This window comes from Pseudomonas citri (assembly GCF_025336485.1).
Lineage (GTDB): Bacteria > Pseudomonadota > Gammaproteobacteria > Pseudomonadales > Pseudomonadaceae > Aquipseudomonas > Aquipseudomonas citri.
Map to the genome: position 1 here is coordinate 173,015 of NZ_JAODAB010000003.1, position 57,117 is coordinate 230,131.

The 57,117-nt window shown below is 61.1% G+C and carries 53 protein-coding genes and 1 pseudogene (1 of these 54 running past the window's edge); 32 read left to right on the plus strand and 22 right to left on the minus strand.

Features of this window, described 5'->3' with window-relative positions; genetic code table 11:
• Positions 1–46 precede the first annotated feature (46 nt).
• From N4Q37_RS04830 to N4Q37_RS04840, 3 genes are all read left to right on the plus strand, one after another.
• Positions 47–1,102 (plus strand): tetratricopeptide repeat protein, encoded by a 1,056-nt coding sequence (locus tag N4Q37_RS04830; protein ID WP_260955914.1) that lies wholly within the window; start codon positions 47–49, stop codon positions 1,100–1,102.
• A gap of 166 nt (positions 1,103–1,268) precedes the next feature.
• The gene (locus tag N4Q37_RS04835) at positions 1,269–2,771 is read left to right on the plus strand and encodes an ATPase domain-containing protein (protein WP_260955759.1); all 1,503 of its coding nucleotides are present in this window, start codon (positions 1,269–1,271) and stop codon (positions 2,769–2,771) included.
• 2 nt (positions 2,772–2,773) lie between these two features.
• On the plus strand, positions 2,774–4,438 hold the full coding sequence (locus N4Q37_RS04840) for a response regulator (protein ID WP_390897892.1): 1,665 nt from the start codon (positions 2,774–2,776) through the stop codon (positions 4,436–4,438).
• A 15-nt stretch (positions 4,439–4,453) separates the two neighbouring features.
• Here N4Q37_RS04840 and N4Q37_RS04845 read toward each other — a convergent pair whose 3' ends face one another.
• Genes N4Q37_RS04845 through N4Q37_RS04865 form a run of 5 tightly spaced genes read right to left on the minus strand, consistent with a single transcriptional unit; the run spans position 4,454 to position 10,991 of the window.
• A complete protein-coding gene (locus N4Q37_RS04845; protein WP_260955761.1) occupies positions 4,454–4,831 on the minus strand; it encodes a response regulator in 378 nt (125 codons plus the stop codon).
• Positions 4,824–6,104 carry a hybrid sensor histidine kinase/response regulator gene (locus tag N4Q37_RS04850; protein ID WP_260955762.1) on the minus strand — a complete coding sequence of 427 codons (1,281 nt, stop codon included), beginning with the start codon at positions 6,102–6,104 and terminating at the stop codon, positions 4,824–4,826. Before N4Q37_RS04850 ends, N4Q37_RS04845 begins: the two co-directional genes overlap by 8 nt.
• Before the next feature lie 5 nt (positions 6,105–6,109).
• Positions 6,110–6,697 carry a chemotaxis protein CheB gene (locus N4Q37_RS04855; protein WP_260955763.1) on the minus strand — a complete coding sequence of 196 codons (588 nt, stop codon included), beginning with the start codon at positions 6,695–6,697 and terminating at the stop codon, positions 6,110–6,112.
• Positions 6,694–7,509 (minus strand): CheR family methyltransferase, encoded by an 816-nt coding sequence (locus tag N4Q37_RS04860; RefSeq protein WP_260955764.1) that lies wholly within the window; start codon positions 7,507–7,509, stop codon positions 6,694–6,696. The genes N4Q37_RS04855 and N4Q37_RS04860 overlap by 4 nt, the downstream gene beginning before the upstream one ends.
• Entirely contained in the window at positions 7,509–10,991 is a 3,483-nt protein-coding gene (locus N4Q37_RS04865; RefSeq protein WP_260955765.1) for a response regulator, read from the minus strand. The genes N4Q37_RS04860 and N4Q37_RS04865 overlap by 1 nt, the downstream gene beginning before the upstream one ends.
• A 244-nt stretch (positions 10,992–11,235) precedes the next feature.
• On the opposite strand from N4Q37_RS04865, the gene N4Q37_RS04870 reads away from it, so the two are divergent.
• The 10 genes from N4Q37_RS04870 to N4Q37_RS04915 all read left to right on the plus strand — a co-directional run bounded on the left by N4Q37_RS04870 (position 11,236) and on the right by N4Q37_RS04915 (position 22,609).
• Entirely contained in the window at positions 11,236–11,616 is a 381-nt protein-coding gene (locus N4Q37_RS04870) for a response regulator (protein WP_390897893.1), read from the plus strand.
• Positions 11,617–11,693: 77 nt separating this feature from the next.
• Positions 11,694–12,998, plus strand: a complete 1,305-nt coding sequence (locus tag N4Q37_RS04875) for a glycosyltransferase (protein ID WP_260955767.1) — start codon at positions 11,694–11,696, stop codon at positions 12,996–12,998.
• 58 nt (positions 12,999–13,056) lie between these two features.
• A complete protein-coding gene (locus N4Q37_RS04880; protein WP_260955768.1) occupies positions 13,057–13,962 on the plus strand; it encodes an AraC family transcriptional regulator in 906 nt (301 codons plus the stop codon).
• A gap of 210 nt (positions 13,963–14,172) precedes the next feature.
• Positions 14,173–15,483, plus strand: coding sequence for an ABC transporter substrate-binding protein (locus tag N4Q37_RS04885; protein WP_260955769.1), 1,311 nt, complete (start codon positions 14,173–14,175; stop codon positions 15,481–15,483).
• Between the two features lie 163 nt (positions 15,484–15,646).
• Entirely contained in the window at positions 15,647–16,579 is a 933-nt protein-coding gene (locus tag N4Q37_RS04890) for a carbohydrate ABC transporter permease (RefSeq protein WP_260955770.1), read from the plus strand.
• 10 nt (positions 16,580–16,589) lie between these two features.
• Complete coding sequence (locus N4Q37_RS04895) at positions 16,590–17,420, plus strand: carbohydrate ABC transporter permease (RefSeq protein WP_260955771.1); 831 nt, start codon at positions 16,590–16,592, stop codon at positions 17,418–17,420.
• A 60-nt stretch (positions 17,421–17,480) separates the two neighbouring features.
• The gene (locus tag N4Q37_RS04900; protein ID WP_260955772.1) at positions 17,481–18,584 is read left to right on the plus strand and encodes an ABC transporter ATP-binding protein; all 1,104 of its coding nucleotides are present in this window, start codon (positions 17,481–17,483) and stop codon (positions 18,582–18,584) included.
• 15 nt (positions 18,585–18,599) lie between these two features.
• Positions 18,600–20,081 (plus strand): mannitol dehydrogenase family protein, encoded by a 1,482-nt coding sequence (locus N4Q37_RS04905; RefSeq protein ID WP_260955773.1) that lies wholly within the window; start codon positions 18,600–18,602, stop codon positions 20,079–20,081.
• Between the two features lie 89 nt (positions 20,082–20,170).
• Complete coding sequence (xylB, locus tag N4Q37_RS04910; RefSeq protein WP_260955774.1) at positions 20,171–21,658, plus strand: xylulokinase; 1,488 nt, start codon at positions 20,171–20,173, stop codon at positions 21,656–21,658.
• A gap of 12 nt (positions 21,659–21,670) precedes the next feature.
• Positions 21,671–22,609, plus strand: a complete 939-nt coding sequence (locus tag N4Q37_RS04915; RefSeq protein WP_260955775.1) for a carbohydrate kinase family protein — start codon at positions 21,671–21,673, stop codon at positions 22,607–22,609.
• Between the two features lie 92 nt (positions 22,610–22,701).
• Here the strand turns inward: N4Q37_RS04915 and N4Q37_RS04920 are convergent, their stop codons facing one another.
• The 4 genes from N4Q37_RS04920 to N4Q37_RS04935 all read right to left on the minus strand — a co-directional run bounded on the left by N4Q37_RS04920 (position 22,702) and on the right by N4Q37_RS04935 (position 26,132).
• Positions 22,702–22,983, minus strand: a complete 282-nt coding sequence (locus N4Q37_RS04920; RefSeq protein WP_260955776.1) for a DUF1652 domain-containing protein — start codon at positions 22,981–22,983, stop codon at positions 22,702–22,704.
• A 381-nt stretch (positions 22,984–23,364) separates the two neighbouring features.
• Positions 23,365–24,372 carry a threonine ammonia-lyase, biosynthetic gene (gene ilvA / locus N4Q37_RS04925; RefSeq protein WP_260955777.1) on the minus strand — a complete coding sequence of 336 codons (1,008 nt, stop codon included), beginning with the start codon at positions 24,370–24,372 and terminating at the stop codon, positions 23,365–23,367.
• Positions 24,373–24,606: 234 nt separating this feature from the next.
• Complete coding sequence (locus tag N4Q37_RS04930; protein ID WP_260955778.1) at positions 24,607–25,755, minus strand: PQQ-dependent sugar dehydrogenase; 1,149 nt, start codon at positions 25,753–25,755, stop codon at positions 24,607–24,609.
• A 38-nt stretch (positions 25,756–25,793) separates the two neighbouring features.
• Positions 25,794–26,132, minus strand: a complete 339-nt coding sequence (locus tag N4Q37_RS04935; protein ID WP_260955779.1) for a hypothetical protein — start codon at positions 26,130–26,132, stop codon at positions 25,794–25,796.
• Positions 26,133–26,155: 23 nt separating this feature from the next.
• Between N4Q37_RS04935 and N4Q37_RS04940 the strand changes: the two are divergent.
• Positions 26,156–26,308, plus strand: a pseudogene (locus N4Q37_RS04940) (hypothetical protein); the annotation flags it as partial.
• A 22-nt stretch (positions 26,309–26,330) separates the two neighbouring features.
• Here the strand turns inward: N4Q37_RS04940 and lpxO are convergent.
• A complete protein-coding gene (lpxO, locus tag N4Q37_RS04945; protein WP_260955780.1) occupies positions 26,331–27,230 on the minus strand; it encodes a lipid A hydroxylase LpxO in 900 nt (299 codons plus the stop codon).
• Positions 27,231–27,638: 408 nt separating this feature from the next.
• On the opposite strand from lpxO, the gene N4Q37_RS04950 reads away from it, so the two are divergent.
• Both N4Q37_RS04950 and N4Q37_RS04955 read left to right on the plus strand, forming a co-directional pair.
• A complete protein-coding gene (locus tag N4Q37_RS04950) occupies positions 27,639–29,225 on the plus strand; it encodes an ABC-F family ATPase (RefSeq protein WP_260955781.1) in 1,587 nt (528 codons plus the stop codon).
• Between the two features lie 162 nt (positions 29,226–29,387).
• Positions 29,388–30,581, plus strand: coding sequence for an MFS transporter (locus N4Q37_RS04955; protein ID WP_260955782.1), 1,194 nt, complete (start codon positions 29,388–29,390; stop codon positions 30,579–30,581).
• On the opposite strand, the gene N4Q37_RS04960 is transcribed toward N4Q37_RS04955, so the two are convergent.
• Together N4Q37_RS04960 and N4Q37_RS04965 are read right to left on the minus strand one after the other, a co-directional pair.
• Positions 30,575–31,612, minus strand: coding sequence for an alpha/beta hydrolase family protein (locus N4Q37_RS04960; RefSeq protein WP_260955783.1), 1,038 nt, complete (start codon positions 31,610–31,612; stop codon positions 30,575–30,577). The two genes, N4Q37_RS04955 and N4Q37_RS04960, sit on opposite strands and share 7 nt — an antisense overlap.
• A gap of 185 nt (positions 31,613–31,797) precedes the next feature.
• On the minus strand, positions 31,798–32,406 hold the full coding sequence (locus tag N4Q37_RS04965; RefSeq protein WP_260955784.1) for an FMN-dependent NADH-azoreductase: 609 nt from the start codon (positions 32,404–32,406) through the stop codon (positions 31,798–31,800).
• Positions 32,407–32,546: 140 nt separating this feature from the next.
• On the opposite strand from N4Q37_RS04965, the gene N4Q37_RS04970 reads away from it, so the two are divergent.
• Together N4Q37_RS04970 and N4Q37_RS04975 are read left to right on the plus strand one after the other, a co-directional pair.
• Complete coding sequence (locus N4Q37_RS04970) at positions 32,547–33,455, plus strand: LysR substrate-binding domain-containing protein (RefSeq protein ID WP_260955785.1); 909 nt, start codon at positions 32,547–32,549, stop codon at positions 33,453–33,455.
• Positions 33,452–33,802 carry an MmcQ/YjbR family DNA-binding protein gene (locus N4Q37_RS04975; RefSeq protein ID WP_260955786.1) on the plus strand — a complete coding sequence of 117 codons (351 nt, stop codon included), beginning with the start codon at positions 33,452–33,454 and terminating at the stop codon, positions 33,800–33,802. Before N4Q37_RS04970 ends, N4Q37_RS04975 begins: the two co-directional genes overlap by 4 nt.
• 18 nt (positions 33,803–33,820) lie before the next feature.
• On the opposite strand, the gene N4Q37_RS04980 is transcribed toward N4Q37_RS04975, so the two are convergent.
• The gene (locus tag N4Q37_RS04980; RefSeq protein ID WP_260955787.1) at positions 33,821–34,240 is read right to left on the minus strand and encodes a DUF1294 domain-containing protein; all 420 of its coding nucleotides are present in this window, start codon (positions 34,238–34,240) and stop codon (positions 33,821–33,823) included.
• Positions 34,237–35,067 carry an undecaprenyl-diphosphate phosphatase gene (locus N4Q37_RS04985; protein WP_260955788.1) on the minus strand — a complete coding sequence of 277 codons (831 nt, stop codon included), beginning with the start codon at positions 35,065–35,067 and terminating at the stop codon, positions 34,237–34,239. Before N4Q37_RS04985 ends, N4Q37_RS04980 begins: the two co-directional genes overlap by 4 nt.
• A gap of 274 nt (positions 35,068–35,341) precedes the next feature.
• On the opposite strand from N4Q37_RS04985, the gene N4Q37_RS04990 reads away from it, so the two are divergent.
• The 9 genes from N4Q37_RS04990 (at position 35,342) to N4Q37_RS05030 (ending at position 43,606) form a co-directional block, all read left to right on the plus strand.
• Entirely contained in the window at positions 35,342–36,976 is a 1,635-nt protein-coding gene (locus N4Q37_RS04990) for a methyl-accepting chemotaxis protein (RefSeq protein ID WP_260955789.1), read from the plus strand.
• A gap of 147 nt (positions 36,977–37,123) precedes the next feature.
• A complete protein-coding gene (pnuC, locus tag N4Q37_RS04995) occupies positions 37,124–37,687 on the plus strand; it encodes a nicotinamide riboside transporter PnuC (RefSeq protein ID WP_260955790.1) in 564 nt (187 codons plus the stop codon).
• Entirely contained in the window at positions 37,684–38,208 is a 525-nt protein-coding gene (locus N4Q37_RS05000; protein WP_260955915.1) for an AAA family ATPase, read from the plus strand. The genes pnuC and N4Q37_RS05000 overlap by 4 nt, the downstream gene beginning before the upstream one ends.
• A gap of 325 nt (positions 38,209–38,533) precedes the next feature.
• Positions 38,534–38,980, plus strand: a complete 447-nt coding sequence (locus N4Q37_RS05005) for a hypothetical protein (RefSeq protein WP_260955791.1) — start codon at positions 38,534–38,536, stop codon at positions 38,978–38,980.
• Between the two features lies 1 nt (position 38,981).
• On the plus strand, positions 38,982–39,560 hold the full coding sequence (locus N4Q37_RS05010; protein ID WP_260955792.1) for an adhesin: 579 nt from the start codon (positions 38,982–38,984) through the stop codon (positions 39,558–39,560).
• A gap of 60 nt (positions 39,561–39,620) precedes the next feature.
• Complete coding sequence (locus tag N4Q37_RS05015) at positions 39,621–40,607, plus strand: heme utilization protein (protein ID WP_260955793.1); 987 nt, start codon at positions 39,621–39,623, stop codon at positions 40,605–40,607.
• 168 nt (positions 40,608–40,775) lie between these two features.
• A complete protein-coding gene (locus tag N4Q37_RS05020; RefSeq protein ID WP_260955794.1) occupies positions 40,776–41,456 on the plus strand; it encodes a C39 family peptidase in 681 nt (226 codons plus the stop codon).
• Positions 41,457–41,530: 74 nt separating this feature from the next.
• The gene (locus N4Q37_RS05025; protein ID WP_260955795.1) at positions 41,531–42,277 is read left to right on the plus strand and encodes a hypothetical protein; all 747 of its coding nucleotides are present in this window, start codon (positions 41,531–41,533) and stop codon (positions 42,275–42,277) included.
• Between the two features lie 45 nt (positions 42,278–42,322).
• Positions 42,323–43,606: a hypothetical protein gene (locus N4Q37_RS05030; RefSeq protein WP_260955796.1), complete on the plus strand. Its 1,284-nt coding sequence runs from the start codon at positions 42,323–42,325 to the stop codon at positions 43,604–43,606.
• A 91-nt stretch (positions 43,607–43,697) separates the two neighbouring features.
• On the opposite strand, the gene N4Q37_RS05035 is transcribed toward N4Q37_RS05030, so the two are convergent.
• Complete coding sequence (locus N4Q37_RS05035) at positions 43,698–45,023, minus strand: sigma-54 dependent transcriptional regulator (protein WP_260955797.1); 1,326 nt, start codon at positions 45,021–45,023, stop codon at positions 43,698–43,700.
• Between the two features lie 342 nt (positions 45,024–45,365).
• Here N4Q37_RS05035 and N4Q37_RS05040 point away from each other — a divergent pair, with 342 nt between their 5' ends.
• The 3 genes from N4Q37_RS05040 to nhaB all read left to right on the plus strand — a co-directional run bounded on the left by N4Q37_RS05040 (position 45,366) and on the right by nhaB (position 48,712).
• Positions 45,366–45,632 (plus strand): hypothetical protein, encoded by a 267-nt coding sequence (locus N4Q37_RS05040; protein WP_260955798.1) that lies wholly within the window; start codon positions 45,366–45,368, stop codon positions 45,630–45,632.
• Between the two features lie 188 nt (positions 45,633–45,820).
• Entirely contained in the window at positions 45,821–47,110 is a 1,290-nt protein-coding gene (locus tag N4Q37_RS05045) for a hypothetical protein (protein ID WP_260955799.1), read from the plus strand.
• A gap of 99 nt (positions 47,111–47,209) precedes the next feature.
• Entirely contained in the window at positions 47,210–48,712 is a 1,503-nt protein-coding gene (gene nhaB / locus N4Q37_RS05050; RefSeq protein ID WP_260955800.1) for a sodium/proton antiporter NhaB, read from the plus strand.
• A gap of 86 nt (positions 48,713–48,798) precedes the next feature.
• Here the strand turns inward: nhaB and N4Q37_RS05055 are convergent, their stop codons facing one another.
• Genes N4Q37_RS05055 through gnd form a run of 3 tightly spaced genes read right to left on the minus strand, consistent with a single transcriptional unit; the run spans position 48,799 to position 52,138 of the window.
• Positions 48,799–49,620: an HAD family hydrolase gene (locus N4Q37_RS05055; RefSeq protein ID WP_260955801.1), complete on the minus strand. Its 822-nt coding sequence runs from the start codon at positions 49,618–49,620 to the stop codon at positions 48,799–48,801.
• Positions 49,617–51,137 (minus strand): glucose-6-phosphate dehydrogenase, encoded by a 1,521-nt coding sequence (gene zwf / locus N4Q37_RS05060; RefSeq protein ID WP_260955802.1) that lies wholly within the window; start codon positions 51,135–51,137, stop codon positions 49,617–49,619. Before zwf ends, N4Q37_RS05055 begins: the two co-directional genes overlap by 4 nt.
• Positions 51,134–52,138 carry a phosphogluconate dehydrogenase (NAD(+)-dependent, decarboxylating) gene (gene gnd, locus N4Q37_RS05065; RefSeq protein WP_260955916.1) on the minus strand — a complete coding sequence of 335 codons (1,005 nt, stop codon included), beginning with the start codon at positions 52,136–52,138 and terminating at the stop codon, positions 51,134–51,136. Before gnd ends, zwf begins: the two co-directional genes overlap by 4 nt.
• Before the next feature lie 266 nt (positions 52,139–52,404).
• Here gnd and N4Q37_RS05070 point away from each other — a divergent pair, with 266 nt between their 5' ends.
• The gene (locus tag N4Q37_RS05070) at positions 52,405–52,578 is read left to right on the plus strand and encodes a DUF6026 family protein (protein ID WP_260955803.1); all 174 of its coding nucleotides are present in this window, start codon (positions 52,405–52,407) and stop codon (positions 52,576–52,578) included.
• A 247-nt stretch (positions 52,579–52,825) separates the two neighbouring features.
• The gene (locus tag N4Q37_RS05075; protein ID WP_260955804.1) at positions 52,826–54,565 is read left to right on the plus strand and encodes a phosphoethanolamine transferase CptA; all 1,740 of its coding nucleotides are present in this window, start codon (positions 52,826–52,828) and stop codon (positions 54,563–54,565) included.
• Positions 54,566–54,739: 174 nt separating this feature from the next.
• Here the strand turns inward: N4Q37_RS05075 and N4Q37_RS05080 are convergent, their stop codons facing one another.
• From N4Q37_RS05080 to N4Q37_RS05095, 4 genes are all read right to left on the minus strand, one after another.
• The gene (locus N4Q37_RS05080) at positions 54,740–55,234 is read right to left on the minus strand and encodes a GNAT family N-acetyltransferase (RefSeq protein ID WP_260955805.1); all 495 of its coding nucleotides are present in this window, start codon (positions 55,232–55,234) and stop codon (positions 54,740–54,742) included.
• A gap of 59 nt (positions 55,235–55,293) precedes the next feature.
• On the minus strand, positions 55,294–56,415 hold the full coding sequence (zapE, locus tag N4Q37_RS05085) for a cell division protein ZapE (RefSeq protein WP_260955806.1): 1,122 nt from the start codon (positions 56,413–56,415) through the stop codon (positions 55,294–55,296).
• A gap of 133 nt (positions 56,416–56,548) precedes the next feature.
• Positions 56,549–56,890: a nuclear transport factor 2 family protein gene (locus N4Q37_RS05090; RefSeq protein ID WP_260955807.1), complete on the minus strand. Its 342-nt coding sequence runs from the start codon at positions 56,888–56,890 to the stop codon at positions 56,549–56,551.
• Positions 56,891–56,941: 51 nt separating this feature from the next.
• Positions 56,942–57,117, minus strand: partial view of a helix-turn-helix transcriptional regulator gene (locus N4Q37_RS05095; RefSeq protein ID WP_260955808.1) — the end only. 541 nt of this gene lie beyond the right edge of the window; 176 of the gene's 717 nt are visible here — the last part of the coding sequence; its start codon lies off the right edge, out of view; the stop codon is at positions 56,942–56,944.

Genomic DNA, 57,117 nt, shown 5'->3' on the forward strand with positions numbered 1-57,117 from the left:
GGCCGAAGCTTGCGACAACTCACGCTTCTGGTTATGGATTACCTGCATGCCCTCGTCTCGCCGCTATCTGCTGCTCAGCCTGTTCGTCCTGTTGGTGCTCGGTCTTGTCGCGGTATGGCTGCGCAGCACGACCCCGCAGATTCCCGAGGCGATCAAGCGCGGCTACAGCGAAGCCCTGGAGCAGGCACGCAACGGCCAGCCTGGTGCGGCACGGATGCTTTACCAACAACTGGGGCGTCCGGACCTGTCGCCCAAGCGCCGTGTGTGGCTGCACGCCGAACTGCCCAACTACCCAAGCCCGCAGGCCCTGAAACTGGCAGATGCCGACCTGCACAGCGCATCGCCGGACGTGCGTCGAGCCGCCATTGGCAGCATCGTCGGGCTGGTGCCGACAGGCCAGCGCAGCCTGCTGTTGGGACCGCTGCTCGATGACGATGACCAGACGGTACGCTTCGCCGCCGTGAATGCATTGCTGGGCTTGTCCCCCGATGACCTGGGCTTGTACTTCGGGGCGATGCAACTGGCGATCGACACCTGGGAGCAGGTGCTCGAAGACAGCCCGCCAAGCGCCGACATCTTCTACCAGCTCGCCCGCCTGCACCTGCACAACGCCGAGCTGAAAAAAGCCCAGCAGGCATTGGATCAGGCGCTGCGCCTGCAACCGGGCAACTTGCCGGCGCTGGTGATGCAGATCGAAGTACTGGATAAACAGGGCCAGGGCGACGCCGCACGACAATTACTCGCCCGCCAATTGCAAACCCAGCCAGACTCGGCTTATCTGCAACATGCCCTGGGGATGTGGTTGTTGCAGCATGGCCAGGGTGAATATGCGGTGCTCGGTCTGGCCAAGGCCGTGGAGCTGGAGCCGCAAAACCGGCATTACCGCTATGACCTGGCGACCACCCTGCATGCCGAACAGGAACTGGAGGCGGCACAAAGACAGCTGGAAGAAATCGTCCAGCGCTACCCGGCCGACCGCAAGGCAAGGGTGACCCTGATCAACTACTGGAAGGAGACCGGACAGTTGCAGAATGTACAGATCCTGCTGGCCAAGCTCGAACAACTCAACCCCGACGACCCGGTGCTGCAACAGGGCCTGTAGGCGCCCGCCCATGTCGGATGCGCGACGCAGGACGTGCATCGGCGCGCGTTTTGGCAACGCAGGCGGAACCGTCGCCGCCGCCAGGGGTCAAGGTGTTCAGGCAGTTGTTTTTTCAGGCGCGTACAGCAGCCTGCTGCCCACTTCCCCCGTCACAAGAGGGCTATTTTTGTCTACGTCTAATGAGTTGATCAGTGCAAAAGCCGCCACTGGTGTCGAAGGGCTGGACGATATCCTTTGCGGTGGCCTGTCCCGCGGACATGTGTTCCTGCTCGAAGGCGAACCCGGGACCGGCAAGACCACGGTCGCGTTGCAGTTCCTGCTGGCCGGCGCCCAGGCCGGCGAGCGTTCGTTGTACATCACGCTCTCGGAAACCGAGCGCGAGCTACGCCAGGGGGCGGCGTCCCACGGCTGGACGCTCGATGACTATGTGCACATCTTCGAACTGACCCCGCCCGATAGCCTGCTCAATGTCGAACACCAGCAGAGCCTTTTGTATTCCTCGGACCTGGAATTGGGAGAAGCGACCCGGCAGATCTTCGAGGTGGTCGAGCGCGTCAGGCCGACCCGCGTGGTGCTCGACAGCCTGTCCGAGATCCGCCTGCTCGCCCAGAGTTCGCTGCGTTATCGCCGCCAGATCCTCGCCATCAAGCATTACTTCGTGCGTTATGACGCCACCGTCCTGCTGCTGGACGACTTGACCAGCGAGTCCCTGGACAAGACCGTGCACAGCGTCGCCCATGGCGTGATCCGCCTGGAAGAACTGACCCCCGACTACGGCGCCGAGCGGCGGCGCGTGCGGGTGATCAAATACCGCGGGCAGAAGTATCGCGGCGGCTTCCACGATTTCACCATCATGGCCGACGGCGTACATGTATTTCCGCGCCTGGTGGCCGCCGAGCACCGCGGTGCGTACTTGCGCCAGCAGTTATCCAGTGGCCTCGCCGGCATGGACGCCCTGCTGGGCGGCGGCATCGAGACCGGCTCCAGCACGCTGATCCTCGGGCCGGCGGGCACCGGCAAGTCGCTGGTCGCGATGCTGTTCGCCGCGGCCGCGGTGTCCCGTGGCGAGAAGGCCGCATTGTTCATTTTCGATGAAGAGTTGGGCCTGCTGTTCGAGCGCATGAAAAACATGGGCATAGACCTGCCAGCGCTGCAAGAGACCGGCAACTTGTGGATCGAACAGGTGGACGCTGCCGAGCTGTCTCCCGGCGAGTTCTCCCATCGCGTGCGCCGCTGCGTCGACGAAGGCGACATCAAGACCGTGGTGATTGATAGCATCAACGGTTACCAGGCCGCCATGCCGGAAGAAAATTCGCTGGTGCTGCACATGCACGAGCTGCTGCTCTACCTCAACCGCAAGGGTGCGGCGACCTTCATGACCGTCGCCCAACATGGCCTGGTCGGCGACATGAAGGCCCCGGTGGATATCACCTACCTGGCCGACACGGTGGTGCTGCTGCGTTACTTCGAAGCGCTGGGCAAGGTTCGCCGGGCGATCTCGATCATCAAGAAACGCACCGGCAGCCATGAATCGACGATTCGCGAATACCGCATCAGCGGCCAGGGCCTCACCATCGGCGAGCCGCTGGACGCGTTCCAGGGTGTGTTGCGTGGCGTACCGACCTACTTGGGAGAGAGCAACCCGCTGCTCGAGGAAGCGTCGCAGTGACCATGAGCGAGTCCCGCTCCGAGCGGGCGCTGATCCTCGCACCGCTGGGACGGGATAGCCAGATCGCGCTGATGATACTGGAAGAAGCCGGCTTCCCCGGCTTGATCTGTCAGCACCTGGGACACCTGTGCGACGAGCTGGAACAAGGTGCCGGCCTGCTGGTGATTGCTTCCGAAGCCCTGTTGGGGCCGGGCCTGGAGGTCCTGCTCCAGCTGATCGAACAACAGCCGGCCTGGTCCGACCTGCCCATTGTCCTGCTGACTCACCACGGCGGCCCCGAGCAGACCCCGGAGGCTCGCCTGGGGGCGCAACTGGGCAACGTCACGTTCCTGGAACGTCCCTTTCACCCGGTGACCCTGGTCAGCCTGGTGACCACCGCCCTGCGTGGACGCCGCCGGCAATACGAAGCCCGGGATCGCCTGATTGACCTCAGTAACAGCGAACAGCGCCTGCAAACCATCCTCGAGACACTCGAGCAACAGGTGCAGGAGCGCACCGCCCAATTGCGCCACAACGAAGAGGCCTTGCGCCAATCGCAGAAAATGGAAGCGGTCGGCCAGCTTACCGGCGGCATTGCCCATGACTTCAACAACATGCTCACCGGGATCATTGGCAGCCTCGAATTGTTACGCCGGCGCCTGGCCCGGGGCCGTACCGAAGACCTGGACAGCCTGATCGACCTGGGCGTGACCTCGGCGAACCGTGCCGCCGGGCTGACCCACCGCTTGCTGGCCTTTTCCCGCCGGCAGTCGCTGGACTCCAAGGCCGTGCAGATGAACACCCTGGTGTTGTCCATGGGCGAGCTGTTGCAGCGCAGTCTCAACGAAAGTATCCGCCTGGACATGCAACTGGACGATCAGCTGTGGATCGCCGAAGCCGACCCCAACCAACTGGAAAGCGCCCTGCTCAACCTGGTGCTCAATGCCCGGGACGCAATGCCGGACGGCGGCACGTTGGTGATACGCACCTCCAATCAACACCTGGATGCCGACTTTACCGACGCCTACAGCAACCTGAAGCCCGGTGACTATGTGGCCTTGAGTGTGCAGGACACCGGTTGCGGCATGCCGGAGGCCATCGTCCACCGCGCGTTCGACCCGTTTTTCACCACCAAGCCGATTGGCCAGGGCACCGGCCTGGGTCTGTCGATGATCTACGGCTTCAGCAAGCAATCCCACGGCCATGTGACCATGGACAGCGAAGTCAACCGCGGCACCACCGTCAACCTGTACCTGCCGCGTTTCATCGGCGAGCCCGTGAGCGAACCGGTGATCGACACCCAGCACATGCCACATGCGCAAGCGGGCGAGACGGTATTGATTGTCGAAGACGATCCGGCGGTGCGGGTGCTGGTCAGCACGGTACTGGGCGAGCTGGGCTATGCCTTCCTCGAAGCGGGCGACGCCGATGGCGCACTGCCGATCCTCCAGTCGAAGCGACGCATCGACCTGATGGTCAGCGACGTAGGGCTGCCGGGCATGAACGGTCGGCAATTGGCGGAAATCGGCCGGCAGCTGCGCCCCGATCTGCGGGTCCTGTTCATCACCGGTTATGCCGAGCACGCCGCGGTTCGCGGCGGCTTCCTTGACCCGGGCATGCAGATGATCACCAAGCCGTTCACGTTCGAACTGTTGACGGCCAAGGTGCGGGAGATGATCAGGACGTAGGCTTTGCAGGAGTACCTACGACAGCATCGACTGCATGATGCCCTGGAGTTCATCCAGATCGAACGGTTTGTCCAGGATCGGCGCCTTGCGCGTGATGGGGCTGTCGGTCTCGCGCACTTCCTGGGCATAGCCGCTGATGAAGATGACCTTGAGGTCCGGACGCAACCTGACCGCAGGTTCGGCGATCTGCACCCCGGAAATGCCTCCCGGCAGTCGGAAATCGGTGATCATCATGTCCAGATGAGGCTTGCTCGCCAGGATCTCGAAAGCTTGTTCACCGTTCTCCGCCTGCAGTACCCGATACCCCTCACCTGACAAGTAGGCCGACAATACCATCAGGATCGATGGATCATCCTCGACGATCAGTACAACATCTTGCGCATCTTCACTCATGAGAAGCCTTTGTTCGATCAATAGCTGCTGATACGACCGTGGGGTCACTCAGAGGTTGCGTCAGTTCGACGGTTTTGTGAATCGCTGTTTTCTGAAAAGGCAGGCAAACACAAAACAGTGCCCCTTCGTTCAGCCGGCTGTCGACCGTGATGGTCCCGCCATGGGCGGTCACGATCTGCTCGGAGATGAACAAACCCAGGCCCAATCCGGACGTGGCGGCTTTGGACGATACCCGCTCGAACTGCTGGAAGATACGCTTCTGGTTTTCTTCGCTGATACCGATGCCCCGGTCCTGGACCTCGATGCAGGCATGCTCGGGCGTCTTGTAGATCCGCACGTCGATGGGGCCCTTGCCGCCATAGCGCAGGGCGTTGGTCAGCAGGTTCGACACCACCTGCTCGATCCGGAACTCATCCCAGAGCCCTTCAACCGAAGGATCGGCGGTGTAGGTCACGCTGCATTCGGCGGCGGTGATCTGCGGCTGGAAATTACGCAACAGGTTGGCCACCAAGGCCGTCAGGTTGAAGCGGCTCGGACGGATGGACAGCTTGCCGGTGCGGATCCGCGAGACATCCAGCATGTCCTCGATCAGCCGGATCAGGCTCTTGATCTGCCGCTCGTCGCGCTCGACCATCGCCCGCACCTTGTCCATGCTGAAGGCGGCGGCGTTATCCCGGGCCAAGTGCATCTTGCGCAATTGCGTCTCCAGGATCAGCCCATTGAGCGGAGTACGGACCTCGTGGGCAACAACGGACATGAAGTCATCGCGCATCCGCACGGCCTGCTCCAGCTCGCTGCGAGTGGCCTCCAACTGCTGCAACAAGACCTGCTGTTCGCGACGACTGCGCTCAAGGGCCACCACTTGCTCCTTGACCGCCTTGCGCTGGCGATAGAGTTCGACGAAGACGCTGACCTTGCTCTTGACCGCATGGTTGTCCAACGGCTTCTGCAGGAAATCCACTGCGCCGTTTTCATAACCGGTGAAGGCGTAATTGCGCTCGCGACCTGCCGCGCTGACAAAAATGATCGGGACGCTGCGGGTCTTTTCCGTACCACGCATCAGCTCGGCCAGCTCGAACCCGTTCATGTCCGGCATCTGCACGTCGATGATGGCCAGGGCAAAATCGTGTTGCAGCAACAGCGACAACGCGTCGTCTGCCGACAAGGCAGAGAAGACTTCGCGGTCGTCACCCATGATCAACGCCTCCAGGGCCAACAGATTTTCCGGCAGATCATCGACGATCAGCAGTTTGACTCGACTGTCCTTTGGCATTGGGTTCATTCCAGCCCGGCCAGCAACTGGCCGATCTCTTGCAGAGTGAGGATATGGTCGGGCTGGTGCAACGCCAGCGCCGCTTCGGGCATGGTCGCCACCTGGGCTTCGCGGGGGTCCTGGACCACGGTAATACCGCCCTGCGCCCTGACCTTGGCCAGGCCTTGGGCGCCGTCACCGTTGGCACCGGTCAGCACCACCGCCAGCAGGTTGGGCCCGTAGACATCGACGGCCGACTCGAATAGCACATCGATGGAGGGTCGCGAATGGTGCACCGGTTCTTCCAGGCTCAACGACAGGCTCCGGTCGGCCTCGACCGACAAATGATAGCCGGGTGTCGCAACGTACAAGGTGCCCGGGCAAATGTCCTGCTTGTCCCGGGCTTCTTCCACCGGCATGGCGAGACGGCGCCCGAAGACCTCGGCCATCTGGCTGTTACGCTCGTCAGGCAAATGCAGCACCACCAGGACCGGCAAGCCAAAGCCCCTGGGCAGTTGTCCGAAAACCTTGAGCAAGGCTTCAACGCCACCGGCAGAGGCGCCCACGACAATGGCCTCGATTCGCGACGCAGGTTCGTCAGTCGTCTGGTTCATAGCTTGCGGTAGATCCGTTCCTGTTTGACCAACGGCTCGAATTGCTTGCCATAGGCCGAGAAATCCAAGGTTTCCTTGCTGCCCAGGACCAGGAAACCCCGGTGGCAAAGGGACTCGTGGAACAATCCGAATGCTCGGTCCTGTAGATTTTTATTGAAATAAATCACCACGTTACGACAGGAGATTAACTGGGTTTCTGAAAAGACGCTGTCGGTCGCAAGACTGTGATCGGCAAAGGTCACGTTTTCACACAAGGTCTTGTCGAACATCGCGTAATCGTAGGCGGCGGTGTAGTAATCGGCAAACGACCGCCGCCCTCCGGCCTGCTGGTAATTTTGAGTGTAGGCCCGCACGCTTTCGAGGGAAAAAATGCCCTGCTTGGCTTTCTCCAGCGAACGCGGGTTGATGTCAGTGGCATAGATGAGCGTACGGTCGAGCAGGCCTTCTTCGCGTAACAGAATGGCCATGGAATAGACCTCTTCCCCGGTACTGCATCCGGCGATCCAGATCTTGAGCGAGGGGTAGGTCTTGAGCAGCGGCACCACTTCCTCGCGAATCGCCAGGAAATGCGACGGGTCGCGGAACATTTCGCTGACAGGAATCGTCAGCAGCTGCAGCAATTGCATGAACGCGCCGGGATCGTGCAGCACGCGCTCTTGCAGGGCCGAGATGGTCTTGCATTCGAACTGGGCCAGTGCATGTTCGACCCGGCGCTTGATGGAAGCACCGGAGTAATCCCGAAAGTCGTAGCTGTACTTGAGGTAAATCGCTTCGATCAACAAACGAAGTTCAATGTCGGTATAACGTTCCACTAAATTCTTTCCATATTCGGCAACCACACGCGAATCAGCGAAAACAGACGATCCAGGTCGATCGGCTTGGCCAGGTAATCGTTGGAGCCCGCCGCCAGGCAGCGCTCCTGGTCATCCTTCATGGCCTTGGCCGTCACCGCGATGATGGGCAACTTGCGCCAGCGCGGGTCTTTACGGATCTGCGTCGTGGCTTCGAAACCGTCCATTTCCGGCATCATCACGTCCATCAGCACCAGGTCGATGTCGTCCATTTCATTGAGGCGGTCGATGGCTTCATAGCCGTTGCGGCCAATGACCACGATCGCGCCTTTCGCCTCCAGGGCACTGGTCAGGGCGAAGATGTTGCGCACATCGTCGTCCACCAACAGCACCTTGCGCCCCTCGAAAACCTTGTCGCGGCTGCGGGCGGTCTTGAGCATCCGCTGCCGTTCATGGGACAACCGCGACTCGACTTTGTGCAGAAAAAGTGTGACTTCGTCCAACAGGCGCTCTGGCGAACGGGCGCCCTTGATGATGATCGAGCGCGAATACTTGCGCAGCTCGGCTTCTTCATCGCGGGTCAGGTTGCGCCCGGTGTAGATGATCACCGGCGGGAACGAACAGATTTCCTCGTTGGACATGCGCTTGAGCAGGTCATTGCCGAGCATGTCCGGTAGCTTGAGGTCGATGATCATGCAGTCGTAGACATTCGTCTGCAGTAATTCCAGCGCCTGCTGGGCCAGGCCAACGGCGGTGATCTCGATATCATCATCGCCGATCAGTCGGGTAATGCTGTCGCGTTGCAAGTCATCGTCTTCCACCAGCAGCACCCGCTTGACCTTCTGGGTCAGCTTGGCTTCCAGCCGGGCGAACACATCCTTGAGCTCCTCGCGGGTGGTCGGCTTGACCGCGTAACCGATGGCCCCCATGTGCAACGCCGCCTCGGCGCGGTCCTCGACGGAAATCACATGCACCGGGATATGCCGGGTTTCGGGCTGTTCCTTGAGCCGTTGCAGCACGGTCAGTCCGGAATGGTCCGGCAGGCGCATGTCCAGCAGGATCGCGTCGGGGCTCAGTAACATCGCCAGGTCAAAACCTTCGTCGGCGCCATGGGCCACCAGGCAGCGGTAACCCAGTTCATGGGCCAGGTCGAAAAGAATCCGGGCGAACTCCGCTTCATCTTCGATCACCAGGATGCAGCGATTACTGAACGGCGCCTCGTCCCGGTCATCGGCAAACCGCGCAACCGGGATATCCACCTCGGCGGCCAGGGACGCCGGCGCAGGCTTGGGCGTCACCGGGGCCGGCGTGGTCTCAGTCGGAATGAACGTCATCGGCTCCGCGGGACGCTCCCCGGGCTCGACATAGCGCTCCGGCAACACCAGCGTAAACACACTGCCCTGTCCGGGCTCGCTGGAAACCGAAATCGAACCGCCGAGCAACGTCGCCAGGTCGCGTGAAATCGACAGCCCCAGTCCGGTGCCTCCGTAGCGGCGGTTGGTGGTGCCGTCGGCCTGGCGGAAGGCCTCGAAGATGCTTTGCTGCTGATCGGCGGCAATGCCAATCCCCGAATCGCTGATCATGAAGGCGACGCCCGAGCCCGGCTGGCCGGCCACCGACAACCGGACAGTGCCGTGCTCGGTGAACTTCACGGCGTTGGACAACAGGTTCTTGATCACCTGCTCCAGCCGCTGGCGATCGGTATAGAGCGTGGATGGCGCATCGGGTAGCAGCTGCGTCTCGAAACCCAGGCCCTTTTCGGCCGCCAGTGGCATGAACAGGTCCCGCAGTCCATCCACCAGGCGCGGCACGCTGGTACTTTCCGGACGCACTTCCAACTTGCCGGCCTCGACCTTGGAGATGTCGAGGATGTCATTGATCAGGTTCAACAGATCATTACCGGCGCTATAGATCGACTCGGCGAACTTGACCTGTTCCTCGTTGAGGTTGTTCTGCGGGTTTTCCGCCAGCAGCTTGGACAGGATCAGCGAACTGTTGAGCGGCGTGCGCAGTTCATGGGACATGTTGGCGAGGAATTCGGACTTGTACTTGCTCGAACGCTGCAACTCTTCGGCGCGCTCCTGCAACTGGACCTGGGCCAGGTTCAGCTCGCTGTTCTTGCGGTCGACGGCGTCACGTTGCTGCGCCAACTGCTCGTTGGTCTGTTCCAGTTCCAGTTGCTGGGTTTCCAGGTGAACCTGGGACTCCTTGAGGATGCGCGACTGTTCTTCCAGCTCTTCGTTGGCGGTCTTGAGCTCTTCCTGCTGGACTTGCAGCTCTTCGTTCAACTGCTGGGTTTGCGCCAATACTTCCTGCAAGCGCTGACGATAGCGGGCGGCCTCGATGGAGACGCCGATATTTCCGGCGATTCGCTCCAGTAGCTCGATGTCGCGCTCGGTCAGTGGCCGCAGGAAACCCAACTCGATGACACCGTTGACCCGGTCGTCGTCGCGGATGGGCACCACCACCACACTGTTGGGCAGGCCCTGGCCCAACCCGGAGCTGACTTTCAGGTAGTCGTCGGGGACGTCATCCAGGCGGATCAGCCGGCCTTGCTGCGCCGCCTGGCCAGCGATGCCTTCACCGTCGACGATCACCTGCTGTTGTTCGTCGTCCTCCCGGGACAAGCCGTAGGTGGCGACACGCTTGAGCGCTCCGTTTTCTTCGCGCACATAAATCGCCGCGACAACGACGTCCAGGTATTGCGCGCAAAACTGCAGGATGTTGCGTCCCAATACGTTCAAGGACAACTGTCCCAGGACTTGTTCAGCCAGCAGCGTCTGGCCATTGCGCAACCACGCCTGCTTCTCCAGGTGCAAGGCGCTCTGCTGCTGGATTTTAAGGTTGGCGCTGTAGCTCTTGGACAGGTGCAACAAATCCCGGCGACCGACATAGGCCAGCAACCCGCTGATCGCGGCGACAAACAGCAGGTACAACGCAATGCTCCAGATCGTCGTGTTGCGCACTTCCTCGTTGCGGGCCGCGTGCAAATGCTGCTCGGTCTCGACGATGTCTTCGAAGGTCTTGCGGATTTCATCGGTCAGGCGCTTGCCACGCCCTGCTTTCACTACGCTCCGGTAATCACCCGTGCTGCGTTGCAGGTCGATCATGCCCTGGGCGTAGTTGGCCCACTCCGTCTGGAGCGCTTGGATCTTGTGCAGGCGATCCGTCTGGACAGGATTGTCGGCTGTCAATTCCAGCAATGTATCCAGCGCAACGGCGATCCGCGGCTTGGCGACCTCGTAGGGGTCGAGGAAATGCTCGTCACCAGTCAAAAGGAAGCCGCGCATGCCGGTTTCCAGGTCTACGCTCAACTTGAGCGCTTCGTTGGCATTATTGATCACCCTGTCGGTATGCCCGACCCATTGAATCACCGACAACAGATACGTGATCAGGATGATGAAAAACACCGCGCTGAGCGCCCCCATACCCAGCGGCAGGGCAATGTTGCGGCTCAGGAGTTTGCGGAAACTGTGCTCGTCAACCGAAGACGAAGGAGTCATGGATAGGGCCTTGGTGAACAGTTGAAATCCGTGGAGTGTGCCCGAAAAACGTCGGTTGGATCCACATTTCTGACAAGGCGGCGGCGTCAATCCGACGGAACTCTGCCCTACGGTGAGGAAGCGACTTATCCTTGTCAGCTCTTGTACTATAGATCCTTTCTTGTACAAGCCCGGGAACTTGTGCGAGCTCGCGACTTACTCATGTATAAGGCTGTTTTTCCCCCTTCCCGAACCACCTGCGAGTATGCCGACTATGCCCACCCCCGCTTCAGCCACTCCACCCACCATTCTGGTAGTCGAGGATGACGACATCGTACGGATGTTGATCGTCGATGTGCTGGAGGAGCTGGAATACCAAGTGTTGGAGGCGAATGGTTGTGAGCAGGCACTGACGTACCTGCGCGACGAAGAACAACCCATTGCCTTGATGATGACGGATGTCGGCCTGCCGGTGATGGACGGTCGCGAGCTGGCCAGGCAGGCGCGCCTGGCACGCCCGGCGCTGGCCGTCCTGTTTGCCAGTGGCTATGCCGAAAGCATCGACGTCCCGGATGGCATGGAAGTGATTGGCAAACCCTTTTCCATCGATCAATTGCGCGACAAGGTCCGCAGCATTCTTTCTTGAGCCGGGACGTATTCTTGGTCACTATCGGCGCCCCGCGCGTCGACCGCGCCTGATTCGCCCCAAGGAAGTGCCCGCCCATGCGTCATCCCACCGCCACCAAGGTCCTGGTCATCGGCTATGTCTGGCCCGAGCCACGCTCATCGGCTGCCGGCGGGCACGTCATGCAGCTGCTGGAAGCTTTTCTCGGACAAGGCTGGGACATCACCTTCAGCAGCCCGGCGCGTCCCGGGGAAACCCGCGCCGACCTGGTCGCCCTGGGCATCCACGAGGTGCCGATCGAACTCAATAACAGCAGTTTCGATGCATTTATCCAGGAACTGGCCCCGGATATCGTGCTGTTCGACCAGTTCATGATGGAAGAGCAATTCGGTTGGCGGGTCGAAAAGCACTGTCCCGATGCGCTGCGCGTACTGGAAACCTCTGACCTGCAAAGCCTGCGCCACGCCCGGCACCAGCGCTTGAAGGAACGCCTGAAGGCCGACGATGGGTCCGAGGATTTCACCGACTTCTTCAGCCCTGGGCTGGACGTGGAATTCCAGTGGATGGCCGACACCGACCTGGCCAAGCGGGAAGTCGCCGCGCTGTACCGTTGCGACCTGAACCTGATGGTCTCCGAGGTTGAAATCGAACTGTTGGTGGAGCACTTCAACGTACCGCGCAACCTGCTGCTCTGGTGTCCGCTGATGCTCGATCTGCCGAGCGAACCTTTCGTCCCTTTCGAAGACCGGGTGCATTTCCTGAGCATTGGCAACTTTCGCCATGCACCGAACTGGGACGCCGTGCTCTGGATGAAAAATGCCGTTTGGCCGCTGATCCGCCGGCAGTTGCCGGAGGCGCAATTGCACCTGTACGGCGCCTACACCCCACCCAAGGCCGCCGCGCTGCACAATCGCGCCCAAGGCTTTCACATCATGAACTGGGCCGAGGATGCCTTGCAGGTCATGTCGGCGGCACGCATCTGCCTGGCCCCGCTGCGCTTCGGCGCCGGGATCAAGGGCAAGCTGATCGACGCGATGCTCTGCGGCACGCCGAGCGTGACCACGCCCATCGGTGCCGAAGCCATGGACGCCGGCATGCCCTGGCCCGGCGCCATTGCACAGAGCGCCGAAGGCCTGGCTAGCGCGGCGGTGCAGTTGTACAGCGACCCGACGTGCTGGACCCAGGCCCGGGACGCCGGCCTCGCCCTGGCCCACCGATACCGCCGGGAACTGCATGGCCCGGCGCTGATCGAGCGCATCGAGGCCTGCCGCGCGAACCTGGCGCAACGACGCCGGGACAATTTCACCGGTAGCATGCTGCGTCATCACCAGCACAAAAGCACCCAGTACATGGCCCAGTGGATCGAAGAAAAAAACCGCAACGTCCAGGTTGATCCGGGGTGACACCTGCCTGACGAAGGGGGCATTATCCAGCGGCGATAACAACAAAAAAGGCGTCAGCATGACCCGAACAGCCAGAGTCACCGACCCTTCCTACGAGCTGATGGACGACCATAACGGGCTGTCCATCATCTATCGCCAGCACGGTTTCCCCTGCCCCCTGGTGCGCTGGCACTTCCACAAGGAATACGAGCTGCACCTGATCACCGCCAGTTCCGGCAAGGTGTTCATTGGTGATTACATTGGCAACTTCTGTCCGCAATCATTGTTCCTCACCGGCCCCAACCTGCCCCATAACTGGATCAGCCAGGTGAGCGAGGATGAAGTGGTGCCCAAGCGCGACATGCTGGTGAACTTCACCGACGAGTTGTTCGAGAGCGGCCATCAGGTGTTTGCCGAGCTCAAGACAGTCGGCCCCTTGCTCGAACGCGCCCGGCATGGCATCGAGTTTCGCTGCAAGCGCACCATCCGCCAGGCCATGATCCTGATGCAGCGCATCGCCGACTCCCAGGGCATGAGCCGTCTTGGGTACTTCTTCATCCTGATGGAGCTTTTGGCGGCCACCGATGACTATCAACTGCTGTCCGGGGCCACTGCTCCGCAAATGGCCGACGAACACAGCATCGACCGCACCAACCGCGCGGTGGACTATATCTTTGCCCACTACGCCCGGGAATTGCCCCTGGAAGAAGTCGCTGAACACTTAGGGATGAAACCCACCTACTTCAGCCGGGTATTCAAGCAAGCCACCGGTCGCTGTTTCATCGAATTCGTCAATCGCCTGCGCATCAGCAAATCCTGCGAACTGCTGGCCGATGGCGACAAGCCCGTGACGGACGTGTGTTTCGAATCCGGTTTCAACAACATTTCCAACTTCAACCGCCGCTTCCAACAACTCAAGGGCATGACCCCCTCGCATTACCGGCGGCTGGCGGTGCAACGGTTGACCGAACAGAACCTGGGCTGAAAACCCTTGCAGGCTCCCTCCTTGCCACAGAAGGGGGTCTCAGCCGCAAGAACCAAATCCAGTGCAAAAAAGTATCAGCCAAAGTGCGACGGATGATTTGTCTCGCCGCCCATTGAAGGCTGTAATCAGCGCACATTCTTCCTCTCATCCGGAAGACACAAAAACAATAACTGTCCTTCTGTTGCCAATGGCGCAGAAAAGGAGTGCGCGATGCAACCTTCGGTAAAAGCTCTGCTTGTCTCTACTTGCATGACCTTCAGCGGCGTCAGTCTCGGCGCACAGACCCTCACGATCGCCACCGTCAACAACAGCGACATGATCCGCATGCAGAAACTCTCGAAAACCTTCGAGAGCGAGCATCCGGACATCAAGCTGAACTGGGTGGTGCTCGAAGAAAACGTCCTGCGCCAACGCTTGACCACCGACATCGCCACCCAGGGCGGGCAGTTCGACGTATTGACCATCGGCATGTACGAAGCCGCACTCTGGGGGGCCAAGGGCTGGCTGGAGCCGATGAAGGACCTGCCGGCCAGTTATGCCCTCGACGACATCTTTCCGTCGGTACGCGAAGGCCTGTCCGTGAAGGGCTCGCTCTACGCGCTGCCGTTCTATGCCGAAAGTTCGATGACCTATTACCGCACCGACCTGTTCAAGGACGCCGGCCTGACCATGCCGGAACGACCGACCTGGGAACAGATCGGCGAATTCGCCGCCAAGCTCAGCAAGCCCGAGCAGGAGCAGTACGGCATCTGCCTGCGAGGCAAGGCCGGTTGGGGCGAGAACATGGCCTTGATTACCACCCTGGCCAACGCCTACGGCGCGCGCTGGTTCGATGAGCAATGGAAACCGCAGTTCAGCGGCCCCGAGTGGAAAAACGCGCTGAGTTTCTACGTCGATACCATGAAGAAATCCGGCCCACCCGGGGCGTCGAGCAACGGCTTCAACGAGAACCTGGCGCTGTTCAACAGTGGCAAGTGCGCCATCTGGGTGGATGCCAGCGTTGCCGGCTCGTTCGTCACCGACAAGAGCCAAAGCAAGGTCAGCGACCACGTAGGCTTCACCTACGCGCCAACCCAGGTCACCGACAAAGGCTCGGCATGGTTGTATTCGTGGGCGCTGGCGATCCCGACCAGTTCCAAGGCCAAGGAAGCGGCGAAGACCTTCAGCACCTGGGCCACCTCCAAGGAATACGCCGCCCTGGTCGCCGAGAAAGATGGCATCGCCAACGTACCGCCGGGCACGCGGGCCTCGACCTACAGCGAGGCCTACATGAAGGCCGCACCGTTCGCCAAGGTGACCCTGGAGTCGCTCAAGGCCGCCGACCCGAGCAAGCCGACCCTCAAGCCGGTGCCCTACATCGGTATCCAACTGGTGACCATTCCTGAATTCCAGGCCGTGGGCACCCAGGTTGGCAAGCTGTTCTCCGCCGCCCTGATCGGCCAGTCCAGCGTCGACCAGGCCCTGACCGCCGCCCAACAGACCACCGAACGCGAGATGAAGCGCGCCGGGTATCCCAAGTAAAGGCTGGCAGACATCCATTCGTGGCGAGGGAGCTTGCTCCCGCTGGTGGGAGAAGCCCGCCCTGGCAATCAAAAGGATTGTCTATCGGCATAGGACAGCTACGCGGTCCAGCGGGAGCAAGCCCCCTCGCCACAGGGAATGCGTCGCATAAGAGTAAGCACTCATGAATAGTTCAACGACCGCCGCCAAGGCACCTATCGAGCTGACCCAACCGGTTCGCAAGATTCGCCTGGCCAACCCCGGCTGGTTCCTGGTCAGCCCTTCGGTAGCCTTGTTGCTGCTGTGGATGATCGTACCGCTGGGCATGACCGTCTATTTTTCGATGATCCGCTACAACCTGCTCTACCCCGGCGAAAACGAATTCGTGGGGTTGGAGAACTTCACTTATTTCCTGACCGACTCCGGGTTCATGCCCGGGGCCACCAACACCCTGCTGCTGGTGGGCAGTGTGTTGCTGATCAGTATCGTGTTCGGCGTGCTGATCAGCGCACTGCTGGAGGCCAGTGAGTTTTTTGGCCGCGGCCTTGTCCGGGTGCTGTTGATCTCGCCGTTCTTCATCATGCCGACGGTGGGGGCGCTGATCTGGAAAAACCTGATTTTCCACCCGGTCTCGGGAATCCTCGCGGCGGTGTGGAAGCTGTTCGGTGCGCAACCGGTGGACTGGCTGGCCCATTACCCGCTGCTGTCGATCATCGTCATCGTGAGCTGGCAATGGCTGCCCTTCGCGATCCTGATCCTGATGACGGCCATGCAGTCCCTCGACCAGGAACAGAAAGAAGCGGCGCGCCTGGACGGTGCCGGCCCCGTCGCGATTTTCTGGCACCTGACCTTGCCGCACCTGGCCCGGCCGATTGCCGTGGTGGTGATGATCGAAACGATTTTCCTGTTGTCGGTGTTCGCCGAGATCTTCACCACCACCAACGGTGGCCCCGGCTATGCCTCGACCAACCTCGCCTACCTGATCTACAACCAGGCGCTGGTGCAGTTCGACGTCGGCATGGCGTCGGCCGGTGGCTTGATCGCCGTGGTCATTGCCAACATCGCCGCCATCATCCTGGTCCGGATGATTGGCAAAAACCTCACCGACAAGCCCTGAGGTCGCCACCATGACGCTTCAACAATCGCGCAAGCTGCAAAGCCTGCTCTTGGGTACGCTGGCCTGGGCCATTGCGATCCTGATCTTCTTCCCGATCTTCTGGATGGTGCTGACCAGCTTCAAGACCGAGATCGACGCCTTCGCCACGCCGCCACAGTTCATCTTCACGCCAACGCTGGAGAACTACCTGCACATCAACGAGCGCAGCGACTATTTCAGCTTCGCCTGGAACTCGGTGGTGATTTCCTTCAGCGCCACGCTCCTGTGCCTGCTGATCGCGGTGCCGGCGGCCTACTCCATGGCGTTCTACGAAACCCAGCGCACCAAGGGCACGTTGCTGTGGATGCTCTCCACCAAGATGCTGCCTCCGGTGGGCGTGCTGATGCCGATCTACCTGCTGGCCAAGCAGTTCGACCTCCTGGATACGCGCATCGCGTTGATCGTGATCTACACCCTGATCAACCTGCCGATCGTGGTCTGGATGATCTACACCTACTTCAAGGACATCCCCCGCGACATCCTCGAAGCCGCGCGCCTGGACGGCGCCACCCTGTGGCAGGAAATGGTTCGCGTGCTGCTGCCAATCGCCAAGGGCGGCCTGGCCTCCACCGTGCTGCTGTCGCTGATCCTGTGCTGGAACGAGGCCTTCTGGTCGCTGAACCTCACCTCGTCCAAAGCCGCGCCGCTGACCGCATTGATCGCTTCGTACTCCAGTCCCGAAGGGTTGTTCTGGGCCAAGCTGTCGGCCGTCTCGACCCTGGCCTGCGCGCCGATCCTGATCTTTGGCTGGATCAGCCAGAAGCAACTGGTGCGCGGTTTGTCGTTCGGTGCCGTGAAATGAATCCGCTCCCACAATGACGCTCGCAAGGCTCAATCAAACAAGAACACTCGGAGGCTCCCCATGGCCAACCTGAAAATCAGGAATCTGCAAAAAGGCTTCGAAGGCTTTTCCATCATCAAGGGCATCGACCTGGAGGTGAATGACAAGGAATTCGTGGTCTTCGTCGGCCCGTCGGGCTGCGGTAAGTCCACCCTGCTGCGGCTGATCGCCGGCCTTGAAGACGTCAGCGGCGGCACCCTCGAACTGGACGGTCGCGACATCACCGAAGTCAGCCCGGCCAAGCGCGACCTGGCGATGGTGTTCCAGACCTACGCCCTGTACCCGCACATGAGCGTGCGCAAGAACATGTCCTTCGCCCTGGACCTGGCCGGCGTGCCCAAGGCCGAGGTCGAAAAAAAGGTCAACGAAGCGGCGCGGATCCTGGAGCTGGGGCCGATGCTCGAACGCAAGCCCAAGCAACTGTCCGGCGGCCAGCGCCAGCGCGTGGCGATTGGCCGGGCGATCGTGCGTAACCCGAAAATCTTCCTGTTCGACGAACCCTTGTCCAACCTCGATGCCGCCCTGCGGGTGCAGATGCGCCTGGAGCTGGCGCGGCTGCACAAGGAACTGCAAGCAACCATGATCTACGTGACCCACGACCAGGTGGAAGCCATGACCCTGGCCGACAAAGTAGTGGTGCTCAACGGCGGGCGCATTGAACAGGTTGGTTCGCCGCTGGAGCTGTATCACCAACCGGCCAACCTGTTTGTCGCCGGTTTCCTGGGCACGCCGAAAATGGGTTTTCTCAAGGGCAAGGTAGCAGGCCTGGACAGCCAGGGGTGTGAAATCCTGCTGGACGCCGGCACCCGTATCAGCCTGCCATTGAGCGGTGCCAGCCTGGGCGTCGGCGCGCTGGTGACCCTGGGGATTCGCCCGGAGCATCTGAACCTGGCGCAACCGGGCGATTGCACCCTGCAAGTCACCGCCGACGTCAGCGAGCGACTGGGCAGCGACACCTTCTGCCACGTCACCACGGCTTCCGGCGAAGCCCTGACCATGCGGGTGCGCGGCGACCTGGCGAGCCGTTTCGGCGAGCAGTTGGCCCTGCACCTGGACCCTGGACACTGCCATTTATTCGATGCCGAGGGCGTCGCGGTGACCCGCGCGCTACGCGCCGCCGCCTGATTGCCGAGACCTGCAATGAAACTCAACCGACAGAACCTGCACAACCTCAAGCCTGAAGTCGCCCTGCCCGCCTACCCGTTGAGCGACATCCGCCAGGGCATCGCCCACATCGGCGTCGGCGGTTTCCACCGGGCGCACCAGGCCTATTACACCGATGCTCTGATGAACACCGGCGAAGGCCTGGATTGGGCCATTTGCGGCGTGGGCCTGCGCGCCGAAGACCGTCGCGCCCGCGACGATCTGGCCGGCCAGGACTACCTGTTCACCCTGTTTGAATTGGGCGACACCGATGACACTGAAGTGCGCGTGATTGGCGCCGTCACCGACATGCTGCTGGCCGAGGACGGCGCCCAGGCGCTGATCGACAAATTGTCCGACCCACAGATCCGCATCGTCTCGCTGACCATCACCGAGGGCGGTTATTGCATCGACGACAGCAACGGCGAATTCATGGCCCACCTGCCCCAGGTCCAGCACGACCTGGCCCACCCGGACGCGCCGAAAACCGTGTTCGGTTTCCTCTGCGCCGCCCTGGACAAGCGACGCGCCGCCGGTATCCCGGCGTTCACCCTGATGTCCTGCGATAACCTGCCCCACAACGGTGCCGTGACCCGCAAGGCCCTGCTGGCCTTCGCCACGTTGCGCGACACCGAATTGGGGCAATGGATCGAGCGCAACGTCAGCTTCCCCAACGCCATGGTCGACCGCATCACCCCCATGACCAGCGTCGCCCATCGCCTGCAGCTGCACGACGAACACGGCATCGACGACGCCTGGCCGGTGGTCTGCGAGCCGTTCGTGCAGTGGGTACTCGAAGACAAGTTCGTCAACGGGCGACCGGCCTGGGAAAAGGTCGGCGTGCAGTTCACCGATGATGTGTCGCCCTACGAAGAGATGAAGATCAAATTGCTCAACGGCAGCCACCTGGCGTTGACCTACCTGGGGTTTCTCAAGGGCTATCGCTTCGTCCACGAAACCATGAACGATCCGCTGTTCGTGCGTTACATCCGGGCCTACATGGACCTGGATGTGACCCCGCAACTGGCGCCGGTGCCCGGCATCGACCTGGCCGACTACAAGGCCACCCTGGTGGAGCGTTTTTCCAACCAGGCGATTGCCGATCAGTTGGAGCGAGTATGCTCGGACGGTTCGTCGAAGTTTCCCAAGTTCACCGTGCCGACCATCAACCGCCTGATTGCCGACGGCGCCGAAACCCGTCGTGCGGCGCTGGTCGTGGCGGCCTGGGCGGTGTACCTCAAAGGCGTGGACGAGAACGGCGTGGCCTATGCCATCCCGGACCCACGAGCGGCGTTCTGCCAGGCCCTGGTGGCTGACGATGCGCTGGTGACCCAACGGCTGCTGGAGGTGGAGGAGATCTTTGGCGCCGCGATCCCCCGTTCGGCGGAGTTCGTGGCCGCTTTCGAATGGTGCTGCAACAGCTTGCGCGAGCATGGCGTCACACGCACGCTGGAGCGGGTATTGGCTGACGCGAATTGAGACTTGGATGGCGAGGGAGCAAGGCCTCTTGCCACAAAAAGCAGTGTTGACCTGACCCTGTACCGAGACCTGACAACCTGAGGATATCCATGGCAAACCAACAACTGTTCCTGGGCATCGACTGCGGCACCCAAGGCACCAAGGCGCTCATCCTGGATGCGGTCACCGGCCAAGTCCTCGGTCAGGGCGCCTCCGCCCATGCCATGATCAGCGGCCCCAACGGCTGCCGCGAGCAAGAGACCGGGCAGTGGCTCGAAGCATTCACCCAGGCGACCCGCCAGGCACTGGCCGCTGCCGCAGTCGATGGCCAGGCGATTCTCGGCGTCGGTGTCTCCGGCCAGCAGCACGGCCTGGTACTGCTCGACGATCAGGGCGAGGTCCTGCGCCCAGCCAAGCTGTGGTGCGACACCGAAACCACTCCGGAAAATGAACGGCTGCTGGCCCACCTCGGCGGCGAAAGCGGCTCCCTGGAGCGCCTGGGCGTAGTCATCGCCCCCGGCTACACCGTGTCCAAGCTACTGTGGACCCGCGAACAGCATCCGCAGGTGTTCAACCGCATCGCCAGCATCCTGCTGCCCCACGACTTTCTCAACCATTGGCTCACCGGTCGCCGTTGCACCGAATACGGCGATGCCTCGGGCACCGGCTATTTCAACGTACGCACCCGTCAATGGGACGTGCAGCTGCTGCAACACATCGACCCCAGTGGACGCTTGCAAGCGGCGCTGCCGGACCTGATCGAGGCCCATCAGCCAGTCGGACGCATCCTGCCGGCCATTGCCGCGCACCTGGGCATCAACCCCGAGGCCGTGGTGGCCAGCGGCGGCGGCGACAACATGATGGGCGCCATCGGCACCGGCAACATCCAACCCGGCGTGATTACCATGAGCCTCGGCTCTTCCGGCACCGTCTACGCCTATGGTGCAGAACCCGTGGTCAGCCCGCAGGCGTCGGTCGCGACCTTTTGCTCGTCCAGCGGCGGCTGGTTGCCGTTGATCTGCACCATGAACCTGACCAACGCCACCGGCGCGATCCGCGAGCTGCTGGGACTGGACATCGACACCTTCAACGCCCTGGTGACCCAGGCGCCCATCGGTGCCGAAGGCGTGTGCATGCTGCCTTTTCTCAACGGCGAACGCGTGCCCGCCCTGCCCCAGGCCACCGGCAGCCTGCTGGGCCTGACCAGCACCAACATGACCCGCGCCAACCTCTGCCGGGCCGTGGTCGAGGGCACGACCTTCGGCTTGCGCTATGGTTTGGACCTGCTGCGGGCCAACGGGCTGCAAGCCCAGAGCATTCGCCTGGTCGGCGGCGGTTCGAAGAGCCCGGTGTGGCGGCAGATCGTCGCCGACATCATGGACACCACGGTTATCTGCACCGAACAAAGCGAAGCGGCCGCCCTCGGTGCCGCGATCCAGGCAGCCTGGTGCCATTCAGGCGTGCAAGACAGCCTGGCCGAACTGTGCGCGCGCTGCGTCAAACTCGATCCGGCCAGCGAAACCCGGCCGGTCGCCAAGCAAGTCGCGGCGTCCCAGCAGGCTTATGAACGTTATCGACAACACGTCGCAACCCTTTGAGAGCAGGCATCTATGTATCTGGTGTGTGGTGAAGCGCTGTTTGATTTTTTCAGTGATAACGAGGCCGATGGACCCGCCTCGCAAGTGAACTACAGGGCGATTGCCGGTGGCTCGCCGTTTAACGTGGCAGTGGGACTGCGTCGCCTGGGTGTCGAATCGGCGCTGTTTACCGGGCTGTCCACCGATTTCCTGGGCCGCCGGCTCCAGCAAGTGCTGCTCAATGAAGGCGTCAGCCCCCAATACCTGCTGGATGTCGACGCGCCGACCACGCTGGCGATGGTGGCCGTGGGGGCCAACGGTTCCCCTCATTACAGCTTCCGTGGCGAAGGCTGCGCGGACCGGCAATTGAGACTGGCGCATCTACCGCAGCTGGGCCCGGAAGTACGCGGCGTGCATTTGGGCTCGTATTCCCTGGTGGTACCGCCGGTCGCCGACACGCTCCTGGCCCTGGCGCAACGTGAAAGCGGCCGGCGCCTGATCAGCCTCGACCCGAACGTGCGACTCAACCCGCAACCAAACATCGAAGTGTGGCGCGCGCGGATCGCGATGCTGGTGGAATATGCCGACCTGATCAAGGTCAGCGACGAGGATCTGAGCCTGCTCTACCCCGGCATCGACCCCCAGGCAGTCATCGAAGTCTGGCTGGAGCAACGTTGCCAATTGGTGTTCCTGACCCGTGGCGGCCAGGGGGCTACGGTCTTCAGTCGCCAGCACGGCTCATGGTCGCTGCCGGCGTGTCCGGTGAAAATGGTCGACACCGTGGGCGCAGGCGATACCTTCCAGGCCGCGCTGATTGCGTGGTTGACGGAACAGCAGTTGGACTCGATCGAAGGCCTGCAAAGCCTGACCCGGGTACAGATCGGCGCCATGCTTGAGTTCGCCATGCGCGCGGCCGCCCTGACATGCGGCAAGACCGGACCGGACCTGCCCTATCGGCGGCAACTGGACTGAGCCGGACACATCAGGAAAGGGACGCCAGAAAAGGGACGCCAGGTCTGGGCAATGGCCAACCTGGCGTTTTGATCAGCGTAAAACCATTGCCGTCAGCGCCCGGTCATCCGGTGATGTAGCTGATGGAAATGGTTGCCACCGCCCTTGTTATGGTCCAGCTCTGAGCGCAGTTCGGCAATCAAGTCGTTGATGGCCCGGCAACCGGTGAGCTTGTTGGCATCGATATCAGACCTGATCAACGCCACGCGATCGGTTTCGTGATCGTCGTAGATCTTCACTGTCATCGACAGGTCGGGTGACAAGGTGCATTGCGAGCGCTTGGGCAACAAACTGCTTTCAATGATGTTTCGCATTTCGAGGGCAGATAAAAACATGGCGACTCTCTCCTGTTGAGGCGGCCAACTTATGTTCGCGAAGCCGGTATCTCTTCCGTTTCCTTCCCTGCGGACTGGGACTACGAATGCCGCTTCGCTCGTTCTTTTTCGCGTGGTCGATCCACGAGTTCGGCAAGCGAACTCCTGAATCATCCCGCAAAAAATATGCCTGTAGTGACGACCTTCCGGATTGATATCAATCAAGCGCTTAGCTTCGTCCTGCTTCCAAGAGCTCGTGCAAAATGCAAGGAAACGGTGTGTTTTCCATGCAAATTGCCATCGCCTTATCATTGGGTCGCTCTTTAGAGTAGCCCTTCTTTTGAGGACGCAAGAGGACGTCCGTCGGCTGCCTCGAAAAAAGTGTGACGTGCCTGAAAATACTCAAATTGCGCCCATCGCCGCACGCTCCGCGACATGGCCCAGGCTGTCGAAATTGATGTTGGCACCGGAATCGATCGCCACCAGGGTCTGGCCGCGCGCGCCCGTGCGGGCGACGTACTGCTTGATGGCTGCCACCGCCAGCGCCCCCGAAGGCTCGGTGATGGCGCGGGTGTCGTCATAAATGTCCTTGATCGCCGCGCACAGTTGGTCGTTGGTCACGGTCATCACCTCATCCACACAGAAACGGCAGACATCGAAGCCATGAGCCCCGATCTGGGCCACGGCTACACCGTCGGCAAAAGTGCCCACCTGCGCGAGGCGCACCCGCTCCCCGGCCGCCAGCGCAGCCTGGAGACACGCCGAGTGCTGCGATTCGACACCGATGATGCGCACATCCGGGCGCAGATACTTGACGTAGGCGGCGACCCCGGCGATCAGCCCACCGCCACCGACCGGCACGAAGATCGCATCCAATCGGCCTGGATGCTGGCGCAAGATCTCCATGGCGACGGTGCCCTGCCCGGCGATCACGTCCGGGTCATCGAACGGTGAAACGAATTCCCGTCCCGTCTGTTGTGCCAGTTCCAGCGCATGCGCCAGGGCAAACGGAAAGCTTTCCCCATGTAGCACCGCCTCGGCGCCCAGGTTGCGCACGCCCTGCACTTTCAATTGCGGGGCGGTCCTGGGCATGACAATGCTGGCCGCGATCCCCAGCTCCCGTGCCGCCAGCGCGACACCTTGGGCATGATTGCCGGCTGACGCGGCGATAACGCCACGGGCACGCTGCTCCGGGGTCAGTTGCACGAGTTTGTTGTAGGCACCGCGGATCTTGAAGGAAAAGGTCGGTTGCAGGTCTTCACGCTTGAGCAGCACCTGGTTGCCCAGGGCTGCGGACAGCGCGGGGGCGACTTGCAGCGGCGTGCGCACGGCCAGTTGGTATACCGGCGCAGCGAGGATCTTCTTGACGTAGTGTTCCAGCAGGGCAAATTCGGTAGAGCTGAAGGTCATGGCGGTCTCCTGGTTTGAACGAAGCCCGGGAGACAGAAAGAAAAAACCCGCCTCGAGGGCGGGTTGGGTGCAGCCGTCAGCTAGCCCGCCATATAAGGAATGGCGGTAATAATGCTTGGCTGGCTGCGCAGTACGGTGGAAGTCATGGATGTGGAAATTAGCGGTGCGTTGATGGCAAGTCAATGGCGATATCCAGTGATATTCGCTTTTGTGGCAAAAGCTTCCGGCGTTGCGTCATTTAAGCCCGACTTTGTACAACGCCCCGTCGTCCTCATCCGTCAACACATACAAATAGCCGTCCGGCCCCTGGCGAACGTCGCGGACGCGCGACTTGAGCTCACCCAGCAGACGCTCTTCATGGACGACCTTGTCCCCTTGCAGTTGCAGGCGGATCAACTGCCCGGGAACCAGTGCGCCAATGAACACGTTGTGCTGCCAGGCCTTGAAGCGATCATGGTCATAGAAGGCCATGCCGCTCACCCCGGGCGAGACCGGCCAGACGTGATGAGGGCCAACGGCGCCTTCGACGTTCTTGCCCTGCGCCTCGGGAATCGGGGCACCGGAATAATTGATGCCGTGGGTCGCCAGCGGCCAGCCATAGTTCTTGCCGCGCTCGATGAGGTTCAACTCATCACCGCCCCTGGGTCCGTGCTCGTTCTCCCATAGCGTGCCATTCCACGGATTGAGGGCCGCACCCTGGGGATTACGCACGCCGTAGGCCCAGATCTCGGGCCGCACGTTCTTCTGGCCTACGAAAGGGTTGTCGTCCGGCACCTTGCCGTCGGGATAAACACGCACGATCTTGCCTTGCAGCTTGTCCAGGTCCTGGGCGGTGGGCCGCTCGTTGTTTTCCCCCAAGGTGATGAACAGATAACCGTCGCGGTCGAACACCAGTCGCGAACCGAAGTGGTTGCCGGTGGACAGCTTGGGCTGTTGGCGGAAAATCACCTCGAAATGTTCCAGCCTGCGTCGATCTTCAGACAACTGTCCACGCCCCACGGCAGTGCCGGCCTTGCCGTCTGCCCCGGCTTCGGCATAAGACAGGTAGACGGTGCGGTCTTGCTTGAAGTCCGGCGACAACACCACGTCCAACAGACCGCCCTGACCCTTGGCCCAGACCTCGGGCACCCCGCCCAAGGGGTCGGACAACTGGCCATCGGGGCTGACCACGCGCAGGTTGCCGGGACGCTCCGTCACCAGCATGCCTTGCTGGCCGGGCAAGAACGCCACGGACCAAGGGTGCTCCAGCCCCTTGACCACCGTGGTCACTTCCAGCGTGCCCTCCTCGCTCTTCAACGACTGGGTTTGCGCGGCGAGCACCGACGCAGACAGGGTCAGGACGGCGCTGGCACAGAATGCCGCCAGGCGGGTTTTACGCAACATGCACATTTCCTTCTGTGGTGTTTAAAAAAGTACAGAGCCTAGCGGTTGCCGTTCGGGTTCCTGGACGGCACAGGTGACTCGATAGTGGGTCGCGGCGAGCCCGGCGGCTGGCCGGAGCGTGGATAGCCGTTGCCGATGCCGCCATTTTCCAGGGTAGGCGGACGCGGCACAGGTACTGTCGGATTGTCATGAATCCGCGGCACATTGGGCTGGGTGCCCTGCATGCTATTGGGATTGGCCCGGTGTATCGGGCTGTTATAGGGATTGTTGTTGCCCGGCAGATTCTGGGCCAGCAGTACTGGGCCAGTGCTCGACGTGGCGGCCTGGGCAGCGGCGCTCAGTAGCAGCGCCGGGAGGATGATTGTCAGCCTGTTCATACGCGCACCTCTTGGATTCAGGCATATCGAAAGCACGCTACGCCGCAGGTTCGCCGCTGTTAAGAAATATTCCGGTGGTGCTGGTGTCGGCGACCTCTTCCCAGGGCGTGGATTTCGACTGGCTGGATAAACGCAGCATGGACCCGGTGGGCTACAAACGGGTCAATAAGGTGACCGAGAACACAGGCGCTCCCGGGTTCAAATCCAGACGAAGATCGCCAGCAACCCACCGAAAAACGCCCACTTCTGCACGTAATACAGCGTGCGGTTACGCTTCTTCAGTGCCTTGCCTTGCAGGCGGATCTTGTACAGCCTGGAAAACGCCCGGTTCAAGCCGCCAGTCTTGTCGCCGGCATCGTTGGGGGCGCCGGCCGCGGCCATCACGGTGCGGCTGAACCAGCGGTTGAACGCCGTGGCCCAGCGAAACTTCATCGGCCGCTCCACATCGCAGAACAAAATGATGCGGTTCTGGGTGGTTGTGTTCTCGGCGTAATGGATGAATGTTTCGTCGAACATCACCGCTTCCCCATCCCGCCAATGGTAGCGCTCGCCATCGACGTCGATGTAGCAGCCGGCGTCGTTGGGCGTTTCCAGCCCCAGGTGATAGCGATACGAACCGGCATACGGGTCGCGATGGCGGACCAACTTGGACCCTGGCGGCAATTCGGCGAACATCGCAGCCTTGATCGAACCGATGCCTTGCACCAGCTCGGTGGTGCGTGGGCACAATTTCATCGCCGAAGGATGGCTGTCGCCGTACCACTTCAGATAGAAACGTTTCCAGCCGGTTTTGAAGAAAGAATTGAAACCCAGGTCGTCGTATTGGTTGGAACGCTTGATCTCACCGGCCTGCAACAACTGCTGGCCTTCAGCGCGGATCTGCTCCCAATTGGCCTGCAACGGACTCAGGTCCGGGAATTGCCCAGGGTCCAGGAACGCTCTGTTGGGCCATTTCGAGCACAGGTACAACAGGCAATTGATCGGCGCGAGAAAAGATGAGTGATCACTCAACTGGCGCCCGAGCTTATGCCGTACGCGTCCCCGCAGGTGCACGTAGCCGATGGACAGGAGGTAGATCGCGACGATGAACAGTTTCACAGAAGTCCGTCACACAGCAGGAGTGAACAGGCTGCCTCCCCCGGCCAGCCGAGCGGCAAAGGGGACGGCATCGATGGAGGTGGCATTTTAGTCACAGTTCGTAACCGAAAGTTAACCCTCTGTTGTGAAAAACTGTCTTGCTTCGGCAATACCCTATCGTTAATGCGGCCAGACCAGTACAATCGCCGCCAAATTATGCGCCCCCCTTTTGGCCGATGCCGCGAACCTGGCTTCGGCGCGCTCGCACTCGGGCCTGGCGCTCCGTATGCAGCTGTCCTCTTATGCCGGAAGGACCCTTGCGCTTGCGACCGCGTCATCTTCTTCGCGCGGACCGCATCGACGCAGACAAGGTACTGAACAGGTACTGCCGCACCCTTAGCTACTCTGAATGTTCCGCAGGATAAACCTTTGATCTCTACAGCTAACATCACCATGCAGTTCGGCGCCAAGCCGCTGTTCGAAAACGTTTCGGTCAAGTTTGGCGCGGGTAACCGCTACGGCCTGATCGGCGCCAACGGTTGCGGCAAGTCGACCTTCATGAAGATCCTTGGCAGCGACCTCGAGCCGTCCGGCGGCCAGGTGATGCTCGAGCCGAACGTGCGCCTGGGTAAGCTGCGCCAGGACCAGTTCGCCTACGAACAATTCACCGTGATCGACACGGTGATCATGGGCCACGAGGAGTTGTGGAGGGTCAAGGCCGAGCGTGATCGCATCTACTCGCTGCCGGAAATGACCGAAGAAGACGGCATGGCCGTGGCCGAGCTGGAAACCGAGTTCGCCGAAATGGACGGCTACACCGCCGAATCCCGCGCCGGTGAACTGCTGCTGGGCCTGGGTATTCCATTGGAACAGCATTTCGGCCCGATGACCGAAGTCGCGCCAGGCTGGAAACTGCGGGTGTTGCTCGCCCAGGCGCTGTTCTCCGATCCGGAAGTACTGTTGCTCGACGAACCGACCAACCACCTGGACATCAACACCATCCGCTGGCTGGAAAACATCCTCACGGCGCGTAACAGCACCATGATCATCATTTCCCACGACCGGCACTTCCTCAACAGCGTCTGCACCCACATGGCCGACCTGGACTACGGTGAGCTGCGCCTGTTCCCAGGCAACTACGATGAGTACATGATCGCGGCCACCCAGTCCCGCGAGCAGCTGCTTTCGGACAACGCCAAGAAGAAAGCCCAGATCGCCGAGCTGCAGACCTTCGTCAGCCGCTTCTCGGCCAACGCCTCGAAAGCCAAGCAGGCCACTTCCCGCGCCAAGCAGATCGACAAGATCCAGCTGGCCGAGGTCAAGCCGTCGAGCCGCGTGAGCCCGTTTATCCGCTTCGAACAGACCAAGAAGCTGCATCGCCAGGCGGTCACCGTCGAGCGCATGTCCAAGGGCTTCGAGGGCAAGACCCTGTTCAAGAACTTCAGCTTCACGGTCGAAGCCGGCGAGCGTGTGGCAATCATCGGCCCCAACGGTATTGGCAAGACCACCTTGCTGCGTACCCTGATGGGCGAGCTGACCCCGGACGCCGGCGCGGTGAAATGGACCGAAAGTGCTGAACTGGGCTACTACGCCCAGGACCATGCCCACGATTTCGAAGACGATGTCAGCCTGTTCGAGTGGATGGGCCAGTGGACCCAAGGCGAGCAGATGATCCGGGGCACCCTGGGCCGCATGCTGTTCTCCAACGACGAGATCCTCAAGTCGGTCAAGGTCATCTCCGGTGGTGAACAAGGTCGCATGCTGTTCGGCAAGCTGATCCTGCAAAAGCCCAACGTCCTGGTCATGGACGAACCGACCAACCACCTGGATATGGAATCCATCGAAGCGCTGAACCTGGCGCTGGAAAACTACCCGGGCACGCTGATCTTCGTCAGCCACGACCGTGAGTTCGTATCGTCCCTGGCCACCCGCATCATCGAGCTGAGCGCCGACGGTGTGGTTGACTTCAGCGGTACCTACGACGATTACCTGCGCAGCCAGGGTGTGATGTTCTAAAGACAGCCCCGAGCGGTAAGCCTCAAGCTGCAAGTGAAAGCCCTGTCCGTTGTGACAGGGCTTTTTTGCAGCACCTTCAAAGTCCATTTAGTTAGCCTGCTTTCTTTTCTCCCCGCCGCGCGCCATGATGAGGCTCTCCTGCCGCCGCCCGCGAACGAGCCCATGTCGACGCATCAACCTGCCCCCAGCTCGCTGTCGATCACCCTGCAGATCGTCTCCATCGTCTTCTATACCTTCATCGCCTTCCTCTGCATCGGCCTGCCGATTGCCGTGTTGCCGGGCTATGTCCATGAGCAATTGGGCTTCAGCGCGGTGGTGGCGGGGTTGACCATCGGTTCCCAGTACCTGGCCACCCTGCTCAGCCGCCCCATGGCCGGACGGCTGTCGGACAGCGTCGGCACCAAACGGGCGATCGTCTATGGATTGTCGGGGATCGTGCTCAGTGGCGTGCTGACGCTGCTCTCGACCTTGTTGCAGAGCCTGCCCCTGACCAGCCTGCTGATCCTGATTGGCGGTCGCCTGTTGCTCGGCGCGGCCCAGGGGTTGATTGGCGTGGGCACGATCAGTTGGTGCATGGGCCAGGTGGGCGTGGAACACACCGCCCGCTCGATTTCCTGGAATGGCATTGCGTCCTACGGCGCCATCGCCATCGGCGCCCCGCTGGGAGTGGTGATGGTTGGCGCGCTCGGTTTCGCCAGCCTGGGGCTCGCGCTGTCCTTGCTAGCCGCAGCGGCACTGCTGATGATCCGCCACAAACCGTCGGTACCGGTCGTTCGCGGTGAACGCTTACCCTTCCGGGCGGTTTTCGGACGCATCGCGCCGTATGGGACAAGCCTGTGCCTGGCGTCGATCGGCTACGGCACCCTCACCACGTTCATCACCCTGTTCTACATCAGCCGCGGCTGGACCGGCGCGGCGTGGTGCCTGACGGTGTTTGGCGTCTGTTTCATCCTGTCGCGGTTGCTGTTCATTTCCAGCATCGCGCGTTTCGGCGGTTTCAACTCCGCCATCGCCTGCATGAGCATCGAGACCCTCGGGCTGGTGTTGCTGTGGCTGGCGCCCAGCACGGCCTTCGCACTGGTGGGCGCAGGGTTGGCGGGTTTCGGGTTGTCGCTGGTGTACCCGGCGCTCGGCGTGGAAGCCATCAAGCAAGTGCCCAACACCAGCCGGGGCGCGGGGTTGAGCGCCTACGCGGTGTTCTTCGACCTGGCGCTGGCGATTGCTGGCCCATTGATGGGCGCGGTGGCCTTGAACCTGGGCTATTCGTCAATTTTCTTCTGTGCCGCGCTGCTGTCCATCATCGGCCTGGGCTTGACCCTGCTGCTGCGCCGCCGGGCTACAGAAACCGCTTATTGATCGGCCGTGCGCATGCCGGCCCGACTCGGTTTGCCCAAGGCCTGGCTGAAAAAACGACTGGCCTCGGAGATCATCGTGCGATGGATGTCCTTGCGGTCGACACCGTCGGCATCGGTGCACAAGGCGGGCATCGCCGCGATCTGCTCATCGGTGCACGGCGCCAGGAACACAAAGTGCCCAGCCCCCACCAAGGTCTTGAAATCCGGCGCGATGGGCAGCTTGCGGGCCAACGCGGCGGCATTCTTGTCAAAAGCCACCAATTTGTCGCCGTCCCCACTGTAGAGCAGCACCGGCACATGAACGTCGGCCAGGGTGTGACGGCCGAACTTCAGGCTCAACGGTGCCATCAGCAGCAATGCCCGGACCCTGCTGTCAGCCACCGGTTGCAGATCGTCACGATCAACCACCAGCTCGCCCTGGGTGTTGCAGGCATCGCGGTCATCCGGGCGCTCCTGGCAATAACGACGCAAGCGATTGAGGTCCGGGGTGGCCCCCGACAGGATCAGCGCTGTCTCGCCACCGGCCGAATAACCGATCACGCCAACCTGGTCGGCATTGACGAACGGGGAAAGCATCGGGTCATTGAGCGTCGCGGTGATGGCTTCGGAGATCTGGATCGGCCGTCCGTACAGGTTGCTGAGGGTACCGAGCCGGCTGTGATCCTGGACGTTGTCGCCGGGGTGGATCACCGCCACCACGACAAAGCCCTTGCGCGCCAGGGAAGTCGCCAGGTCATGCAAGGCCAGCGGCGTACCCGTGTTGCCGTGGGACAGCATCAGCAGCGGAAAGCGGCCAATGGCGATCTTGGCGTCTGGCGCTGCATCGATCTGGTAACCGCCCAACGGGCTGGTCTGTTCTTTATCGGTCGAGGGATAGAACGCAATGGCATGCATCGGCTGCCGATCCAAGGGATCGAGGAAGCTGAGTTCATGAAAACCGGCGCTCCAATGCGGATGCAACCCCGGTGCGGCCTGCACTGGAGCGAAACTGGCAAACAAGCAAAGCAGCAACGCTGCACCAAAACGTGTCATCGAATCTTCCACCTTCACCAGCGCACGGGAAGGCCCCGCCGCTCGCACATTTGGCCGTGCATAACCTGCGCCAGAAACCCCGGCGCCAAATGCAGCGAAACCCTGCATCCCGGCCATCCAATGACGACGAGAATACAGGGTTTTGCGAAGGTTGCCCCGAAGAGCTTGGTGTCTTTGCGCAAGCCTTACGCGGCGGCGAACTGTTCGCCGATCTGCGCCTTGGCAGCATTCATGCCCTTGTTACGCATGTCATCACCCTTTGCCAGACCTTCGGCACGGACGAATTCGATGTCGGTGATGCCAAGGAAACCGAACATCACCTTCAGGTATTCCTCGTGCCCCACGCTGCTTGGCTGGCCGGCATGCAAGCCACCCGCGGTGGAAACGATCACCAGCTTCTTGCCACCACACAGGCCTTCGAAACCGGCTTCGGTGTAGCGGAAGGTCTGGCCGGCCACGGCGATGCGGTCGATCCAGGCCTTGAGCTGAGTCGGGATGCTGAAGTTGTACATCGGTGCGGCAATGACCACCGCGTCGGCGGCCTGGAATTCGGCCATGGTCACGGCGCTGAGTTGCGCCTCGTGTTGCAGGGCGGCGTCACGCAATTCAGCGCTGGTCCCCGCGGCGACCAGGGTCTGGGCGGAAAAATGGCTGATGGCGTCGGCGGCCAGGTCGCGATAGGTCACCACGGTTTCCGGTTCGGCGGCTTTCCAGGCCTGGACCACTTCGCGGCTCAGTTGGCGCGACGCCGAGTTGTCGCCGAGGATGCTCGAATCGATGTGCAACAGTTTCATGTAAGGGCTCTCCAAGTGAGGATCGCGACCAGGCGATCAGTTGAGGACAATCCTACCGATGAAACCAATAGCCGATTAGTCGGCATCGGTGCGATAGTTCGTTCCATCGATAGGACAATGACAGGACAATCGAGCCAGCCATGCAAGACCTCAACGATCTCTATTACTTCGCCAAAGTCGTCGAAGCCGGCGGTTTCGCAGCGGCCGGCCGGGCCTTGGGCATACCCAAATCGCGGCTGTCCCGGCGTATCGCCGAGCTGGAAGAACGCCTCGACGCGCGCCTGCTCCAGCGCACCACTCGCCAACTGAAACTGACAGCCGTGGGCGAACGCTATCTGCGCCATTGCCAGGCGATGTTGTTGGAGGCGGAGATGGCCGACGAAGCCGTCGCAAGCATGTCCAACGAGCCTCGCGGGCGCTTGCGGGTGTCGAGTCCGGTGGGTTTGGCCCATGAAATCCTGCCAGGTTTGACAGCCTCGTTCCTGGCGAAATACCCGCAGGTGCAGTTGGAAATGGTTCTGATCAACCGTCGGGTGGATCTGGTGAGCGAGGGCATCGACGTGGCCTTGCGCGTACGCGACCTGGGGACCGAGGACCCGCTGCTGGTGACGCGGCGCCTGCGCCAGGCGCGACTGATCATGGTGGCCAGCCCGGCGTTCGTCAAAGGCCACCGGATCGAAACGCCGCAAGACCTAACCCAGCTGCCGGTGCTCGGTGCGCTGGAGGCTGATCGCCTGGTGCATCTGCGCCTGCTCAACGCCGACGGCGAAAGTGTCGAGCTGGCCCTGGAGGCACGCTTGGGCATCGACGATTTCATTATCCGGCGCGCCTGCGCGCTCGACGGCCTGGGTTTTACCTTGCTGCCAAACATGTATTGTGAACAGGCGTTGCGCGACGGCACCCTGGTGGAGTTGCTACCGCAATGGTCGCTGCCCGACGGCTGGCTCCAGGCGGTCTACCCTCATCGACGCGGCATGTTGCCCGCCGTGCGCGCCTGGATCGATCATCTGGTGGAAGGCTTCAATCGCTGTGGAAACAGAACCTTATGAGCATGAGTGAAGAGAGTGTCGCGCGGTTTTGCCTGAGCTTGCCCGGTGCCCGGGAAGACTACAAATGGGGCGGCGTGCGGGTGTTTTCCATCGCCGGCAACAAGATGTTCGCCCTGCAGAACCTGCGGGGCGATTCGTTGGCGTTCAAGGTCGACAAGGACTTGTTCCTGGGGCACTGCGACCGCCCGGGCATTCGTCCCGCGCCTTACCTGGCGCGGGCCCAGTGGATCATCATGCAGGTGCCCTACCCGCTGGGTGCCGAAGAGCTGCGTGGCCTGCTGCAACGCTCCCACCAACTGGTGGTCAGCAAGTTGCCCAAGCGCACCCAGATTGGGCTACTGCTGTAGGCTCAGAGCCTAGCTTGCTCAGAACAGATAGCTGCCCAGGAACAACTGGTCGATCCAGAACACCTGGTGCAGCAGCACGATGAACCAGAACACCACCTGGAACGACACCTTGCGGGTCTTGTGGCGAAACACTTGCTTAGCCAGCAAGGCGCCAGGCCAGCCGCCCGCCAGTTCCAGCGCGTGCAACACGTTTTCCGGGGTGCGCCAGGCATCGGTGCGGGCCTGGCGCTTGTCGTGCCAATACAGCAAGAACGCCACGAGGCTGACCGCGCCATAGGCCAGCAACGGCACCCACGACACCGACCGCAGCCCGAACAACAACGCTCCGAACAACGGCAGCGCACACACCAGGACAAAGACCGTCAGCTTGAGCCGCAGGTACTGCACGCCACCGCTGCTATTGCGCCCCGCTCGTTTGCGGCTGCCCGTTTCGTTCATGGCTTGGCCGCGCTCCAATCCACCCAACCGAACTGCCAGGTAGCCAGGATCAGCAAGCCGAAGGCGATCCGATACCAGGCGAACACGGCGTAGCTGTGGCTGGCGATGAAGCGCAGCAAGCCCTTGACGGCAATCATGGCGAAAATGAACGCGGTGACGAAGCCGATGGCGAATACCGGGAGGTCCGCCGGAACGAACAGTTCGCGGTATTTGTAGCCCGAGTACACCGCCGCGCCGACCATGGTCGGCATCGCCAGGAAGAACGAAAACTCGGTGGCCGTCTTGCGCGACAGGCCGAACAGCAAGCCGCCGATGATGGTCGCGCCCGAACGGGAAGTGCCCGGGATCATCGCAATGCACTGGGCCAGGCCGACCTTCAGCGCATCCTTCCAGGAGATCTCATCCACCGTTTCAGCGTGCACCTGGTGCTGGCGTTTCTCGGCCCAGAGCATCACGAAACCGCCGACCACCAAGGCGGCGGCCACCGTGATCGGGTTGAACAGGTAGTGGTGGATCCAGTCGGCCAACAGCACCCCCAGTACCACGGCGGGCAGGAAGGCGATCAGCAGGTTGGCGGTAAACCGACGCGCGCTGGGCTGGGTCGGCAAGCCCAGCACCACCTCGAAGATCTTGCCGCGAAACGCCCAGACCACCGCGAGGATCGCGCCGAGCTGGATGATGATGTTGAACGCCATCGAACGTTCGCCGCCAAACTCGAGCAAGTCCGCGACAATGATCTGGTGCCCCGTACTGGAGATCGGCAAAAACTCCGTCAACCCCTCTACCACGCCAAGAATCAATGCCGAAAAGGCGCTCCACAAATCCATTCATCCCCCAAAAAGGACCCTGTCATGTACGGGTCTCATCAATAATCAAGTGTCAGCCAGGTGCACGCAGCGCCGGCAAGATAACGGATGCCGTTCGAAAAAAACCAATGAAATATAGAGCCGGGGCTCAGGTTTTGCGCTGCGGGGCCGAAATCCTAGCAGACAAGCCCTGATAACGCTGCCGCGTTATGACCCAGGTCAATTACGGACAGCTGCCGGGCGCTACAGTGCCGGCCGTCGTTATGACAAGAAGAAAAAACCGGAGTGACAGCGTATGAATAGCTTGCGCAATGTGTCGATCAGCCGACGCTTGTGGCTCATCCTCGTCGTGTCCATCGTGATGCTGTTCACGCTGGGTGCCTTGATGCTCAACCAGATCCATACCGACCTGTATCAAGCCAAGGTGCAGAAAACCCAGCATGTGGTGCAGACCGCCAGTGGCGTGCTGGCTTACTACCATGGCCTGGAAACCGCCGGCACCCTGACCCGCGAGGCCGCGCAGAAGCAGGCCCTCAGCGCCGTGCGTGGCCTGCGCTATAACCAGAGCGACTATTTCTGGATCAACGACCTGACGCCGGTCATGGTCATGCACCCCGCCAACCCGAAGCTCGAAGGCCAGAATCTCTCGGCCATCCGCGACCCGAACGGTTATGCGCTGTTCAACGAGATGGTCGCGATCGCCAAGGCCAAGGGCGCCGGCATGATCAACTACCTCTGGCCGAAACCGGGCGCCGAAGCTCCGGTGGGCAAGACTTCCTACGTGCAATTGTTCGAGCCATGGGGCTGGATTATCGGTTCGGGCGTGTACGTCGATGACGTCCAGGCCGAGTTCCAGTCCCAGGTGATCAAGGCTTCTGTGGTCGGCCTGGTCATCACGCTGCTCATGGGCGTGCTGTTGACGCTGATCGTGCGCAGCATCGTCAGCCCGCTGCAGGAAACGGTCAACGCCATGGCCAACATCGCCAGCGGCGAAAGCGACCTGACCCGCACCCTCGACACCCATGGCCAGGACGAAGTGACCCAATTGGCCCGGCATTTCAACGCGTTTACCGCCAAATTGCGCCAGGTGGTCAGCCAGTTGCAGGCCTCGGCCAGCGCACTGGGGCAATCTTCCAGCGAGTTGGGTAACGATGCCGCCCAGGCCCAGGAACGCAGCCAGCAACAATCGCAACAGATGGAACTGGTGGCCACGGCGATCAACGAAGTGACCTATGGCGTGCAAGACGTGGCGAAAAACGCCGAACATGCCGCCAGCGAGATGCGCGACGCCGAGTCCCAGGCCCAGCAAGGCCAGATCAACATCGACGGCAGCCTGCAACAGATCGATCACCTGTCCCAGACCATTGACCAGGCGGTAGAAGTGATTCGCACCCTGGCGAGCGAAAGCACCCAGATCGGCAGCGTGCTGGAGGTGATCCGCTCGATCGCCGAGCAGACCAACCTGTTGGCACTCAACGCTGCGATCGAAGCCGCGCGGGCCGGGGAACAAGGCCGTGGCTTTGCGGTGGTGGCCGATGAAGTGCGGCTGCTGGCCCAACGCACGCAGAAGTCGACGGCGGAGATCCAGGCCATGATCGAACGTCTGCAAAATCATTCGGAAGCGGCGGTGAAAGTCATCAGCGACAGCAGCCGCGCCTCGCAACTGACCATCGAGCAGGCCGGCCTCGCGGGCGCCAGCCTCAATGCCATCGGCCAGGCCTTGCGCAACCTCAACAGCCTCAACGCCTCCATCGCCAGCGCCACGCTGCAACAGGCCCACGTGGTGGAAGACATCAACCAGAACGTCACCCAAGCTGCCGGCTTGTCCCATAGCACCGCCGTGGCCGCCGAACAGTCGAGCCTGGCGAGCAACCGCCTGAAGGCGTTGAGTGAACAGTTGAATGGTTTGCTCACGCAGTTCCGGGTCTAATCATTCCCAATCCTGCGGGGGCAGGCTCGCCCCCACAGGAAGTTGCGGCGCACAGCAAAACCTGAGCACAACCACAACGGCCATGTATTCAACAGGCCACTAGCGTTTACAATCCCCGCCCTCTTTCCATTCCCCCAAGGAACCCCCATGTCCGGGCTTGAACTGTTTGCCGCAGCCCTCGGCGTGATCGCTGTCTGGTTGACCGTCAAGCAAAACCCCTGGTGCTGGCCGATCGGCCTGGTGATGGTGGCGCTCTACAGCTGGATCTTCTTCGAAGTGAAGTTGTATTCGGACATGCTGCTGCAAGTGGTGTATGCCGCACTGCAACTCTACGGCTGGTGGCAGTGGACCCGCGCCGGGCAGCATCACGACGGGCGCCAGGTCACGCGGCTGGATGGCGCTTCCATGTTGCTCGGCCTGGGCGCAGGCGCCGTGGGCAGCCTGGTACTGGGCGCTGCCATGGCGCACTGGACCGACGCCGCCCAGCCCTGGCTCGACGCCGCGCTGACCGGTTTCAGCCTCGTGGCCCAGTGGTGGATGGCGCAGAAACGCGTGCAATGCTGGCCGCTGTGGATCGCGGTGGACGTCATTTTCGTGGGTCTGTTCGTCTACAAAGACTTGTACCTGACCGCCGCGCTCTATGCCCTGTTCACCCTGCTGGCCGTGCAAGGCTGGCGGCAGTGGCAGGCCGACCCGGCCTTGCGCGCATGAAAGTGGTGGTGCTGACCGGCCCCGAATCCAGCGGTAAAAGCTGGCTGGCCACGCGTTTGCAAAAGCACTTCGGTGGCTTGCAGGTGGACGAATATGTGCGCCATTTCATGGAACAGAACCCACGCGACACCTGCCTGGCCGATATCACTGACATCGCCGGAGGACAATTGGCCTGGGAAGACGCCGCCCGCGCAGAGCAGCCCCCGTTGCTGATCCTGGACACACATCTCTTGAGCAACATCCTCTGGAGCCAGACCCTGTTCGGCGACTGCCCGAGCTGGCTGGAACCAGCCCTGCTGGCCCGTCATTACGACCTGCACTTGCTGCTGAGCCCCGAGCAGGTCGAATGGACCGGCGACGGCTTGCGTTGCCAGCCCGAACTGGCCGAGCGCCAGGCCTTTTTCGAAGCGATCAGACACTGGCTGGTTCGGCACCAGCAGCCTTTGCAGGTGATCGAAGGCGATTGGGCCCAGCGTCAGGATCGAGTGTTCGCCGCCGTCACCCAGCTACTCGAGGCCTGAGACTCCTGCCTGCGACCTGTTGCACGATTGAAACAGTGCAAGCCTGTCAAACCCGGATGCAAAGCCGCTTCATCGATTTGTCATCACAACTGTCAAGTTCATGCAACACCTCCCTTGAAACCTTGGATCCAGTGCCCTGGAGAAGCCATTGAATGGCGCTCCCACCGCAGCCACTGTCTCAACCATGAAACATCGCTTGCCTCCAGGATTCAGCATCTAAAGACAAGTCATTGATCTTAAAGACATTTCATAACCCGGCATGACACCTGCTCTGTCCCTTCGCAACGCTGTATAGGGCCAGCGTAACGTAGAAGGAATCGATGCCATGGGGATGTTCGAAAGGCGCTTGAGCTATTTGCTGTTAATCGGCTGCGCCGCCAACGCAGCGCTCAGCCTGCCAGTACAGGCCGAAGGCAACGGCGTCATCGTGCTCAACCGTGACGTGCAACCCATCGCTATCGGTCGCAACGGCGGCAAAGACCCCTACCCGACCACCGTCAATGCCAACCCCTCCGAGCGCATCGCCCAAGCGAGCGCCAGCAGCGAGTTGAGCGACGGCGAGTTCGCCAGCGTGGCCAGCGGCTCGTCGATCCGCAACACCATCAACACCAATACCGGCGTCCAGGGCCTGAACGTAGTGACCAATCCCAACGGTATGCCCGGCATGGGCGCCGGGCATGGCGGCGGCAGCGGTAGCGCGATCTCCGGCACCATCAACCGCTCGTTGAGCTCCGGCCTGGCCCCGTTGGGTCGACTCGCCGGAGGTCAGTGACATGAAGCCTGCATTGCTCGTACTTGCCCTGCTCGGTGCTTCCATTGCCCATGCGGCCCCCGACGTAACGGCGAGCAACAGCGCCAACCTCCAGGATTCGGGCAGCCATTACAGCGGCAACTTCAACCTCAACCAGGCAGCCGGCGATCAAACCCAGCAGACCAACACCCGGGCCATCGCCATCGGCACCGACGCCCAGGCCACCACCAGCGTGCGCCAGCGCCTGGACACACCCGCCGATCCTTCCATGAACGCAACCGCCCGCATCGGCGGCGATTCATTCACCAACGGCAACGGCGTGCTGGGCGTCAACCAGTCCGCCGGGGCCAACAACCAGATGGCCAATGTCCTGCGGGTGGGCATCAGTGGCCATCCGCAGAGCATGGACGACAGCGCCCTGTCTCAACAAAACGTGGCGTTGTTACCGAACTCAGGCGCAACTGGCGCCCCAACCGGCAGTCGCCAGGTCGTCACCAGCGACCAGGCCTTCACTGGCAGCCGAGGGGTTATCCAGGTGAACCAGAGTGCCGGGGTGGGAAACCGCATGGCGAACACCCTGAGCATCCGGGTTGCTGACTGACCCGGTCGTAAAAATAAGAAAGTACCAACACTTAACCAACGACATGCAAGGAGAAACACCATGAAACCGACAATGGCACTCCAACCATTGGTTTTCGCTCTCGCCGCTGTCATGACAATGGCCGCGCAGGCTGGAGGACACGATAACGGCCATGGCAATGGTCACGACAACCACCACGGCCACCACGGCCCCAAAGGCCCGAACTGGGAGCAACAACTGTCCATCAGTGCCGGCGCCACGGCCACGGTGCTGGATGAGCAGAATAGCGACGGCAACGTCGTGACCAACCAGGCCACCCGAAACACTGCCGAAGCCAAGGACTCGCTCAACGGCAGCAACGGCAACATGGGCGCCAACATCGCTGGCGGCGACGGCAACCAGCAGGACAACGCCGCCGCCCTCGCCACGGCAGACGAAAGTTTCATCTTCGGTTCGGCTGTTTCGGCCTCGAGCGCGACACAGGTCAATAACGACAACTACGTCAAGAACAACTCTACGCAGAACACCGCCTCGCTCACCAATGCGGGCAACAACGGCTCCGGCAACATCGGCATCAACGTGACCGCCGGCAACTTCAACCAACAGAAAAACAACCTGGCCATCGCAGTGTCCGGAGGTCGCGTCGCCCAGGCCTCGGCCTCGGCGGACCAGACCTCCACCGGCCTTGAAGTCGACAACAAAGGCGTACGGACCTACAAGACCGACACCCTCACCAGCACCTACAGCGCTTCCGGCACGTTCAAGGCCAAGGGCACCGGCACCGCCGAAGACGACCATGGCGGCTGGGACAACAAAGGCGGCTATGGCGGCGGTCATGATGACGACAAGTTCAAGTTCTCCGCCGTGGGAACCTTCGAACTGGCCGGCAGCAATACCCAGCAGGTGCTGACCCGCGACGGTTGGAAAAACCCGGTGATCAACAACGCCACCATGACCAACTCCATGAACGGCTTCTCCGGTAACGGCGGTGCCAACGTGTCGGCGGGCGTGGGTAACCAGCAAAGCAACTCGCTGTCCATTGCGGCTGGCTGCAAGGCTTGCATGTAAAAAAGTACCACTGTGGGAATGACTCTGTGGGAGCACAGCTTGCTCGCGATGAGGGCGTCACATACGGCACCTCTGTCGGCTTGAAACCGCTATCGCGAGCAAGCTGAGCTCCCACGGACTCGCTCCCACAGGGGGCTTTTTTCCCGATCTGGATCAGGTGTATCGATCATGCGTGCCACTGCCCTTTCCCTGCTGCTCTGCATAGCCTGTACGGCGCAAGCGGCCTCGATACCCGTTGCCGCCCTGCCCGGCGGCATGCTGGTCTTCAAACCCGTGCAAAGCGTGCGCGAACGCAAGTTCAGCGACATCGTCGAGCAGAAAACCGATTTCAGTTGCGGCGCCGCCGCGCTGGCCACGGTGCTGCGCCAGGCCTATTGGCTGGACGTCGACGAAGAACATGTCATCAAAGGCATGTTGGTCAATGCCGACCAGAACCTGGTTCGCACCCAAGGGTTTTCCATGCTCGATATGAAGCGCTACGTGGAAACCATCGGCATGCGTGCCCGAGGCTATCGGATTCCGCCGGAAAAGCTCGAAGCGGTGACGATTCCGGTGGTCGTGCTGATGGAAATCCGTGGCTACAAGCACTTCGTGGTGTTGCAGCGTGCCGACAAGCAATGGGTCTACATCGGCGACCCGGTGCTGGGGCACAAGCGCTATGCTCATGACGATTTCGTCAAAGGCTGGAACGGCATCGTCTTCGCGATTGTCGGCCCCGGCTATGACAAAACCAATGCCCTACGCAGCCCTCCGCAACCGCTGACAGCCCGTAACAAGCTGGACGGCTTCAACCCGGTCAGGGATGCAGAGCTGATGGATTTTGGCTTCATACAAAGCGACTTTTTCTAATCGCCGATCTTTCCAATTGCTGACCACTGCCAACGAAAAAAAACAAAAGGAGCAGGACGCTCCGGGAGCAGGACATGAACACTTCACACTGGCTCTCGCTGGCCTGCCTGGTCGCGACTGCCTCGGGCTACGCCCATGCCGGATTCAAACCCATCGAGGTCCAGGACCAGGAGCTTGCCGAGCTGCGCGGTCGTTATGTCATGCCCGGGCGAGTCATCAGCTTCGGCATTGTCATGAGCAGCACCTGGCGCAACGCCAGCGGTGACGTGATTGGCGCCACCAGTTCCATGCAGATCCAGGCCAGCACGGTCAAACCCCAATTCTACGTTTCCACCATCAAGCAGACCGGCAATGGCCACGCCCCGGAACAGGGCAACGGCAACATTACCGGTGGCGCCGGCCTGGGCTCCAGCCAGGGCGTGACGCAAAGCGTCCGCGCCGCAGGCGACGGCAACACCGCCTACAACAACGTCAGCATCAATGTGAAGGAGAGCAACCAGGCGACAGCGCTGGCGCCCTCCCAAGGCCAGTTGCTGACCCGGGGCCAGACCATCAGCGGCAGCAATGCCGCCGGCAGCGTCGCGGTCACCGCCACCGGCAGCGGTGTACAGATGGCGATCCAGGCCAACCATAACCAGGGCAGTACGCTGCAACAGGTGGCCCAGGGCGGCTTGCTGCAAAACACCCGTCTGCTGGGCAACAGCAACCTGGTGAACAACCTGACGCAACTCAACGTGGTGTTGAACAACAACGGCCCCAGCGCCGGGGCATTGGACTGCAACCTGACCCAACTGCGAGGTCTGCGCAATCTTGGATATTGATCTACGCTGATTCGCGATCATTGGGCAAATAGGGACGGCATATTCATGTATCGATCCGTATCGTTGCGCGCTGTGATGTGTTTGAGCACGTTGTTCCCGGCGGCCGTGTTGCAAGCGGCACCCGATGCGGACATCGAGGCCCTGAAACAGGAACTTCTCGAACTCAAGCAACGATACGAGGTCCAGCAGAAGGCCCTGGCGGTGCTCGAACAGCGGGTTCGTCAAGTGGAGGACCAGCCTGCGCCGCCGGCCCCCAAACGCCTGGTTAAATCCCCGTCAGACATGAAAGGCAACCAGACCGTCGCCGGCGGTGGCGCGGCCACGTCCGGCGGCAGCGGCTATGGGCAATCGCTCGCCGATGATTCCCAGCCGGCCCAGAGCGTCTCCAATCTCTATGACGAAGCCAGCGGTTTCTTCGGTGGCGGTAAATTCAGTTTCGAGACGGGCGTGACCTATTCGCGCTACGACACGCGACAACTGATCCTCAACGGTTTCCTGGCCCTGGATTCGATTTTCCTGGGCAACATCAACCTGGACCGGATCAAGGCCGACACCTGGACCCTGGACCTCACCGGTCGCTACAACTTCGACAATCGCTGGCAGTTCGATCTCAACGTGCCGGTGATCTACCGCGAATCCACCTACCAGTCCGGCGGCGCGAACAATGGCGCTGCCGGCGTCACCAGCGAAGAAACGGTCACCCGGGATCCCACCATTGGCGACGTCAACTTCGGCATCGCCTACAAGTTCATGGACGAATCGGTCGACAGCCCGGACGCCGTGGTCACGCTGCGGGTCAAGGCGCCGACCGGCAAGGACCCGTTCGGCATCAAGTTGCGCCAATCCCAGGCCAACACCAACCTGTTCGTGCCTGAAGACCTGCCCACCGGCAACGGCGTCTGGTCGATCACCCCCGGGCTTTCGCTGGTCAAGACCTTCGACCCGGCCGTGTTGTTCGGCACCCTGGCCTACACCCACAACTTCGAAGAGTCGTTCGATGACATCAGCTCCACCGTCAATCAGAAAGTCCCAGGCAAGGTGCGCATCGGCGACAGCTTCCAGATTGGCGCCGGTGTGGCATTTGCCTTGAACGAGAAAATGAGCATGTCGTTCTCGGTCTCGGACCTGATCCAGAAAAAGAGCAAGCTCAAGCAGGACGGCGGAGATTGGGAATCGGTGGTCTCCAGCGATGCCAACGCCGGCTACTTCAACATCGGCATGACCGTCGCCGCCAGCGACAACCTGACCATTGTGCCGAACCTGTCCATTGGCCTGACCGACGATGCGCCGGATTTCAGCTTCAGCCTGAAATTCCCGTATTACTTTTAAGGATGAAGCGAAACCTGTGCGGGAGCGACCAAGCTCCCTCGCCACGGTGGGCTGTTTGCGGCGTGAGTACTGGAGTGGGGCGGCCCCGGATTCAGCGAATCTGATGCTTGTGCAGCAACCGATAGAAAGTCGGTCGCGACACCCCCAGCACCCGGGCGGCGACGCTCAGGTTATCGCTGTGGCGGTTAAGGACGTCGCTCAGCGCCTGGCGTTCGGCGCGGGTCTTGTAGTCTTCCAGGGTTCCGATAGGTGCGGCGACGCCTTGGAGGCCGTCCAGGCCAAGGTCGCGGGCTTCGATTTGCCGGCCCTCGGCCAGCACCAGGCCACGACGCACCCGGTTGGCCAATTCACGGACATTGCCGGGCCAGTCATGCATGCCCATCGCCACCAGCGCATCTTCGCTGAAACTGCGCGGACGGCGACCGGTTTCCTGGCTATAGGTATGGGAAAAATGACTGGCCAGCATCGCCAGGTCGCCATGTCGCTCGCGCAACGGCGCCATCACCACCTGCAGCACGTTCAAGCGGTAGTACAGGTCTTCACGAAAGCGCTTGTGCTCGATCGCCGCTTCAAGGTCCACATGGGTCGCCGCCAACACCCGCACATCGACCGCAATCGGCTGGCTGCCACCAACCCGCTCGATGCGTTTTTCCTGCAGGAAACGCAGCAGGTTGGCCTGCAATTCCATGGGCAGATCGCCTACCTCGTCGAGAAAAAGCGTGCCACCGTTGGCCGCCTCGATCCGCCCGATCTTGCGCTGATGCGCGCCGGTGAAGGCGCCCTTCTCATGACCGAACAATTCCGACTGGATCAAGTGCTCGGGGATCGCGCCACAGTTGATCGCAATGAATGGCTTGTTCCACCGGTGGGACTGGCGATGCAGGGTGCTGGCCACCAACTCCTTGCCTGTGCCGCTTTCGCCGCGAATCAGCACCGGCGACTCGGCAGGCGCCAGTTTGCTTAACAACTTGCGCAGTTCGCGCATCGGTTTGCTATCACCGAGCAGTTCATGTTCGGGTTGGCTGATGTGAATCGAACCCTGCCCGCGCAGGCGCCCCATGCCAAACGCCCGCCCCAGTGTCACCTGGACCCGGGACACGTCGAACGGCAAGGTATGGAAATCGAAAAACCACTCGCAGACGAAATCCCCCACATTCTTCAAGCGCAGCACTTCCTGGCTGAGCACCGCGATCCATTCCGCGCCACTGCGGCTGATCAGTTCCTTGACGGCTTCGGGACGCTCCAGATGAAACGGCTGCAGGCGTAGCAAGCCCACGTCACAGCTTCGATCAGTGGCATGTTCGAGGGAACAACTCTCCACCTCCCAACCGATGCTGCGCAGGTCAGGTAACAGGCGATGGCAAGCATCGCAGGGATCAACCACGAGCAGACGACGCGACGCACTGGCTTCGATCATGACTGATCCTTGGCGCCAAAATATGGAAATATGAGTAGAAACAGTCGTTTGGCAAACCTGCATGTAACAGTAGCAAGAAGTTGACGCCCGCTTGTATCAATTGATTATTGGAAGTCTCGAAAAATGGTTATAAGCGAGCGTTTCGTTAGTTGCCGAACCGAAAAAACTTTCAGGACGCTTTCAAACAAAACCCTTGAAGCCAGGTCTGAAAGAAAATCGAAATTTATTCAAAGAATGTGTGACCCGCCCCCGGGTTCGGAACATCAGTACAAGTAACTCCGCCGCACGGTACGCCCAACCGACGGCACATCATTTGATTGGGCACACTCAAGAGAAACTGCCATGAACGCCCCGCTCCGTATCAACGAAGCTCTTTTGATCGCCGACCGCGCATTTCGTCCTTTCCAGTGCGTGGCCTGGGCTCCACAAGACGGTAATGGTGAACTTAACCTGACCGTCATCGACCGTACCAATACCCATATTGGCCGCACCAAGATCCCAAGCACTGCCTATACCGATCCAGCCCAACTGGCCAATCTCTTGAAACAGGCCCGGGCCGAACTGAGTCAGGAAGGCTACAAACTGCAATCCTGGTCGATGCCTGAATAAACCCTGAAAAAGCCTGTTATTTGATAACAGGCTTTGCAATGGCCCACAAAGTCATTGTTCCGGCACGAATCGTCTCTCCTCCTGTCTGTAGAACATGACAGTTGTGCACTGTCGCGTTCAGGGATTGAATGTTGCCCTCATGCAGTCGTCGCTCTCATGAGCCGATCGATACGCAAGGAGAGGCATGCATGCCCGATCAATACGCGTTTGCGGTATCCCGGGCAGAAGCCCGTGCCGGACAACTCGATCCAGGCTTTGCCAGTGCCGGCAAAGCCTGGATTCTTTTTCCCGACAGCACTTGCAGCCTGACCACGGGCCTGACCGTCGACCACGCCGGGCGGATCCTGCTGACCGCCCGGATCGATACGTCCCTGGGCAGCCGGTTCGGGCTGGCTCGGCTCAACCGCGATGGTTTAATGGATCCGGGCTTCGGCACCCACGGCTGCATCACCGGCGCGTTTGAAGACGGCTGCGAAGCGACCGCCGGTAAAGCCATCGAATTGCCCGACGGCAATATCCTCCTGTCCGGCCTGCATTATGAAAACCGCGACCGCACTCTTCCTGCCCTGGCGCTGTTCGATCCACAGGGCCGCGCCGTCCAACACTTCGGCAACGGCGGCCGACAGGTCATCCGACTCTGTGGCAACCTCTCGCAAGGTTTGCGCGACCCTTGGCTACCGCCCGGCATACCGGGCCTTGAAGCCTGCGATATGCAAGTCCAGGCCGATGGCCGGATCCTGTTGCTGGCCAATCATCACTTCCAATTGTCCGACCATGTCGGTGTACTGATCCGACTCTTGCCGGACGGTTCGCTGGATGCTTCGTTCAACGGTCGTGGCTTTGTCATGGTCCGACGGTTGCTGAAAAACACCTGGCTCGGCTGCTTGCTGCTCCAGGCTGACGGCAACATTGTCGTCGGTGGCGCCATCGACTTTCCCCAACGAGGCCTGATCGCCCGCTACGACCCCAACGGCAAGCTCGATGACAGCTTCGGCGAGGACGGTTTCCTGTCCATCACCGTCCAGGATCGCAGCGTGATGGTCAACCAGGTCGTCCAGCACGGCAATGGTGATTTGCAAGCGTTTGGCAGCAGCCGCGACCCCACGCATTGCCTGTCCCTGAAAGTACGCCCGGACGGCAAGCCAGACCCGCACTGCAATCAGGGGCAGTGCCGGCTGCTGGAGATGGGCCGCAACCCCAGCCAGTGGAGCGCCGCCCTGGTTCAGCCCGATGGCAAACTGGTAACCGCCGGCGCCACCCTTGGCGGCATCGAAGCCGACTTCGTGCTGGCCCGCCACCTGCCCAACGCCAGCCTCGATCCCAGCTTTGGACAAGGCAAGGGCTGGGTCCGCACGCGACTCGGCTACAGCCTGGACACCGCCACGTCCTTGGCCGCACAGGCCGATGGCAAGATTCTGGTGGGCGGTTATTCGCTCCTGGGCAATTATCGAGCGGTGGTGGCGCGGTATTGGGCCTGAAGAAGCGTTGTGCGAAGGCCCTTTTTCATACAAGGCCCAGGCTTGATATTCGGATTCTCTTACGGCAAGTTGCGCGCTTCTAATTAAAAGGAGCAGCCGATGTCCGGTTCAATGACCCAGGCTTTCGCGCATAACTTTCTGGGGCACTCACCACGCTGGTACAAGGCGTGCATCGTCACCTTCCTGATTCTCAACGCCGTGGTGCTGTGGACCCTGGGTCCGGTCGCCGCCGGCTGGATGCTGGTCATCGAGTTCATCTTCACCCTGGCCATGGCGCTCAAATGCTACCCGCTGATGCCCGGCGGGCTGTTGCTGCTCGAAGCCCTGGCCCTGCGCATGACCACGCCCCAGGCGCTGTACGACGAGCTGCTGCACAACTTCCCAGTGATCCTGCTGCTGATGTTCATGGTCGCCGGGATCTATTTCATGAAGGACCTGTTGCTGTTCCTGTTTTCGCGGCTGCTCCTGGGCGTGCGCTCCAAGGCGGCACTGGCGCTGATGTTCTGCTTTCTTTCGGCTTTCCTGTCGGCATTCCTCGATGCGTTGACCGTCACCGCGGTGATCATCAGTGCCGCGATGGGCTTTTATGCGGTCTATCACCGCGTGGCTTCGGGCAACGACCCGCGCCAGGACAGCAGCGTCGACGAAGACCATCAACTGCCGGCGCTGCATCATCAGGACCTGGAACAGTTCCGCGCGTTCTTGCGCAGCCTGCTGATGCACGGCGCCGTCGGCACCGCATTGGGCGGTGTGTGCACGCTGGTGGGTGAGCCGCAGAACCTGCTGATCGGCCATGAAATGGGCTGGCACTTCGCCGACTTCTTCATCAAGGTCGCCCCGGTCTCGCTGCCGGTGTTGGTGGCAGGCCTGGTGACCTGCGTGATGCTGGAGAAGCTGCGCTGGTTCGGTTATGGCACGCTGCTGCCGGATAACGTCCGCGCCGTGCTGGCCGACTACGCCGAGCAAGACAACCGCGAGCGCACCGCACGCCAACGTGCCGCGCTGATTGTCCAGGGTATCGCCGCGCTGATCCTGATCGTGGCCCTGGCCCTGCACATCGCCGAAGTCGGCCTGATCGGCCTGACGGTCATTGTCTTGATTACTGCCTTCACCGGCATCACCGACGAGCACCGGCTCGGCAACGCCTTCAAGGACGCGATGCCGTTCACTTCGCTGCTGGTGGTGTTCTTTGCGGTAGTGGCGGTCATCCATGACCAGCAGTTGTTCACACCGCTGATCCAATGGGTGCTGGCCCTGCCCGTCGATCGCCAGCCGGGCATGCTGTTCATCGCCAACGGCCTGTTGTCGGCCATCAGCGACAACGTATTCGTCGCCACCATTTACATCACCGAAGTGAAGCAGGCCTTCGTTTCCGGCAGCATCAGCCGCGAACATTTCGAAACCCTGGCGGTGGCTATCAATACCGGCACCAACCTGCCCAGCGTCGCCACGCCCAATGGCCAGGCCGCGTTCCTGTTCCTGCTGACCTCGGCGATTGCCCCGCTGATTCGCCTGTCCTATGGCCGGATGGTCTGGATGGCCTTGCCCTACACCGTGGTAATGGGTGGCTTGGGGTGGTATGCGGTGACGTATTGGTTGTAGGGCTATTGCTGAGGTAGAGAAAACCTGTGGCGAGGGCGCTTGCTCCCACAGCCGAGCCAGGCTCCTGGCCATACAGGCCAGGATTTCTAACGCGGGAGGATGTACCGCTCGATCGCCAAAGCCGCGCCGTCTTCGGTCACGGCAGCAGTGACCACATCGGCCTGACGCCTGATCGCCTCCTCCGCCTGCCCCATGGCAATCGACAATCCCGCACGGTGGAACATCGCCGGGTCGTTGCCTCCATCACCCATCGCCGCTGTCTGATGCAACGGCACGTCGAGGAAGGCGGCCAGGGTCGACAAGGCCTCCCCCTTGTTGGCCTTCATTGCCGTGACGTCCAGGTAGATCGGTTGCGAACGCGAGACCTGGGCCTGCCCCTTGAGCAATGGATGCAGCCGCGCCTCCAGTTCCACCAGCAGATCGGTGTTGGCGCTGGTGGCGACGATCTTGTCCATGCGCTCCAGATAAGGTTCGAAACTCTCGACCTCCACCGGCGGATAGCCCAGGCCGCGGGTCTCCACAGGCACCATCGGACCGTTGGCGTCACGTACCAGCCATTGGTCGTCGGCAAACACCCACACCTCGATGCCAGGTTGGTCGGCGTATAACGCCAGTGTCGTGAGCGCCGCTTCGACGGGCAGATAGTGCACGGCCAGGAAACTGCCGTCCGGATGAACCAGCGTGCCGCCGTTGAACGCGGCGGTGGGCAGGTCGACGCCAAACGCTTCGATGAATTGCAACATCGCCCGCGGCGGTCGCCCGGTGGCGAGGCTGAACAACACGCCAGACTCACGCAATGCGCGAACCGCTTCGATGGTGCGCTGGTTGAGTGTGTGATCGGGCAGCAGCAACGTGCCGTCCATGTCACTGAGCAAAAAACGGATGGGGGGCTTCACCTGGTCACTCATCCGAGGCCATGCCAGACGCGACCGTCGCGGGTCAGCAGGTCGTTGGCGGTCGACGGGCCATCTTCGCCGGCCTTGTAGGGTTGCACCGAAGCATCCTGTTGCCAGGCATCGAGGAACGGTTGCACCGCGCGCCAGCCGTTTTCGATGTTGTCGGCGCGCTGGAACAGCGTCTGGTCGCCGGTCAGGCAATCGTAGATCAGCGTTTCGTAGCCCGTGGACGGCTGCATTTCAAAGAAATCCTTGTAGGCAAAGCCCAGTTCGATGTTGGCCATGTCGAGCGACGGCCCCGGCCGTTTGGCCAAGAGGTCGAACCACATGCCTTCGTTGGGCTGAATCTGGATTTTCAAGTACGTAGGTTGCAGTTCGTTGACCTCCGTGTCACGAAACGGCGCATAGGGCGCGGGCTTGAAGCAGATGACGATCTCCGTGTCCCGCACGCTCATGCGCTTGCCGGTGCGCAGGTAGAACGGCACGCCCACCCAGCGCCAGTTATCGATCATGACCTTGAGGGCTACATAGGTTTCGGTGTTGCTGTCGGCCGCCACGTTGGCTTCCTGGCGATAGCCATTCACCGCTTTGCCGGCAACTTCTGCGGCGGTGTACTGGCCGCGAATCGAGTTGGCGCGGGCCTGCTCCACTGTCCAGGGCCGGATCGCCCCGATGACCTTGGCCTTTTCCCCACGCACTGCATCTGCACCGAAGGCGGCCGGCGGTTCCATGGCGACCATGGCCAGCAGTTGAAACAGATGATTGGGGACCATGTCCCGCAGGGCGCCAGTGTGCTCATAAAAACTGCCACGGGTTTCCACGCCGACGGTTTCGGCGGCGGTGATTTGCACATGGTCGATGTAATGGTTGTTCCAGAATGCCTCGAACAGGCTGTTGGAGAAACGGCTGACGAGTATGTTCTGCACCGTTTCCTTGCCCAGGTAATGGTCGATCCGATAGATCTGTTTCTCGCTCATGACCTTGAGCAGGCAAGCGTTGAGCGCTTCGGCGGTTTGCAGGTCGGAGCCGAATGGTTTTTCGATCACCACCCTGCGGAACGCGCCCTCATGCTCCTCGAGCAGCCCGGCCGTGCCAAGGCGACTGACCACCTCACTGAAGAAGCGCGGCGCGGTCGCCAAGTAGAAAACCGCGTTGCCGGTGCCGCTGGCGGCGATCTTCGCCGCCAGCGCTGCGTAAGTGTCATCTTCGAGGAAATCACCCTGGACGTAGCTGATGCCCTTGGCCAGCTTGGCCCACAGCAGCGGGTCGAGCGCACGGTCGGCATCGCCGCCCTTGCCCGCCGCTTCCTGGCGGATGAAGTCCGCGAGTTTCTTGGCGAAGTCCACATCGCTGATGGCGTTGTGGTCGACGCCCACGATGCGCAGCCCATCATCCAGCAGACCGTCGCGGCTGAGGTGATAAAGCGCTGGCATCAACAGGCGTTTTACCAGGTCGCCATGGGCGCCGAACAAAAACAACGTGGTCGGCGGCGCGGGTTCGGCCGTGGATTGGCTGGCGATCGTGGTCATTTTTTCGGTGTCTCCACGTGGCCGCCAAAGCCGAAGCGCATGGCCGAGAGCATCTTGTCACCGTACGTGCTTTGCTGGCGCGAGCGGAAACGGGCGAACAGCGAACTGGACAGTACCGGCACCGGCACCGCTTGCTCGATGGCGGCCTCGATGGTCCAGCGCCCTTCACCACTGTCGGCCACTTCGCCGGAAAAACCGTCCAGTTTCGGATCGACAGCCAACGCGTCGGCAGTCAGGTCCAGCAGCCAGGACGAAACCACGCTGCCACGCCGCCAGACTTCGGCGATATCGGCGACGTTCAAATCGAAACGTTGCTCCGCTGGCAGGCTTTCGCTGGATTTGGTCTTGAGGATGTCAAAGCCCTCGGCAAAGGCCTGCATCATGCCGTACTCGATACCGTTGTGAATCATCTTCACGAAATGCCCCGAACCCGCCGGGCCCGCGTGGATGTAGCCACGCTCGGCACGATCATCGTCAGATTTGCGGTCACGGGTGCGCGGGATGTCGCCCATGCCCGGCGCCAGGGCGTCGAACAGCGGGTCCAGGCGTTTCACCACGCCGGCGTCGCCGCCGATCATCATGCAGTAACCGCGTTCCAGGCCCCAGACACCGCCGGAAGTGCCGACATCGATGTAGTCCAAGCCCTTTTCCGACAAGGCCTGGGCACGACGGATGTCGTCCTTGTAGTACGTATTGCCGCCGTCAATGATCACATCGCCCGGCTCGAGCAACTCACTGAGGGCGTTGATGGTGTCTTCGGTGGGGGCGCCGGCCGGCAACATGACCCAGACCGCCCGTGGTTTTTCCAGGCCGGCTACCAATGCTGCCAGATCGCCAGCACCTGTGGCGCCTTCCTGGGACAGATTTTCGACAAAAGCGGCATTGCGGTCATAGACCACGGTGGCGTGGCCTTTGAGCATCAGGCGCCGTGCAATATTGCCGCCCATGCGGCCCAATCCGATGATTCCGAGTTGCATGTGCTGATGCTCCCTACTACAAATAAAGGTAAGTCAAAGGTTTAGCTCCGACTACAAAGGAGGTTAGTCCAGAGCATTGCTACATAGTTTCCGGGTAATAGTAATAGCTTCCGGGTAATTGGAGAGATCACACAGTAACGCTCCGAACCCGGTGAAGGCACAGCGACCATGAAAAATAAAAAAGTTCCAATCACAAGCAAAAGAAATCAGAATCGGCGCCGATAGTAGGGTGTCGACCAAAATACTGGCGGCATCTCTACAGTTGATGTACGCCATTTGCGAGGTGAGCAATGGGCCCAGTCGTTACAGCACGTCCTCCCCAAACCCTTTACGTGACCATTCGTCGCGACGAATTACGCCTGCTTAAAGAAGAGCGCGACCTGCTACTCGAAGAAGTGACGCAGTTACGCATGCAGCTGCAACACGTCCAACTGTCCTCTCAGAACCAGGCGATGGTTCGATAATCGCCCTGGAAGCACCTGAAAAGTGGCACCGCCAACGCGGTGTCACTTGAAAACCGCATCCTCTTTGTTGTCGCTAGCTGCTCCTTTGGGCTGCTGCATTCGCGCCTGTGCCAGCATTTTGTAAGCAAAAAACTCACAAAGTTTTCACAACCGGCCCGCGATACTCCCCGCCTTTAAGGTTTCTCGACATTTGCCTGCGGTCACCCATGGGGACCGGCAGCATCGTCGACAAGGGCTGGAGCGCTTGATGAGCTTGTTCAAACGCAGCAAAACGACTGCGAAAGGTTTCGACTGGGCCGGACTCGGCTGGCTGTTCCTGTTCTTCTGGTATTTCTCGGGCATTACCCAACTGCTTATCCTCCTGAGCGACACCTCCGGCTTCTCCGGGTTTCGCCAGGCCTTCGTGATGAGTGCGTTGTGGCTGGCTCCCCTGCTGCTCTTCCCTGCCCGCACGCGCTTGCTCGCTGCATTGATCGGCATCGTGTTGTGGGCCTGTTCCATGGCCAGCCTGGGCTATTTCTTCATTTACCAGCAGGAGTTTTCCCAGAGCGTCATCTTCATCATGTTCGAGTCGAACGTGGCCGAAGCCGGCGAATACCTGACGCAATATTTTGCCTGGTGGATGGTTGCGGCTTTCCTGCTCCACACCGCTGTCGGCTACTGGCTCTGGACGCGCCTGCGCCCGGTGTACCTGCCTCGCAGCCAGGCCTTGGTGGCGGCCGTTGTCATCGTGGTGGCGGTGGTCGGCTATCCACTGATCAAGCAGACCCAGCGCACCGGCAGCTTCGCCAGCGGCCTGGAGAAATTCGAAGATCGCATCGAGCCTGCCGTGCCATGGCAAATGGTGGTGGCGTACCGTCGCTACAGCGAACAATTGGAAAACATGCAAGGCATGCTGCACAGCGCCAGCAAGATCGCGCCACTGCAAAACCTCAAGGACGCCATGGCCGAGCAACCGGCGACCCTGGTGCTGGTGATTGGCGAATCCACCAACCGCCAGCGCATGAGCCTCTACGGCTACCCGAGGGAAACCACGCCGGAATTGGACAAGCTCAAGGGTGAGCTTTCGGTGTTCGACAATGTCATCACGCCGCGCCCCTACACCATCGAAGCGCTGCAACAAGTGCTGACGTTCGCCGACGAAGAGAACCCGGACTTGTACCTGAGCACACCCTCGCTGGTGAGCATGATGAAACAGGCCGGCTACAAAACCTTCTGGATCACCAACCAGCAGACCATGACCAAGCGCAACACCATGCTCACGACCTTCTCCCAACAGGCCGACGAGCAGGTGTATCTGAACAACAACCGCAACCAGAACGCCGCGCAATACGATGGCGACGTGATCGAGCCGTTCAACAAGGCCCTGGCCGATAGCGCGCCGCGCAAGCTGATCGTGGTGCACCTGCTCGGTACGCACATGAGCTATCAGTACCGCTATCCGCCGACCTTCAACAAGTTCACCGACCGCCAGGGCGTGCCGGCAGGCTTGCGTGACGATCAGGTCCCGACCTACAACAGCTACGACAATGCGGTGCTGTACAACGACTTTGTCGTATCCAGCCTGATCAAGGACTACGCCAAGACCGACCCCAATGGCTTCCTGCTGTACCTGTCGGACCACGGCGAGGACGTCTTCGATTCGCAAGGCCATGAAACCCTGGGCCGCAACGAAGGCAAGCCGACGGCACCGATGTACACCATTCCGTTCATCGCCTGGGCGTCGCCTAAATGGCGCGACAGCCATGACTGGAGTTTTGCCGGTGATCTGTCACGGCCTTACAGCAGCTCGCAGTTGATTCATACCTGGGCGGATTTGGCTGGCTTGAGTTTTGATGAGCTGGATCACAGCAAGAGTCTGGTCAGCAATGATTTCAAGGCCCGGCCACTGTTGATTGGCAATCCTTACGAGAGCCAGCACAAAGGGTTGATTGATTTCAGTTTGATGCAGCCCAAGGCTCCGCCGGTCAAGGTTGTGCAGCAGTAACTGGGGGCGCTCCCCCAACACTCAAACCTTAAACCGCAACCCCTTGTGGCGAGGGAGCTTGCTCCCGCTCGGGTGCGCAGCAGCCGCATACCAGGCAATGCGGTTTACCTGGAACAATGCAGGGGCCTGCTTCGCAGGCCAGCGGGAGCAAGCGCCCTCGCCACAGGGTTCCCATCAAAGTGGCTTCGTCCAAAACAACATACGCCCATGAGCCGGATCGAACATCCCAGCGGCAAAGCCAAACTTGGCATAGCTGGCCTGGGCCGCCGCGTTACCCTCGAGCACTTCCAGGGTGATTTTGCAGCAACCGCGCTGACGGGCAATGTCCTCAACCTTCTGCAGCATCTTCTGGCTCAGCCCTCGTCCACGAAAGGCCTCCATCACCATTACGTCATGGACGTTGACCAGGGGCCGACAGGCAAACGTCGAGAAGCCTTCGAAGCAGTTGACCAGTCCCGCCGGCTCGCCATTGACGAACGCCAGCACGCTGAACGCATGGGGACGCTTGGCCAGCTCGCCAGGCAGATGCAGCAGCACCGCGGCCGGCAGCGGCTGACCGCCCCCCATCGGGTCCTGCGCATAGCCATTGAGCACATGGCAGATGGCTTCGGCGTGGACCGGGTTGGTATAGCTGGCTTGCAGTACGAGAATACCCTTGGTTTCTTCCATGATGATGACTCTCTCACTCCGACGGTACCGCAGGCTCGACGCCTTCGGCGGGATACAGGTCAGGCGGGCTGACCAAAACGTTGCAATTGCATTTCCTGGAGGCGACTGAGGGTACGGCGAAACGGGAATTGCAGATAGCCCTCGGTGTACAACTCTTCCATCGGCACCGGAGCCGACAGGTACAGCGGCACCTTGCGGTCATAGCATTCGTCGACCAGCGCGATGAAACGTCGTACGCCGTCGTCGTGGACCGACAATTGTGGCAACTCGCGGTCACCGGCCTCGACCCGTTCGACACCGTCCTCGGTGCCACGGGCGATGCGTCCTTCGCGCTGTTCGGCGCTCAGGCACGGCACGTCACTGAGCAGGATGACGCTGAAGCGGTCGCACAGCGCCATGAAGTCCACGGCCGAGAATGGTTGCTCGCACAGGTCCCGATAGCGGCTCCACAGCACCGCATCGCTGGCCTGGAGCGGTTCGAGCAGGCGATGGCCGACCTCGACCGGCTCGCGGCCCTGCGCCTGTCCTGTTGTCAGTCGATTGAAGATGTTTTCCAAGGGGTCGGGTTGGCCGGGCTCGCGCAGCCAATACCGTTGCTGCAACTGGCCGGGATGCTGGCGATGATCCTGCCAGCCATTCACCGGCACAACCTGCATGTGCTGCTCGATCGCGCGGATGGTCGGCAGGAAGCGCTCGCGATTGTGGCCGTTGGCGTAGAGTTCCTGCGGCGGCAGGTTGGAGGTACTCACCATCACCATGCCCTGCTCGAACATCACCTGGAACAAGCGCCCGAGGAGGATGGCATCGCCAATGTCGCTGACAAACAGTTCGTCGAAACACAGCACCCGCACTTCTGCACTCAGTTCCCGGGCCAGGGCCTGCAACGGATCCGGCGTACCGGTGAGCTGGAATGAGCGTTGATGGACCCACGCCATGAAATGATGGAAGTGCTGGCGTCGGGCCGGGACCTTGAGACTTTCGTAGAAACGGTCCATCAACCAGGTCTTGCCACGCCCCACCGGGCCCCAGAGATAAATACCCTGGATTGACTTACGGCCCTCGTGTAATGCCTTGTGGCATTGCTCCAGCGCCATGATGGCTAACTCCTGGGCTTCGTCCTGGACGAAGCCGTTGCACTCGATGGCGTGCTGCCAGGCGCTCAAGGGGGAATCGAAAGTCATACGGCCCGGGTCCGGAAAACGAAGGTGGGGAGTATGCCATGACAGCAGGGGCGATGAGTCACAACTCAACGTCCTGTGCTCAACACATTCCCCACTGACTCAGCACCACAACAGCGTTCCGGAGTGTGGCTCTTCAGATCGAGATATCCAGCCGGCTGATCTTCCCCTGCTCATCCAGCCGGAAGGTATAGCGCAGCTCCAGCGGGCTGCCGGGGAAGGTCCCCGAGATCAAGTTGTGCACCAGTACCTTGCCGGTGCGTTGTTGCACATTGAGTACTTCCACCCGTGGCTGGAAACGTCGGGCGGTGTCTTCCATCCATTGGGCGATGGCCTGGGTACCCGCGCGGTGCTGGCCCTCATCGAACACGTTGGCGTCCTCGGCGAAGAAACGCGTCACCGCCGAACTGTCACGGGCGTTGGCCGCCGCAATGTAGCCGGCGATGGCCGGGGCCAGGGAAGAGACGGGATTGGTCATGGCATGGCTCCTTGTTTTATCGAACGGGCACCATGCTAGAACAGCGTCGTGTCAGTTTTTGTCAGGAGTGAAACGCCCGGTTTCGTCCAGCTGCATCAGTGCAAACCAGCCTCGCAGCAAGTCGCTGCGTCGCCCCGGATAACGCCCACCCTGCTCGCTGGCAGCGGCAATCCGGTCAGTGCGGAAGGTTCGATAGGCGCCGCGCAGTTCGCACCAGGCCACCACCA

Coding starts and splice junctions, on each gene's coding strand:
- N4Q37_RS04970 (WP_260955785.1), top strand. CDS start 32,547: ATGCAAGACCTCAACGATCTCTATTACTTCGCCAAAGTCGTCGAAGCC.
- N4Q37_RS04845 (WP_260955761.1), bottom strand. CDS start 4,831: ATGAGTGAAGATGCGCAAGATGTTGTACTGATCGTCGAGGATGATCCA.
- N4Q37_RS05030 (WP_260955796.1), top strand. CDS start 42,323: ATGTATCGATCCGTATCGTTGCGCGCTGTGATGTGTTTGAGCACGTTG.
- N4Q37_RS04955 (WP_260955782.1), top strand. CDS start 29,388: ATGTCGACGCATCAACCTGCCCCCAGCTCGCTGTCGATCACCCTGCAG.
- N4Q37_RS04865 (WP_260955765.1), bottom strand. CDS start 10,991: ATGACTCCTTCGTCTTCGGTTGACGAGCACAGTTTCCGCAAACTCCTG.
- N4Q37_RS04980 (WP_260955787.1), bottom strand. CDS start 34,240: ATGAACGAAACGGGCAGCCGCAAACGAGCGGGGCGCAATAGCAGCGGT.
- N4Q37_RS04870 (WP_390897893.1), top strand. CDS start 11,236: ATGCCGACTATGCCCACCCCCGCTTCAGCCACTCCACCCACCATTCTG.
- pnuC (WP_260955790.1), top strand. CDS start 37,124: ATGTCCGGGCTTGAACTGTTTGCCGCAGCCCTCGGCGTGATCGCTGTC.
- N4Q37_RS04855 (WP_260955763.1), bottom strand. CDS start 6,697: ATGAACCAGACGACTGACGAACCTGCGTCGCGAATCGAGGCCATTGTC.
- N4Q37_RS04975 (WP_260955786.1), top strand. CDS start 33,452: ATGAGCATGAGTGAAGAGAGTGTCGCGCGGTTTTGCCTGAGCTTGCCC.
- N4Q37_RS04905 (WP_260955773.1), top strand. CDS start 18,600: ATGAAACTCAACCGACAGAACCTGCACAACCTCAAGCCTGAAGTCGCC.
- N4Q37_RS05090 (WP_260955807.1), bottom strand. CDS start 56,890: ATGACCAATCCCGTCTCTTCCCTGGCCCCGGCCATCGCCGGCTACATT.
- xylB (WP_260955774.1), top strand. CDS start 20,171: ATGGCAAACCAACAACTGTTCCTGGGCATCGACTGCGGCACCCAAGGC.
- N4Q37_RS04885 (WP_260955769.1), top strand. CDS start 14,173: ATGCAACCTTCGGTAAAAGCTCTGCTTGTCTCTACTTGCATGACCTTC.
- N4Q37_RS05000 (WP_260955915.1), top strand. CDS start 37,684: ATGAAAGTGGTGGTGCTGACCGGCCCCGAATCCAGCGGTAAAAGCTGG.
- N4Q37_RS04915 (WP_260955775.1), top strand. CDS start 21,671: ATGTATCTGGTGTGTGGTGAAGCGCTGTTTGATTTTTTCAGTGATAAC.
- N4Q37_RS04890 (WP_260955770.1), top strand. CDS start 15,647: ATGAATAGTTCAACGACCGCCGCCAAGGCACCTATCGAGCTGACCCAA.
- N4Q37_RS04935 (WP_260955779.1), bottom strand. CDS start 26,132: ATGAACAGGCTGACAATCATCCTCCCGGCGCTGCTACTGAGCGCCGCT.
- N4Q37_RS04930 (WP_260955778.1), bottom strand. CDS start 25,755: ATGTTGCGTAAAACCCGCCTGGCGGCATTCTGTGCCAGCGCCGTCCTG.
- N4Q37_RS04965 (WP_260955784.1), bottom strand. CDS start 32,406: ATGAAACTGTTGCACATCGATTCGAGCATCCTCGGCGACAACTCGGCG.
- N4Q37_RS04920 (WP_260955776.1), bottom strand. CDS start 22,983: ATGTTTTTATCTGCCCTCGAAATGCGAAACATCATTGAAAGCAGTTTG.
- N4Q37_RS05075 (WP_260955804.1), top strand. CDS start 52,826: ATGAGCTTGTTCAAACGCAGCAAAACGACTGCGAAAGGTTTCGACTGG.
- N4Q37_RS05005 (WP_260955791.1), top strand. CDS start 38,534: ATGGGGATGTTCGAAAGGCGCTTGAGCTATTTGCTGTTAATCGGCTGC.
- N4Q37_RS04830 (WP_260955914.1), top strand. CDS start 47: ATGCCCTCGTCTCGCCGCTATCTGCTGCTCAGCCTGTTCGTCCTGTTG.
- N4Q37_RS05055 (WP_260955801.1), bottom strand. CDS start 49,620: ATGAGTGACCAGGTGAAGCCCCCCATCCGTTTTTTGCTCAGTGACATG.
- zwf (WP_260955802.1), bottom strand. CDS start 51,137: ATGACCACGATCGCCAGCCAATCCACGGCCGAACCCGCGCCGCCGACC.
- N4Q37_RS04985 (WP_260955788.1), bottom strand. CDS start 35,067: ATGGATTTGTGGAGCGCCTTTTCGGCATTGATTCTTGGCGTGGTAGAG.
- zapE (WP_260955806.1), bottom strand. CDS start 56,415: ATGACTTTCGATTCCCCCTTGAGCGCCTGGCAGCACGCCATCGAGTGC.
- N4Q37_RS04840 (WP_390897892.1), top strand. CDS start 2,774: ATGAGCGAGTCCCGCTCCGAGCGGGCGCTGATCCTCGCACCGCTGGGA.
- N4Q37_RS04960 (WP_260955783.1), bottom strand. CDS start 31,612: ATGACACGTTTTGGTGCAGCGTTGCTGCTTTGCTTGTTTGCCAGTTTC.
- N4Q37_RS04880 (WP_260955768.1), top strand. CDS start 13,057: ATGACCCGAACAGCCAGAGTCACCGACCCTTCCTACGAGCTGATGGAC.
- N4Q37_RS04895 (WP_260955771.1), top strand. CDS start 16,590: ATGACGCTTCAACAATCGCGCAAGCTGCAAAGCCTGCTCTTGGGTACG.
- N4Q37_RS05025 (WP_260955795.1), top strand. CDS start 41,531: ATGAACACTTCACACTGGCTCTCGCTGGCCTGCCTGGTCGCGACTGCC.
- N4Q37_RS04850 (WP_260955762.1), bottom strand. CDS start 6,104: ATGCCAAAGGACAGTCGAGTCAAACTGCTGATCGTCGATGATCTGCCG.
- N4Q37_RS05070 (WP_260955803.1), top strand. CDS start 52,405: ATGGGCCCAGTCGTTACAGCACGTCCTCCCCAAACCCTTTACGTGACC.
- ilvA (WP_260955777.1), bottom strand. CDS start 24,372: ATGACCTTCAGCTCTACCGAATTTGCCCTGCTGGAACACTACGTCAAG.
- N4Q37_RS05040 (WP_260955798.1), top strand. CDS start 45,366: ATGAACGCCCCGCTCCGTATCAACGAAGCTCTTTTGATCGCCGACCGC.
- N4Q37_RS05080 (WP_260955805.1), bottom strand. CDS start 55,234: ATGGAAGAAACCAAGGGTATTCTCGTACTGCAAGCCAGCTATACCAAC.
- N4Q37_RS04900 (WP_260955772.1), top strand. CDS start 17,481: ATGGCCAACCTGAAAATCAGGAATCTGCAAAAAGGCTTCGAAGGCTTT.
- nhaB (WP_260955800.1), top strand. CDS start 47,210: ATGTCCGGTTCAATGACCCAGGCTTTCGCGCATAACTTTCTGGGGCAC.
- N4Q37_RS05045 (WP_260955799.1), top strand. CDS start 45,821: ATGCCCGATCAATACGCGTTTGCGGTATCCCGGGCAGAAGCCCGTGCC.
- N4Q37_RS05020 (WP_260955794.1), top strand. CDS start 40,776: ATGCGTGCCACTGCCCTTTCCCTGCTGCTCTGCATAGCCTGTACGGCG.
- N4Q37_RS05035 (WP_260955797.1), bottom strand. CDS start 45,023: ATGATCGAAGCCAGTGCGTCGCGTCGTCTGCTCGTGGTTGATCCCTGC.
- N4Q37_RS04990 (WP_260955789.1), top strand. CDS start 35,342: ATGAATAGCTTGCGCAATGTGTCGATCAGCCGACGCTTGTGGCTCATC.
- N4Q37_RS04875 (WP_260955767.1), top strand. CDS start 11,694: ATGCGTCATCCCACCGCCACCAAGGTCCTGGTCATCGGCTATGTCTGG.
- N4Q37_RS05010 (WP_260955792.1), top strand. CDS start 38,982: ATGAAGCCTGCATTGCTCGTACTTGCCCTGCTCGGTGCTTCCATTGCC.
- N4Q37_RS05015 (WP_260955793.1), top strand. CDS start 39,621: ATGAAACCGACAATGGCACTCCAACCATTGGTTTTCGCTCTCGCCGCT.